Raw genomic sequence first — 57,671 nt, 5'->3', positions numbered from 1 at the left:
AATCAGGTGGCTGGTTAGTAACAGGGGTTAGATCAAATTTATAATCGCCTGTTTCGACAATGACACCATCTGGCGTATGAACTGCTACTCCCATTGTATCTGGAATTGAATGAGTGGTTCTAAAAAATGAAACACTCGTTTTTTTGAATTTTAAAACTGATTTATCGTTAATCTCATGAAGTTCCGCCTGTTTTAGCAAGCCGTGTTCTTCCAATTTGTTTTTGATTAACGCTAATGCTAGTGGACCAGCGTAGATTGGAACATTTAAGACCTTTAAAAGAAAGGGCACACCACCAATATGGTCCTCATGACCATGAGTGATAACAAGTGCCTTAATTTTATCTTTATTATCAATTAAGTACTGATAATCTGGGATGACATAATCAATTCCCAATTGATCATCTTCAGGGAACTTGATTCCAGCATCAATCAAGATGATTTCATCCTGAAACTGTACCCCATAAGTATTTTTACCAATTTCTCCGAGTCCACCAACACCATAAATAGCAGTTTCGTTATTTTTGATGTTTAATTTCTTCATAACTATTTAAACTCCGTAATTTTAAATCCGGGATCATTTTCTTCAAATTCAAGGTGCTTCCCTTCAAGCGGTTCAATGAATTCGATGTTGTGTTTCGTGTGTTTTTCCAGCATAGTTCTAACATCAGCGACCGTTTTTGCCTCTAAATAAAGGGTTTTAGTTGCTTCACGTTTAGGGTTAGAATTATTTTCGTCTTGATACAAAACTTTATAAATCAATATAATTACTCCTTTTTTGATGATTTAATGTTCTTTTTCGTACATTAGGTTGCAATAACGCAACAATTGACCACAATTTAGCATATTATGACAAATAAGTATAGAATCATGTGAATCGACAAACATGATTCATGTTAAAATAAAACTATAAATTGGATTAATTGGAGAAGAAAATTGAAAATATTTTTAGAGCTAGTCGTTGGGGTAGTAGTGGCTTTTCTAATCTATAATTGTCTCCACTATTTTTTTGTTACTCTACCAACGCGAAGGTATCAATTAAAAATGAAACATGAAGTTGATGCTGAAATTTATAAGGTAGTCAAATACTTTGAAGTTGAAGATCAACGAGAAATTATTCAAAGTTACGTCGGTTCTCAGGTTCTATCAGATTTTTGGGGAAGGGGCGTAATGGTTTTTGAGTACCGTTGTGTGGTTAAAGACGGGTATGAGGATGCCGATTTATTACGATCTTTGCTGAACCAAAAATTAGCTGAGTATGCCGTTCCTGATGGTTTCGTGGATGCCCATGAAAAGAAAACTTTAATTGTAACTGATTGTTGGCTAAACAAACGGGTATTGATATTTGATGTTGCTAATGTGGTTAATCCGGCTACGCATGAATATTTGAGTGACATTGATAAATTAAATGAAAAAGAAAGGGAAACGTAAGAACGTTTCCCGTTCGAAATAAAATCAAGTTCATTAGTCAAAAAATACTTCGTCTTCTGTTTTTGAAAATGGATCATTTTTATTGATGTGATCATAAAATAGCATCCCATGAAGATGATCAATTTCATGTTGTGCAATAATGGCAGGGTAATGCTTCAGTCTGATTTTGTGTTCCTTACCCTCTAAGTCCTGATATTTAACCGTAATTCGATCGGCTCTGGGAACAAATCCAGGAACGTCTCGATCAACCGAGAGGCATCCTTCACCCTCGGTCAACGCACCACGTTGAACGGAATTGGAAATGATTACCGGATTAATCATGATGGCTTTAAATGGTGACTTTTGATCTTCACCTTCGGGTGGGGTTAAAACTGCTGCCATTGACTTCGATTGGCCGACTTGTGGGGCGGCCAAACCAACGCCAGCTCGTAGATGATATTTTTTACATAGTTCTGGGTCTTGACTCACTTCTAGGTATTTCATCATTTTTTCACCAAGCTCTCGGTCTTCATCACTAAGTGGAAACTTTACGGGCTTGGTTTGGTTTCTAAGGACCGGATTGCCTTCTCGTGTTATGTCTTTCATTAGGTACATAACGTTTTACCTCCTAATTCATGTCAATTACTACTAATTTATTCTATCATAAAACTTAAAACCAGTGAATTTCATGGTATAGAAGCATTTGTATTATTCATGTGTGCAAAATAGAATTTGAAATGGTACTTTATTAACAAGAAAAAAATTAATAAATTCTTTAGAATGAGTGGAGGAATTAGAATGCAACCAAAGTTATTAATTAAGGGAAGCATAGACAGGATCTTAGCTCTTTTAAAAGCGCTAATTGTTTGCGACTTTCCGGTTACTATTCGAGTTGATGATAATGAACAGATTCGATCAGCCGTATTATCCAGCAAAATGTGTCATAACCTATCAATTCAAATCGCAGATAAGCCTGAATTAAACAATTTTGATGCGTTATTGTATTTACCAGATATCGAATTTTACAATCCAAAATTAACCGATGCCAATCAAATTGCTGAGGATATGAGGCCAGAAATTGATAATTTACGTGACGTGATCAATGATTGTGTTTCAAACGGTTTTCGTGGGAAAATAATAATTAATGCTCCACACGATGAAATTTTTGCATACTTTGCGGCAGGCTTTTCTGGGCTCGATAACCAAAATATTATTGGAGTGGGAACGCTGCCACAAGAAATGCTTTTGAAGAGCGAATTATTAAGGAATTTTGATGTGAGTGCTGATGATATCAATGTCAATGTGCTGGGACTCAATACCAATAATCTAGTTGCGTGGAGTCGGGTTTATATCGGTCCTGCTACCTTACTTTCTTATTTAGCTGATGATAGTAATAATTATAGTAGTGATATTATTGGTCAAGTTCAGCAGGTGATTGATGATCCAGATGTTGTGACTAATCAAATGATTCAGAGTAAAGCGTTAATTAGGTTACTAATATCAATGTATGAAGGCCAATCATTAATTTGTTCAGTTGTGAGTGTTGATAAAGAAAAAGACGAACTAAAATTAGATATGAGCCCAAAATTAATTAATCGTAATGGAGCTGCGCAAGCGATCCGATTACAACTATCAGAAGATGAACAGAAGAAATTAAATCAAGATTTAGGTTGGGCCAATGAAATTATCACGGCTGTGATTAATGGAGGAAAAGATGCCTCAAAAAACTAATGAAAGTTATTCTTATCCAATTGTGGATGATTGGAGTCGAAAAGAGTTAATTGATGTGTGTCATTTCTTTGAAAATATTGAAATGGCTTATAATAAAAGTGGAGTTAGTCGAAAGAATCTAATGGACAGTTATCATCGATTCTGTGAGATTAATCCTGCTAAAGTGGAACAGAACAATTTACAGAGAGATTTTGAGAAGCAATCAGAGTTGGATGTATATCACGTTATGAAATTAGCGAGAGACAATCCAGGTATGAAAACCATCAAACGAAAGGGATGATTCCATCACAACAGTAGATAATTTAAAAAGAATTGATCATGACGTCTGCCAGATTTTAACTACCGCACGTGCGTTTGTTATGGAAAGGCTTAATGGTCATTTGGATGTAAATGAAAAAACAGGTCGGAAAGATTTAGTTACTAACATTGACAAAGATAATGAGAAGTTTTTTGTAAAGCAATTGAGAGCTTTAGAACCTGGGAGTAAAGTTCTAGGCGAAGAAGGCTTAGGCGATAAGATTGATAGTTTAGATGGTCAGGTTTGGATTGTCGACCCTATTGACGGAACGATGAACTTTGTAAAACAGCGGGATCATTTTGCCATGATGATTGCGTACTATGTTGATGGAGTACCAACCCTGGGATTTATTTATGATGTAATAAATGACAAACTATATCATGGTGGTCCTGATATTGGGATTTACGTTAATTCTGAATCTATGAATCCGCCAGCAAACAATTCGCTGGAAGACGGTCTGATTGGTATGAGTGGACCCCTAATTATTCGGGATGTTCATCATATGCAAGAAATTGCGGAGGCAAGTTCTGGTTATCGAATTTATGGAAGTGCTGGGATTGAAATTGCGGCTGCCATTAGTGGGAAAACGATTGGCTATATTTCTCATTTAAGACCCTGGGATATTGCTGCTGGACGTGTGTTGGCTGAGACACTTGGAATGACAGTGTCTACTATTGACGGGAAGCCCATCGATATGCTATCATCAAATACAGTTTTGTTAGCGACAAAAAAGGCGCAAAAAGATATTCTGAAAATTTCGACGAAGCGTTAATTAAAAGCTGTGATTAACTCACAGCTTTTTTATCGAAGTTGAGTTCTTTAACTTATCAAATTGCAAATTTTTGAATTGCTTTTTTGAGGAGGAAACATTTTTGAAAACAAGAGACGATATTAGAAACATTGCAATTATTGCCCATGTCGATCACGGTAAGACTACCTTGGTTAATGAGTTATTGAAGCAATCTGATACTTTGAATGATCATACTGAGATTCAAGACCGGGCGCTTGATTCTAACGCGATCGAACGTGAACGTGGAATCACTATTCTTTCAAAGAATACTGCCGTTAAGTACGGTGATAAGCAGATTAACATTTTAGATACTCCTGGACATGCTGACTTTGGTGGTGAAGTTGAGCGTATCATGCGAATGGTTGATGGGGTTCTTCTAGTGGTTGATGCTGCTGAAGGAACTATGCCACAGACTCGTTTTGTTTTAAAGAAAGCTTTGGAACAACATTTGACTCCCATTGTTGTAATTAACAAGGTTGATAAGCCAGGTGCTAGACCTGAAGCTGTTGTTGATGAAGTTCTTGACTTATTTATTGAATTAGGTGCCGATGAAGAGCAACTTGAATTTCCAGTTGTTTATGCATCAGCTATGAACGGAACTTCAAGTTATGATCCTGATGTTTCAAAGCAGGAACACACTATGAAGCCTGTTTTTGACACCATTATTAAGAACATTCCGTCACCAATTGATAACTCAGATGACCCATTACAATTCCAAGTTGCCATGCTTGATTACAATGATTTTGTTGGTCGAATTGGAATTGGCCGTGTTTTCCGAGGCAAGATTAAAGTCGGAGATAACGTTGTTTTGATGAAACTTGATGGTAGTACCCAAAAATTCCGTGTTACTAAGTTAATGGGTTTCATTGGCCTTCAAAAGGTTGAAATTAATGAAGCTAAAGCTGGGGATTTGATTGCGGTTTCCGGAATGGAAGACATTAATGTTGGTGAAACCGTTGTTAGTCCTGATAAGCAAGAGCCACTACCAGTCTTAAGAATTGATGAACCAACTCTTAGAATGACCTTCGGTACGAACACCTCACCATTTGTTGGGAAAGATGGTAAATACCTTACTGCACGTCAGTTAGGTGATCGTCTAAAGAAGGAACTTCATACTGATGTTTCTCTTCGAGTTGAAGATACGGACGATCCTGGTGCTTGGGTTGTTTCTGGACGTGGTGAACTTCATTTGTCGATCTTGATTGAGACTTTACGTCGAGAGGGTTATGAACTTCAAGTTTCTCGTCCTGAGGTTATCTATAAGGATGTTGATGGTGTTAAGTGTGAACCATTTGAATCCGTTCAGATCGATACCCCTGAAGAATACTCTGGTTCAATCATTGATACCTTGTCACAACGTAAGGGTGAAATGAAGAACATGGAGAACGTTGGAAACGGTCAAGTTCGAATGACATTCTTGGTTCCTTCACGTGGTTTAATTGGTTACAGTACTCAATTCTTATCATTAACCCGTGGATATGGAATTATGAACCATTCATTCAGTAAGTATCTTCCTGCGATTAAGAACTGGAACCCTGGTCGTCGTAACGGAACCTTGGTTTCAATTAATCCAGGTAAAGTTACTACTTATGCAATCATGGCTGTTCAGGATCGTGGTAAGATCTTCACTGATCCAGGTACTGAGGTTTATGAAGGTATGATTGTTGGTGAAAATGCTAGAGATAATGATATCTCGGTTAATATTACCCGTGGTCGTAACCAGACGAATGTTCGTGCTGCTGGATCTGAAGATATTGCTAAGGTCAAAGAACCTGTTCATATGACTCTTGAAGAATCACTTGAATTCTTAAATGACGATGAACTTTGTGAGGTTACTCCAAATCACATTAGATTGAGAAAACGAATCTTAAATACTAATGAACGTGAGAAAGCTGCTAAGAAGCGTCGTCACAATTAATTAGAAATAACTAAGACTATTTAACGATGTTAAATAGTCTTTTTTTATTTGTTAATACTAGTATAATGAATGTTATTAGTTCGTGGATTTTACATAATGAGTTGGAGATTAATATGATTAAATACTTAAAACAGTTAGATTGGTATATTATGGTTCCCTATTTACTACTAAGTATGATTGGAATTGTAATGGTATTTTCATCAAGTGAGGGCTTAAGTGCCCATACAGATATGGCTTTTCGTTATTTAGTTCTGCAAATTGTATTTGTGGTAGTTGGTTTTTGTGTTCTCATATTTTTTTCTGTTCTAAGAAGTAAGGCATTTGAGGGGAACTTAAAGTTTTATATCATATTAATGGTTATAATGGTCTTTGCTTTAATATTTCTAATGTTTTTTGGTGCCACTACTAATGGTGCTGCTGGATGGATTATACTTGGTCCAGTCCACATTCAGCCAGCCGAGTTTTGTAAACCATTATTCATTTTGTATTACGCAAATGTCTTAGCATACGAAAAACCATTCTTTGAAAATGATGGGTTACCCAAAGAATTTATAACAGTAGCTAGACCTAGTCTTATTCCAATTTTTATGCTCCTATTAATTCTTTTCCAACCTGATACTGGTGGGTTTGCAATTAATTTATTTATCATTTTGATGATGATTTTAGCTGCCGGAAGTAACTTTAAATCTGCAAGGATTTGGATTGTTGGGATTGGAGCCCTATTTGTAGGATTTAGACTATGGATCAAACCTTTTGAGGGTATAATATCTCACATGCACAGTTATCAAATGCAAAGAATTATCAGTTTCTCTGATCCATTCAAGTACATTCAAACTTCTGGCCATCAGTTAGTAAATTCGTATTATGCCATTAGTAATGGTGGCTGGTTTGGAGTTGGAATTGGGAATGGAATCCAAAAGATAGGTTACTTGTCAGAACCCAATACTGATTTTATAATTGCAGTTATCGGTGAAGAGCTTGGAATTGTTGGCATTTTAGTTGTTTTAGGATTGCTCCTGTATTTAATTCTAAGGATTATTGCAGTGGGAAGTCGAACTAACGATACTTTTTATAGTACGATTTGTTACGGAACGGCTGCCTATATTTTTATTCAGACATTATTTAATACTGGTGGTGCGATTGGTATGATCCCATTAACTGGGGTTGCCCTGCCATTCATTAGTTACGGTGGTTCGAGTATTATTGCTTTAACCATTTGTCTTGGATTAGTTCTTCACATTAGTAGGATTGAGAAAAAGGAACGTAATAAAAAAGCTAAGTAAGGTGAGACTATGACTAAATTAACTGATCGAACGGAATTAATTGTTTCGACATATTCGATTCGCCAGGTTAAGAACTTAAAAAAATTTGGTGATATTCAATTTGTATCTAAGAAAATGCATTATGTTATTATTTTTGTTGATAATAAGGAACTGGATACGACGATTCAAGAAATTAATAAACTAAGATTTGTAAAAAAAGTAGATGTTTCTCCAACGGTTGACTTAGCAATTGATTTTGGCGAAGTTAACGCTGAGAACGATACTGAAGAATAAAGGATCAAAAATGAGAATAATTTCAGGAAAATTTGGGGGACGGAAACTTAAACCCGTTCCGGGAAATAAAACGCGACCGACAACTGATAAAGTCCGAGAAGCGTTATTCAATATGATTGGTCCTTACTTTAATGGTGGTAATTTTCTGGACTTATACGCTGGCTCGGGAGCGGTTTCTTTAGAAGCCGTCTCAAGGGGAATGGACCATGCAATCCTTGTCGATAAACAGTACGCGGCTTATAAGACCATCCAAGAAAACATCGCCATGGTTTCTGATCCGAACGATTTTTCCGTATGGAAGATGAATGCGGAGTCAGCTTTGACTAAACTAAAAAAAGAAGGACAATCTTTTGATTATATTTTCTTAGATCCACCGTACAAAAAGCAACAAATGATGAAGCAGTTAGACGAGATCGCTAAAGATCATTTATTGAACAATAATGGAATGGTAATCTGTGAAACTGATAATCAGACCAACATGTCAGACGATGCTGCAAATTATCGACTGATTAAACAGAAGGATTATGGTTTGACGATTATCTCAATCTACCGAATCATGAATTAAGGTGAATAGTATGAAAAAGGCCATATATCCCGGTAGTTTTGATCCAATTACCAACGGACATTTGAATATCATTAATCGAGCTACACAGATCTTTGATGAAATTGTGGTTGCAATTGGTGATAATGCTAGTAAAAATGGGTTATTTACACCGCAAGAGCGTAAAAGGATGATTGAAGCTTGTCTTTCTGATTATTCAAACGTAACGGTTAAAATATATTCAAATTTAACGGTTGATTTTTTAAAGCAAGAACACGCTAATATTTTGATTCGTGGAATTCGTGATACAAAAGATTTTGAAAATGAGCAGGAAATTGCCAGCTTGAATCAAATGTTAGATCCTCAAATTGAAACGGTTTTGCTGTTTGCTAACCATGATTATGAATTGATTTCATCCTCAATGGTCAAAGAAATTAATCATTTTGGGGGAGATACATCTAAATTTGTTCCTAGGGTAGTTAGTAAGGCACTTAAGGAGAAGCAAAATCAGTGAAAAAGATCTGGAAATGGATTAAACACAATCGATACTTTCTAATTTTTTTAGGGATCATTGTTTTTATACTATGGTTCCTTTTTTGGCCACTTAATGCGTTGATTGAAGCTCCTGGAGAAGCGGTCAACATTCAACCAATGGTTAAAATTCAGGGAGTTAAGCCCAACAAGCAAAATAAGTTTATGATCACAGCTGTTTCAATGTCGCAGGCTCGACCGATTACTTACCTTTATTCGAAGGTGAATCCCCATGTATCACTTGAAAAGACTTCTGATGTGATGGGGAACCAGAGTAATGAAGAGTATGATAATGTCCAAAATATATACATGAAGAGTGCCATTAATAATGCTATCTACGTTGGTTATCATAAGGCTCACGCTAAGGTAAAGCAGAGTTATCATGGTGTATACGTATTAAACGTGTATCCTCATTCTGATTTTTCTAATAAATTAAAACCAGGTGATTTAGTTGAATCAGTAAATGGAAAGAAATTGTATCAGGGACCTCAGTACGTTAAGTACATTCAAGGACTTCCGAAGCATGCTGAGCTTAAAATTACCTTTAAGCGAAACGGTAAAACCAAACAGGTCAAAGGGTACAAAAAACAACTTGTAAAGGGATTTTATGGAATTGGAATTGGGATGGTTGACGATGTCAGTCTGAAAACTAGTCCTAAGGCTAATATTAATCCTGGTAAAATTGGTGGTCCATCAGGTGGACTTATGTTTGCTTTACAGGTTTATAGTGAATTGAAACATACTAATTATGATTACAAACGAATTGCGGGAACTGGCACCATTGCTTCAAATGGTCAGGTTGGAGAAATTGGTGGAGTTGATAAAAAAATTATTGCAGCCAATAAGAGTGGGGCTCAGATCTTCTTCTGTCCATACGTTAAGCCAACTAAGACGATTCTTAGAATGGAAGACGGGCATCAAACCAACTATCAGGTGGCCCAGGCAACTGCAAAAAAATATGCTCCAAAGATGAAAGTTGTTCCCGTCACATCTTTTGATGATGCTTTAAAATATTTAAATCAAAAACACAGCTAAAAAGCTGTGTTTTTTTCGTATCTAGATATGAAAGGAGAGAGAGATGGATAAGTTATATGAATGTATTGAAGAATATAAGTATCGTATCATTGGTGGTCTGGTAGTTATGGTGATTGTCTTACTTGGATGTTGTGTTTTTACTTCCCAACACGGAGAGGGGAGTCAGGTGAATCAAGCTAATTTGTCTCGCCACACTAATTTGAAACACACAAAAAGTTCCTCTAAGGTAATTACCAAAGATGATAATCAAGCTTTAAATCAAGATCATCAGCAAGTTTATGTGGACGTGAAAGGAGCGGTTAATAAACCAGGCGTATATCAAGTTGGCAAAAGCATGCGGGTTTCAGATGCAGTAGAACTGGCAGGTGGATTCAATCGATCGGCCGATGCTAAACACATTAATTTAGCACAGAAATTATCCGATCAACAGGTGGTCTATGTCCCAATTCGTGGTGAAATTAATGGATTACCCAAAACTAACCAAGTAACTAATAATTCCGATGCCAATGCTGCGGGCGGAAAAGAATCTGATAGCGGAAAGATTAATATTAATCGAGCTGATAAATCAAAATTACAACAGTTGAATGGAATCGGAGAGAAAAAAGCAGATAAAATCATTGCTTATCGAAAACAAAGTGGTCCGTTTAAGAATCCTGATGATTTAAAGAATGTTCCTGGTTTTGGAGATAAAACTGTTGCTAATTTGAAAAGTTCAATTACAGTGTAGGGTCAACTAAAGTAGGTATTATTGTTATACTAAGTTTAAATACTCTACTGAAGGTGATTAAATTATGGAAAAGAAAAGAATTCCATGGGATCAATATTTTATGCTACAGGCCATGTTAGTGGCCTCAAGAAGTACATGTAATCGGCGGTCCGTTGGGGCAGTTCTCGTTCGAAACAAACGAGTCATTGCTTGTGGTTATAATGGATCGGTATCAGGGGATGTTCACTGTATTGACAAGGGTTGTTATTTGGTTGATGGACATTGTCAGCGAACCATTCATGCAGAAATGAACGCAATCCTACAATGTGCTAAGTTTGGTGAATCAACTGATAACGCGGAACTTTATGTAACAGACGTTCCTTGTCTTCAATGCACTAAAATGCTACTTCAGGCAGGAATTGTTAAAATTAAGTATTTAAGGAATTACCATAATAGTAACTATGCTAAAAAGTTGCTAGACATGAAACACGTTGCCTTAGAAAAAGTTGATGTCAATAAAGACGACATTAATAATTTACCCTTTGAATCATTCTTATCCGTTGATAAATAATTAAAAAGAATTTTTTAATATTTCCGTCCATTTTATGGATGATTAGTTCATTTGCGTTTTTTGAAAATCATGTTATTGGAATTATTTTGTTAATTTTATGGTTAATTCGGATCTTTTGTTTAAAAATACCTCATCTTCTAATTGAAAGTGTTGTGTCTTTGTTAGTGCCAATTTTATTTTTTGTGATTTGGCAAAGTGGAATTAATCAAAAAGTAAAAATTATACCAAAGACTGCAGCCCCGTTAACGCTAGTAGCAAAGATTCGTCCTGATGATTTGCAGGTTAATGGAGATTCCTATAGTGGAATCGTAGAAATTCCTCGCTTAAAACAAAGGATATTGGTTTATGGATTTTTTAAGAATAAATCGGAGCGCGATACTCTCTTGCATTTAGATCGTGCTAGTTTTTTTACAATTGATGGTCAACTTAAATTAATTGATTCGGCTCCTAATTTTTCTCAGTTTGATGCTAAAGATTTTAATCAATCGCGTGGGATCGTCGCTGAATTTAAATGTAACCAATTTAAATATCAAACGATTTGTAAAAATCTAAGTCTGAGTAATCTTGTGCATAATCTGAGATTTCAAATGATGAAAACAGGCCAACAACTACCACGACATTTACGGATGTACGTTTTAGGGATAATTTATGGAAATCGAACCAATGATTTCAGAGAAGAACTGGCAGGAGTTCGGCAGTTAGGACTCATTCATTTGTTTACGATTTCCGGGATGCACGTTTTCTATCTTATAGGCCTTTTTACGTGGATCTTTTCAACTCTTCGTTTTAAAAGGGAAACTATCGATTCATGGTTAATCATACTGTTGCCAGCTTATTTTGTAATTGCTGGGGCGGGTGCAAGCCTTCTACGAGCTGCCTTAATGGCTGAAGAGCGTTTGGGATTAAAAAAATTAAATCTGAGTGTTTCGGCCTTAGATGGATGGTCATGTGCAGTTATGATTAATCTATTGATTAATCCGTTATTTATTTTTCAGTTTGGATGTCAACTTTCATATTTATTATCTTTAGGTCTTATTCTGACGAATAATTGTGGTTTTTTGAAGCGAACCATTTTACTTAACCTAATTAGTATGCCAATTATTTTATATCATGTGTATGAATGGCACGTCTTATCATTATTAGCGAATATGTTATTTGTTCCGTTTTTTACTGCTTTCATATTTCCCGTGGTGTTAATTGGATACAGCTTGTCCTTTTTCAAATTAAATTTATTTGTTTCGTGGATTGATAAGGGATTGGGATTATTTGATCAATTTTTAAATTTGCTTGCAGGCCTTCCGGGTAATTTGGTAATTGGAAAGTTAAACGTGTGGATTGTTTTAGTGATGGTAATTACGGTATTATTTCTCATTGAAAAAGTTACCGTTAAACGGATTTTATTCTTACTAACGTGTTTTAGTCTTGGCTTTATCATGATTCATTTTCCACTTAGTGGTGAGGTAGATGCTTTTGATGTTGGACAAGGAGACAGCTTCCTTGTGAGAGAGCCATTTAACCGGTCGATTACGTTAATTGATACTGGTGGGAAGCCCAATTTTTTTGGCAAATCAAAGCGAAAGCTAATTTATCAAGCAAATAATACATCAATGAGTTACTTGAGAAGCATTGGAGTTTCTCGAATTGATAATGTATGTTTGAGTCATCAGGATGCTGATCATGTTGGAGATTTACCAGCTTTTTTAAGCAAAATGAACGTTAGTCGAGTATATGTTCCATGGGGAATGACAAATAATCAAAGTTTTTTAAGGCGAATTAAACCGTATCGGGGTCAATTTCAGTTAATTAACGCTAAAGCTGGTGATCACATTAAGAATTCACCATTTCAAGTAGTCCATCCCATGAAAAAGGGGCTAGGAGAAAATCAAGATTCACAGGTTTTATTTGGTAAAATTGGGGGATTAAATTGGATTTTTATGGGTGATTTGAATCGAGAAGAAGAGTTGAAAATTATCCAAAAATACCCGCATCTTCGTGTTGATGTAATTAAATTAGGACATCATGGAAGTAAGACTTCATCTGATCCAAAATTTATTCGGGCAATTGATCCTAAAATTGCTCTTATTTCAGCTGGAAGACACAACCGTTATCATCACCCTAATCAGGAGACAATCGATACGATGCATAGGCAACGTATCACAATTATTAGTACTCAAAAAATGGTATGATTAGGTACAAATTTAGAAATAATAAAATTGGAAAGTTCGAAACTAAGTGGAAGGTGGCACATCAGTGAGTGTCGTAGAACAAGTTAGTCAAATTAATAAAGAGCCTCAAGCGGTGTATTTAATTTTGGGAAATGATAATTACTGGATTGATACAATTCAAAAGAAGCTTAAAGCCCTAATCCCTGAAGAAGAAAGAACCATGAACTTTGCTACGTACGATATGGAAGAAACGCCTTTATCAACAGCGTTGGATGATGCGATGTCAATTCCCTTTTTTGGTGAAAAACGACTGGTATTTGTTAAAAATCCATATTTTTTGATGGGGGAAAGAAATAAAAGTAAGGTTGTTCATCATCCCGAGGAGTTAGTAAATTATTTAAAAAATCCGCCACAAGAAACAGTACTAGTTTTTTTCGCTCCTTATCCTAAGTTAGATGCACGAAAAAAAGTTAGTAAAGAATTAAAGAAACAGGCAGAAGTAATTGATTTAAATCAATTTTCAGAGCGTGAAACAAAACAATTGATCCAAAAAAAGATTGAAAAAAAGAAGTATGTAATTGATCAAGATGCACTTAATGAACTTCTTACCCGAACATCAGATGATTTAGCCAGTGTGATGAATGAATTGAATAAACTTTTTTTGTATAAAATTAATGATAAAAAAATAACGCTTGATGACGTTGACTCCTTAGTATCGAAATCAATGGATCAAAACGTTTTTGATTTAGTTAATTATTTGATGAGTGGAAATACCACGAAGGCAATTGAATTTTATCATGATCTGATTGCACAAAAGCATGAACCCATTCAAATTAATGCCATTTTGGTTAGTCAATTTCGTCTTTTACTACAGGTTAAGATTTTAGAGCAGTTGGGGTACAGCCAAGGAAATTTAGCAAGTGCACTTAGAGTTCATCCTTATCGAGTGAAATTGGCAATGAGAAGTGATCGTAAGTATTCAAGAAAGTATCTGCGAAATGCTTATGTTGACTTAGTAAAAATTGAGGAACAGCTTAAAAGTACTAGTAGTAATCCGGAATTATTATTTGAGATGTTTGCGGTTAAATTAAATCAGAGTATAAAAAAAGAACCCAATTAATTGGGTTCTTTTTTATTAATTATCATTTTTAGCAAGTCGATTTGCTAAATGAGATTTCTTACGGTTAGCGTTATTAGCTTTAATAAGGCCCTTTGATTTTGCATGATCGATTGCTGCAACAGCATCGCGGTATGCACTGTCTAAATCATCAGCACCAGAAGCTTCGGCTTTTTCGAATTTCTTGATTGCGCTTCTCATTTCATTCTTTTGAGATGCGTTTTTCTTTCTAGCTTCTTCGTTAGTTCTCATACGTTCGATAGCAGATTTAATTACTGGCATTAAGTTCACCTCCACTTTGTGAAATAAATTCAATTTATTTCACATCTTTTAACATTCTTAATTATACAAAATCCATTGATTAATTGCAATAGCACTAAAAACTGGACTCATTTATTAATGCTGACTTGAATAACACCTGATTTTAGGTTATATTAGTTTAGTAACTTAATCTTAGTTTTACGAGCCACTGACGTATTACTCAGATTAAGGGATTATATATAGAAAGGTGGATATAATAATGGCTTTAAGTAAAGAACGAAAAAATGACATTATTAAGAAGTTTGCTCAACATGAAGGCGACACTGGTTCAACTCAAGTACAAATTGCTGTATTAACTGCTGACATCAATGAAATCAATGGTCATATGAAGACTCATAAGAAGGATTTCCACTCACAACGTGGACTTATGAAGAAAATTGGTCACAGAAGAAACCTTCTGGCATACTTACGTAACAATGATGTACAAGGTTATCGTAAATTGATCAAAGAATTAGGATTACGTCGTTAATCTTAGTTTTGGTAGAGCGGATTTTTACCGCTCTTTTTTTATACATAAATAATTTAGTGCTTAAGATAAATATGTTACACTGTTAACAGATATAATGAGCGGTTTGAGGCAAAAGCTTCGTATAATAATAGTATGAATTAAAAGTAAAATTTTGAGGTGAACGAGTAATTATGAAAAATAACATCAAAATCATTCCATTAGGTGGAGTGAGGGAAAATGGAAAAGATTTATATGCCATTGAAATTAACGATAATAGTATTTTTATTTTAGATTGTGGGTTAAAATATCCTCAAAATGAAATGTTAGGAATTGACTTTGTGATTCCAGATTTTTCGTATCTGAGGGATAATGCTGACAAGATTGTCGGAGTTTTTCTTACCCATGGACATGCAGATGCCATTGGGGCCTTACCTTATTTTCTAAGTGAATTTAATGTTCCGGTATTTGGGACTGAATTGACCATTGGATTAGCAAAGTTGGCAGTTGCAGACAATAAGAAGACCAAAAAGTTTAATGATTTTCACGTTATTAATAGTAAGAGTGAGATTGTTTTTGAAGATGGAACCGTTAGTTTCTTTGACACCACTCATTCAATTCCCGACTCAGTTGGAATTGTGATTAGTACGGAACTCGGTAACATTGTTTATACTGGTGATTTTAAGTTTGATCAGACCGCTGCAGACGGATACAAAACTGATTATGCTGCTTTAGCTGATATTGGCAAGGAACACGTTTTAGCACTGCTAAGTGATTCAAGAAATGCTGACAATCCCGAAGAGAGTACCGATGAAAAAGAAATTAGAGATTATCTATATGAAACCTTCCATTATCAAAAGGGTCTTGTAATTGTTGCATGTCTTGCCAATAATATCTTGCGAATTCAGGAAGTCTTAAATGCGGCTGCTAAAGCAGGTCGAAGAGTTTACCTGACAAGCAAGGGTCTAGAAGAAGTCATTGACACTGCCCTTAAGCTTGGCAAGTTAACTTTACCTTCTGACGATTTATTTATTAAATCCGCTAAAGAAATGGAAAAGATGGATCCGCACAACATTATTATTTTACAAACTGGTAAAAATGGGGAGCCAATGGAATCGCTTCAGAGAATGGCTGACAATCGTGATCGCGACGTTGACATTCAGCCAGGTGACCTGGTTCTGATTGCTACGAGTCCTTCGCGTGCCATGGATACGCCATGGGCCAAAACCCGTGATATGATCTATAAGGCCGGTGGAGAAGTTATGAGCATTGCCGATGAAAAGAATATTTCTGGTGATGCTAGTAAGCATGATTTGCAATTGTTGCTGAACCTAATCCATCCTGATTACTTGATTCCGATTCAGGGTGAGTACCGTTTGATGGAAGCACAAAAGGAATTAGCTGAGGAAGTGGGAATGAAGCCATCTCATATTATTCTACCTGCTAAGGGGGATGTAATTGAGTTTGATGGTGAAAACATGTTCCTATCGGAGGCGGTTCCTGCTTCAGATACTATGATTGATGGAATTGGTGTCGGAGATATTGGTAATATTGTTCTACGAGATCGAAAGGTATTATCCGAAGACGGTGTTTTTGTAGCGGTTGTTACCATCGACCGCAAGAAAAAGAAGATTATTTCAGAACCTAAAATCATGGCACGTGGCTTTGTCTACGTGAATTCAGATAAGTCTTTATTAGGTGAAGCGGCTGAGATTGTTACTAAAGCCGTTCAGAATAATTTGGATAATAAAGAGTTTGATTGGGGTCATTTAAAGCAAGATGTTCGAGAGGACCTTGGACAATTCTTATATAAGAAAACCGGAAGAAGACCGGTGATTCTTCCAGTTATCATGGAAGTTAATCAGCATCATAGAAGAAAAAAATCTAACAATAAAAATGATCAAGAAGATAACTAAAAGAGTTGAGCTTAGGCTCAATTTTTTTGTTTTCTAAAGTGGAGATATAATTTTGAATGATAATCAAAAAATAAGGTTTAAACGGGCTCAGAATAATTTTAAAAAGCATGCATATCAAAAGAGTTCCCAAGAGTTACTGGCTTTGTACGACGAAGTTGATGACGATCAGGTGGTTGATTTGTTAGGGCATTCTCTCTTTAATGAGAAAAAATACGTTGAATCATATCGTTTAGTTGAAGACAATTTTAACTACTTAGTTGAAAATGATATTGAGCTTGTGGTTAATATTTATTTAAAAAACCGCAAGTTTATTCCTTTACGAATCATTGTTGATACGATTGATGTCCCTAATAAGAATGATGTAGAGCAAGAGATTGAATCACTAGAGAAAATTAACAATGCACAACAGGTTGAATCAAATCGAGCAAACTTGAAGCACTTTATGCATATGGGCGGTGAATCAGGAATTACTCAACGTGATATTATGGAGAAAGCTGAGGAGCTCCCATATAACCAGTATTTAAAGGGGGCTCAATTTAATTTAGTTGATCCTGATGTTAATCCAATATGGAGAAATCAATTACTCAATAATTTAGCTAAGTTGAAGTTCAATCAGCCCGTTAAATTTGTTTGGATGGACGGAAAGACTTATACTGTTACTCTGGACCAATTGGTAGATGAGTTAGATTCACCAGCTTATCAAGAAATGCAGAAAATTATTAATAATCGTTATGGACAAGAGGATCCCATTCGTTTTCAGCAGATTTCTCAGGCCGCTGAATATGATGCTCAAGTCTTGTATCCCTTCATTGATAAAACAATTCAAGATCCAGAAGTCTGGGTAACCGCTATTCACCGTCATATCATTAATCCCAACATGGTAGTTGATAATAATAAATTAGGACCAGTCGATCGTTGGCTAGAAAAAATTGATAAGATAATGAACTTATTATTAAAGTAATTTAAGAAATTGATGATATTTGGTTTACAAATAATTTGTCAGTGGATATAATATGAAAGTGAATTCCAAAAAAGGTGAGCATTTGGCCTTTTACGGAAAATGTAGTATAATTACTGACAAAGAGACATTGGTGTTTTTACTGATGTTTGTCTTACGAAAATGACAGGAGGGTTTCATAAATGGCAAAAGAACATTATGAAAGAACAAAGCCCCACGTTAATATTGGTACTATCGGCCATATTGACCATGGGAAGACTACTTTAACTGCAGCAATTACTAAAGTATTATCAGAAAAGGGTTTGGCTAAAGCTGAAGACTTCGCTGATATCGATGCTGCACCAGAAGAAAAAGAACGTGGTATTACTATTAATACTGCGCACGTTGAATACGAAACTGAAAAGCGTCATTATGCACATATTGACGCCCCAGGACATGCTGACTACGTTAAGAACATGATCACTGGTGCTGCCCAAATGGATGGTGCTATTCTTGTTGTTGCCGCAACTGACGGTCCTATGCCACAAACTCGTGAACACATTTTGCTTGCTCGACAGGTTGGTGTTGATCACATTGTTGTCTTCTTAAATAAGACTGACATGGTTGATGACGACGAATTGATCGACTTAGTTGAAATGGAAATTCGTGAGTTACTTTCAGAATATGGTTACAATGGTGACGATGTTCCTGTTATCCGTGGTTCAGCTTTGAAAGCACTTCAAGGTGATAAAGAACAAGAAGAAAACATCATGAAGTTAATGGATGTTGTTGATGAATATATCCCAACTCCAGAACGTGATGACAACAAACCTTTCTTGATGCCTGTTGAAGATGTATTTACTATCACTGGTCGTGGAACTGTTGCTTCTGGTCGTATTGATCGTGGTAGCATTAAAATCGGTGACGAAGTTGAAATCGTTGGTTTAGTTCCTGACGTTTTGAAGACTACTGTTACTGGTCTTGAAATGTTCAGAAAGACTCTTGACAAAGGTGAAGCTGGAGATAACATCGGTGCTTTGCTTCGTGGTATTAACCGTGACCAAGTTGTTCGTGGACAAGTTCTTGCAGCACCTGGTTCAATTCATACCCACAAGAAGTTTACTGGTCAAGTTTACATCTTAACCAAAGAAGAAGGTGGACGTCATACTCCATTCTTCTCAAACTATCGTCCTCAATTCTACTTCCATACCACCGATGTTACTGGTGTTATTGAATTAGACAAGGGAACTGAAATGGTAATGCCTGGTGACAACGTTACATTCCACGTTGACTTAACTAAGCCAGTTGCCATTGAAAAAGGTACTAAGTTCACTATTCGTGAAGGTGGACATACCGTTGGTGCCGGTGTTGTAACCGAAATCGATGATTAATTAGTATTTTATTTAGAGATTGAAGACAATGTCTTCAATCTCTTTTTTATTGATACCACTGTTTTAGCGTCGATGTTTACTTTTGATGGCGCTTAAGTTAGAATATTATTTGAATACTATTACTTGAAAAAGTGTGTAAATATTTTTCATGTTGGAGGAAATGTTATGGCAGATTGGAAGAAAAAAGGCACCAATGATGGTGAACTAACCTTTGAAATTGGTCTTGATAAGATTAAAGAAGGATTAGATCGAGCTTTCAAGAAGAATAAGAAAAACATTAAAGTTCCTGGATTTCGTAAGGGTAAGGTTTCACGACAAGTATTTAATCAAATGTACGGTGAAGAAGCCTTATATCAAGATGCTTTAAACTTATTGCTACCAGATGCTTATAGTGAAGCAATTAAAGACGCTGGAATTGAACCAGTTGGTCAACCAGATGTTAGTGTTGAATCGATTGAAAAAGGCAAGCCATGGGTTCTAAAGGCTACTGTAAGTGTTAAGCCTGACGTTAAGCTTGGCCAATACAAAGGGTTAAGTGTTCCGAAGGAAAGCACTCGTGTTTACAAAAAAGATGTCGATGCTAAGTTAGATAAAATGCGTCAATCACAGGCTGAACTTGTTTTGGTTGATCGTCCTGCTAAAAAGGGTGACACTGTTACAATTGACTTTGAAGGATTTGTTGACGACAAGCCATTTGAAGGTGGAAAAGCTAACAACTATTCTCTTGAACTTGGTTCAGGTTCATTCATTCCTGGCTTTGAAGACCAATTGATTGGTAAAAAAGCTGGCGATGATGTTGATGTAAAGGTTACTTTCCCTAAGGACTATCAAGAAAAGTCATTAGCTGGGAAAGAAGCTACTTTTAAAGTTAAGCTTCATGAAGTTAAGGAAAAACAATTACCTAAACTTGATGATGATTTTGCTAAGGATGTTGACGAAGACGTTGACACACTCTCTGAGTTAGAAGACAAAATCAAGAAAGAGCTTAAAGAACAAAAGGAATCAGCTGCTCATGATGCTAAAGAAAATGCTGCAATTGGCGAGGCTGTAGATAATGCTACTGTTAAAGATATTCCTGAAGTAATGATTAATGATGACGTTCAACGTCAAATGGATCAATACCTCGCTGGAATGCAACAACAAGGCATCAATGCTGAGACGTATTATAAGTTAACTGGTACTAAACCAGAAGACTTAAAGAAGCAGTTTGCCGATGGTGCTGATCGTCGTGTTAAGACGAACTTAGTCTTAGAAGCAATTGTTAAAGCGGAAAAGATTAATCCAAGTGAAGCAGACATTCAAAAAGAAGTTAGTGATCTTGCAAAACAATACGGAATGGAAGAAACTGCCGTTCGTAGTGCATTATCTGATGACATGTTAAAGCATGATATTGGAATTCAAAAGGCTGTTGATATTGTTGTTGACAGTGCTAAAGAAGAACTCAAATCAGCTGCTAAGAAATCTTCTGAAAAGAAGGATTCCAGTAAAGAAAACAAGAAATAATTTATACAAGATGGGATCCGCTTTTGTTAGGGCGGGTCTTTTTTTGTAGAGCAAATTATTTTAAAAGATTCTATTAGTATGGTATAGTTTCAAATTGCAGGCAACGAAACGAATTTAACAAAAAGGAGAGATATCATGTATGATGATTCAGATCAAAATGAGACCATTACTTGCTCCTTTTGCGGAAAGTCACAGGATCAAGTAAAGAAGATCGTGGCTGGACCAGGCGTATATATTTGTAATGAATGTATTGATTTGTGCGAACAGATCATGAGCGAGGAATTAAACAAGACTACCACTGAGGACATTAATGTTCTTACTCCAAGTGAAATTGTTAAAAAGCTTGATGAGTATGTGATTGGTCAAGATGAAGCTAAGAAAACCTTAGCGGTCGCTGTGTTTAACCATTATATGAGAATTAAAGCTTTAAATGATTCTGAAAATAGTGATGAAAGTGATAATGAAGAAAAGAATCAAACTCATCATTCTTATGATGATGCTCAGATTCAAAAGAGTAATATTGCTATGATCGGACCAACTGGATCCGGTAAGACTTATTTGGCACAAACGCTTGCAAAGATTTTAAATGTACCGTTTGCAATTGCTGATGCTACCACTCTTACTGAAGCAGGATACGTTGGTGAGGATGTTGAAAATATTCTTTTAAAACTTCTTCAAAATGCGGATTATGATGTTGATAGAGCCGAAAAGGGTATTATCTATATTGATGAAATTGATAAAATCGCTAAAAAAGCTGAAAATGTCTCAATTACGCGTGATGTATCCGGTGAGGGAGTTCAGCAGGCGCTCCTGAAAATCTTAGAGGGAACTACCGCAAACGTCCCACCAAAGGGTGGCAGAAAGAATCCTAGTCAGGAATTTATTAAGATTAACACCAAAAACATTCTCTTTATTGTTGGTGGTGCTTTTGATGGTATTCAGGATATTGTTAGACGACGTTTGGGTGATAAGACCATTGGTTTTGGCGTCGATAACCATGAAACCCAAGATGTTGCTGATGAGGATATTATGCAGAAAGTAATCCCTGAAGATTTAATGAATTTTGGTTTAATTCCAGAGTTTATCGGTCGTTTACCAATTTTAACTGCATTAAACAAATTAAGTGAGGATGATCTGGTCAAAATTCTTACTCAACCTAAGAATGCGTTAGTTAAGCAGTATCAAAATCTACTTTCACTTGAGGGAGTTAACTTGACGTTTGAAGATGATGCACTTAAGGCAATGGCAAAAAAGGCAATTGCTCGAAATACTGGTGCTCGTGGACTACGTTCGATGATTGAAAGTGTTATGCGTGATATTATGTATTCACTTCCAAGTCGTGATGACGTGAAAGAAGTAATTGTTACGCCTGAATCAGTTAACGGTGGCAAAGAACCCAAAATGGTATTAAACCGTAACTAAGTAATCGAACGGAGATAATGATGGATGTAAATGATGTTGAACTAGTAATGAGTGCTGTTGATCCTAAACAGTATCCCAGTACTGGTTATCCTGAAATTGGTTTTTTAGGACGTTCTAATGTTGGTAAATCTTCTCTAACAAATGTCTTAATTAATCGAAAGGACTATGCGCACACCTCTGGACAACCAGGGAAGACCCAAACCCTTAATTTTTATCGGGTTAATGATGCATTCTACTTTGTGGATGTTCCTGGTTACGGATATGCTAAAGTATCAAAATCAGAGCGGGAAAAATGGGCTCAGATGATTGAAACCTATTTAACTCAGCGTGAACAACTCCGTGGTGTAGTTAATTTAATCGATGGAAGACACGCGCCAAGTGATTATGATATTCAAATGCGTGATTGGTTAGATTATTATGGAATCCCGGTACTTTACGTGGCTACTAAGGTAGATAAAATTCCTAAAAGTAAACGGAAAAAGCAAGAACAGATCCTGCGTAAAGGATTAGAATTAGAAGATGATGAACCATTGGTCATGTTTTCTGCGAAGACAAAAGTGGGAGCTGATCAAGTATGGGATTGGATTGAACAACAAATTAAGTCATAAGAAAATCAGCTGTGTGAACAGCTGATTTTCTGTTTATTTGGTTTTATCTTGATCCAAAATTTTATTCTTTTTTGATTCGCGTTGATCTTCTTTATTCTTATGATTTAAAAATTTAGCACGGTTAGGATCTTTCGGATTTTCTTTAGCGAATTTACTGAACATGGCATCAAGATCTTCATTTCTTCTAATTTTTAGTCCCATATTGATCGCTCCTTTAACTTCATCATAGCAAAAAAATCACTTAATGTCAGTTTGTTATACAAACTGTAACTAATTCATTATAATTGTAACAGTGACACTTATCGGAAAGGAGGGAGTTTCATGGCATCCGATTTAATTGAACGAAAATTAACGTTGCTTCCTGATCAACCTGGTTGTTATATTATGAAAGATAAAGATGGCAAGATTATCTACATTGGGAAAGCTAAAAATTTAAAAAATCGAGTTCGATCTTATTTTAAAAGTACTCAGTATGGTCGACGAGCAAAGTTGGTGCGAAATATTGCTGACTTTGAAACCATCATTACCTCAAATGATAAGGAAGCCTTTTTACTTGAGATTACTTTAATTCAGAAACATCGTCCCTACTATAATGTACGTTTGAAGCAGGGGCATAGTGGTTATCCATACATTAAAATTACCAACGAACGTGATCCTAGGATGTTGATTACCAATACCGTTAAAAAAGATGGCGGGTACTACTTTGGACCATATCCTAACGTTTATGCGGCGGATGAAACGTTGAATTTCTTACAGAAAATGTATCCATTAAGGCGTTGTAATGGTTATCAAAAGCGGGCTTGCTTGTATTACCACATGGGCCAGTGTTTGGGAGCTTGCTTTAAAGAGGTTCCCAAATCGGAGTATGATGCTCAAATTAAAAAGATTAAATCCTTCTTAAATGGTAGCGTTGGACCTGCCAGACAATTATTAACTAAACGAATGAATACGGCGTCAAATAACATGGAATATGAACGGGCAGCCGAACTGCGTGATCAATTACATTACATTGATGCTACCGTTGAGAAACAAAAGATTATTTCCCATGATAATACTCCCCGCGATGTATTTAATTTTTATGCTGACAAGGGCTGGCTCTCGGTTCAAGTCTTCTTCATTCGTCAGGCTCGTCTAATGAAGCGTGAGAAAAAATTATTTCCAATTATTAGTACCTCTAATGAAGAAATGACTAGTTACATTGTCCAATTTTATAATGATTCTGATCGAATTCCACCAAAAGAAATTTTGGTACCAGCATCAATTGGTCATGAGGTTCTTTCAAAAATGATCGGAGTGCCGGTTAGAACTCCACAACGAGGGCAGAAAAGGGCCTTACTAGATATGGCTGAGCATAACGCTCGATTAGTCTTAAATGAGAAGTTTAAGTTAATGGAGATGGATCGCAGGAAGACCACTGGTGCGATGGATGAACTCGGTAATGCTTTAGGAATTGGTCATATTGGTCGAATTGAGGCTTTTGATCATTCCCACATTTCTGGTGCCGATTTAGTTTCTGCTATGGTAGTATTTGAAGATGGTAAGCCTAATAAAAAGAAGTATCGAAAGTATAAGTTACGGACCGTTGATCATGCTGATGAAGCAGCTAGCACGCGTGAAGTTATTAGAAGACGTTATACACGTTTATTAAAAGAACACGCTGAGATGCCTGATTTAATCCTAATGGACGGTGGCGAGATTCAGATGAATGCCGTGAAGGATGTTTTGGAAAACGAACTCGACCTTCACATTCCGGTAGCTGGAATGGTCAAAAATGATAAGCATAAAACTGCTGATTTATTATTCGGTAGTAATGATCATCACATTAATTTAAATCCAAAAAGCCAAGCCTTTTATCTTGTTCAACGGGTGCAAGATGAGGTTCACCGTTTTGCCATTAATTATCATCATCAGCTCCATAACAAGAATTCGATGACTTCAAGGTTAGATAGTATTAAAGGGGTTGGACCGAAGACAAGGAATAAATTATTGAGAAAATTTGGTTCAACTAAAAATATCGCAGATGCTAGTGTAGATGACATTCAAGCGCTTGGAATCTCAAAGAAGGTTGCTCAGACCGTTAAGTTTACTTTCGAGAATGATGTGCCAGTAGCTAAAATGATGAAAAACTAGCTAGAAAATGGAGAAATTATGTTTGTAGATCAAGTAAAGTTTAAAGTCAAAGCTGGTAAAGGTGGCGACGGAATGGTTGGCTTTCGTCGTGAAAAATATGTTCCCAATGGCGGACCGTCTGGAGGAGATGGCGGACACGGTGGAAACGTTGTTTTTAAAGTTGACACTGGGATGTCCACTTTGATGGATTTTAAGTATAAAAAACAGTTTAAAGCTGAAAATGGTGGCAATGGTGCAAATAAGAAAATGACGGGTGCTAGTGCTCCAGATTTAGTCGTAAGTGTACCAGATGGAACCACGATTTATAATTCGGAAACTGGTGAACCGATTGCAGATTTGACTAAGTCCAATGATGAAGTTGTCATTGCCAAAGGTGGTCGTGGTGGAAGAGGAAACGTTCACTTTGCTACGCCGAAGAATTCAACTCCTGAAATTGCTGAAAACGGTGAGCCAGGCCAAGAAATGGAAATTGAACTTCAGTTAAGATTGTTAGCCGACGTTGGATTAGTGGGTTTTCCATCAGCAGGGAAATCAACCTTATTGAGTGCAATTACTTCTTCGAAACCTAAAGTAGCTCAATACCATTTCACGACCATTGTTCCTAATCTTGGAATTGTAAGAAATCATGATGGAAATGATTTTGTGATTGCCGACTTACCCGGTCTAATCGAGGGAGCTTCTAAGGGAGTTGGATTAGGCTTTGAATTTTTACGGCACATTCAAAGAACACGAGTCATCCTACATGTGGTTGACATGAGTGGAATTGAGGGTCGTGATCCGTACGATGATTATCAAAAGATTAATCATGAATTAGCTAACTTCGATGAAAGTTTATTGAAGCGGCCCCAAATTATTGTGGCCTCAAAAATGGATATGCCAGACGCGAAGGCAAACTTACAGTTATTTAAACAGGAGTTATCCGATCACAACGATCACGTTGCAAGTGAAATTGTTCCGATTTCATCAGTAACTCACACGGGGCTAAAAGAGTTAATTAGAGAAACCAGTCAAGCCCTTGATAAAGCTCCTAAATTTCCAATTATGGGAGCTGAAGAAGCTAAGGAAAACAAAGAAGTGGTTTATCGTGCGGATGAGGATGAGAAGCCATTTACATTAACTAAAGATGAAGATGGGACTTGGGTTCTATCTGGAGATAAGATTGAACGAGTGATTCAAATGGCCAATACGGAACATGAACAGGGAGTCTTAAGGTTGGCTCGTAAGCTCCGTGGAATGGGAGTAGATCAGGCCCTTAGAGACGCTGGTGCTAAGAATGGTGACCTTGTTTCAATTTTAGATTTCACTTTTTCGTATGTTGAATAATTCTAATAAAAAAGGATGGTCCTTAACTGGACCATCCTTTTTTATCCAAATATCAATTGATCATTTTTTAAACGATAGCCAAATAGTTTTGGAATTTCATTGGTTTTACAGAATAAGGATAAATGATCATCTAATTGACTGGTTCTTGTGTTAAATTGACTTAATGTTAAGGGATGCTTATATTTATTTGGTACTAGTAGTATTTTTTGGTCAGAAAATTCAATATCAAAAATTGGGAAAATATCTTTGTTAATCTCAACGTAGATCTTATATGAGTTACTTAAATCTTCTGATGAAACGTAGAATTCGTTTAATCTCAAAATAGTCACCTAGATTTCAGCTTATTATTGCCAATGTGATATGCTACAATTATATGGTAGTTCTTCACGAGTGTAAAAATTTGAGTGTCAAAAAGGAACGATAGAATATGCAATTAGAGTTTTTTGGAACTGGTGCTGGAGTTCCTGGTAAGTTTCGCAACGTATCCAGTGTCGCTTTAAGGTTATTAGATGAGATTAATTCCGTATGGTTGTTTGATGCTGGTGAAGGAACCCAGCAACAAATTTTGCGATCAACCTTAAAGCCACGTAAAATCAATAAAATCTTTATTACCCATCTTCATGGGGACCATATTTATGGTCTACCAGGATTGTTATCAAGTCGTTCATTTCAAGGTGGCGATGATCCAGTGACCATTTATGGACCTCATGGGATTAAAAACTACGTTCAGACTAGTTTGCAAGTGACTCAGACTAAGTTAGGGTATAGAATAAAATACGTTGAACTAGGTCAGCCTGGCAAAATTTTTGAGGGTAGAAAATTCACGGTTTATGCTGAAAAACTTGATCATCAAGTTCAAAGTTGGGGATTTCGAATTGTTGAACATGACCATCCCGGCGAGTTGCTTGTTAATAAACTTCGTGAAAACAATATCCCAGCAGGACCATTGTATGGCCAACTTAAGCAGGGAAAAACCATACAGCTTAATGATGGGAGAATCATCAATGGGAACGACTATATTGGGAAAGCTCAGAAGGGAAGAATTATTACTATTCTGGGAGATACAAGAAAAGTTGATACCATTAATGAATTAGCTCAAGATGCAGATGTTTTAGTCCACGAAAGCACTTTTGGAAAGGGTGAAGCTAAATTAGCCCATAACTATTATCACTCTACTAATATTCAGGCTGCTAATACGGCCAAAGAAGCGAACGTGAAGCGGTTACTATTAACCCATATCTCGGCAAGATATACTGCTAAGATGGCACATGAATTACAGAAACAGGCACAACAGATTTTTCCAAATACTAAGGTAGTTAAAGACTTTGATTTTATTGATATTCCCTTTGATAAGGGAGAGGAGAGTACAAAATGAAAAAGCAAATTTCAATGATTCTAAGCATGGTTTTGATTGTAATTGTGGCTATTTTTGTTCTATTGAACATGTCAAGTGCTGAAATTAATTTTGGTTTTACTACGGTTAAAATGCCTTTAATTCTTGTACTCCTACTAACTTTATTAATTGGGGCATTAATTATGTTCCTGCTATCAATGATTAGTTCGTTTAAAAATGGATCTCAACGGAAGAAAGAGAGCCGTAATTCACAAAAAGTCATTGACGGATTAAAGGATCAGGTTACTGATCTGAACAAGCAAGTTGATTCACTGCAAATGCAACTTAAGAATTCAATTAGTAAACAAAAAGTTAATCAAGATAATCGCAACGTAGAAGATGTAATTAATAAACAACAAAAAGACGACGAAAAATAGTGAAAAGAGGATCCTTATTTGCTTTCTTCAAAGTATAATTGGAAGTTAAAACAAAATAATATTAATGGCGATGCTGTTAATCAGTTAGCAAGTGAATTGGGTCTGGAACCATTGGTCGTTAAGTTGATGTTTGAACGTGGCTATGATGATGCTGATAAGATTAAGCACTACTTAAATCCCGATACATCCGATTTAAATGATCCATTTTTAATGCATGATATGCAAAAAGCGGTTGATCGAATTGACACTGCGATTGAAAAGGGCGAACAAATTACCGTTTATGGCGATTATGATGCCGATGGCCTGACTAGTACGTCTATTCTTTATGAGACATTGGTAGAGATGGGAGCAGATGTGCGGTACTACATTCCCAATCGTTTTAAAGATGGCTATGGTCCAAACATTAAAGCCTTTCAAAAAATAATTGATAGTGGAACTTCTTTGATTGTAACTGTTGATAATGGAGTTGCTGGTTTTGATGCGATTGAAGAGGCCAACAAATTAGACTGCAACGTAATTATTACGGATCATCATGAATTACCTCAAAAGTTGCCAAATGCATATGCCATTGTGCATGCTCAGTTAGGGAAGCCCACTTATCCATTTCAGTACTTATCTGGTGCAGGGGTTGCCTTTAAGCTTGCTACGGCACTGATGGATGAGATCCCGCAAGATAAGCTAGATCTAGCTGCAATTGGAACCGTGGCTGATTTGGTGTCCCTTACAGGTGAGAATCGAGCACTTGTTCAGTTTGGCTTAAATGTGATTCATTTAACGGTTCGACCAGGATTAAAAGCATTAATTAAAAGAGCTGGAATTGATCTAGATCAAGTTGATGAACAAGACATTGGTTTTAATATTGCCCCACGACTAAATGCTCTTGGGAGAATGGGCGATGCTAATATGGGCGTTGACTTGTTGACAACGGTTGATGATGACCAAGCCAATGAATTAGCCAAGAAAACCGAAAAGAAGAATGATCAAAGAAAGTTATTGGTTAGTTCGATTACCGATGAGGCGATTGAACAGGCTAGTTTACCTAAAAATCGTGACCGAGAAACCCTCCTAATTGTAGGTAAAAATTGGCATACTGGGGTGTTAGGAATTGCTGCTAGTCGGGTTAAGGATAAATTTCATAAACCAACTGTGGTAGTTAGTATTGATGATAAGAATCAGACGGCCAAGGGTTCTGGGCGAAGTGTAAAGGGATTTGATCTTTTTGAAGCTTTAGATGGTGAGCGTGATCTAATGGATGCGTTTGGTGGACATGCCATGGCCGTTGGATTGACGGTTCCGGCTGCTAACCTTGATAAGTTGGCTAAGCAGTTTGAACAATCAGCAGCTAACCAACAGGTTGATTTGACACAGAAACCAACTCTTAAAATTGATTTTAAAGTTACACTGGATGAGATTGATCAAAAGTTATTTCAACAGATTCAAACTCTCAGTCCATTTGGTACTGATAATGAATGTCCCAGATTCGATGTTGAACCCGTTACGTTAACAAATGTCCAAGCCATTGGTAAATCGCAAGATCACCTTAAATTTCAGTTGGTAGGAGAGCACTCTCGAATTCCTGCCATTGATTTTGGAATGGGAGAGACCGCTTCAGAAGTATCTTCATTATCCGCTAATGTAAATGTTGCTGGGACCTTAAATGAAAATGAATGGAAGGGCCATACTAACATTCAGTTGATGGTTGATGATCTTAAGGTAGATGGAACGGTGGTACTGGATAAAAGGACTACCAGATTAACCACGTCCATGTTTGCAAATGACGGGACGTATATTTTCTTTAACTCGAAATTGTACCAGCAATTAAAAACCTATGTGGGTCCTCATTCTCAAGCTCTTCTAGCATCTAATGTCAACAAAGATATTAGCGATGGGGCAGTTTATATTGTTGATTGTCCTGAGACATTGGATGAATTCAAAAAATTAGTTAATCACCTTAAAAACCCTAAGATTATCCTATATTTATATAAAAAGAATCATATTTTGTCTTTAGGGATGCCAGAACGTTCTCAGTATGCTAAACTATTTAAGTTCGTTGAAACTAATAAAAATGTGAAGATTTCTGATAATATTAGATCTGTGGCCCAACATCTGCAGGTTCCTGCGAATGTTCTTGTGTTTATGCTACAGGTTTTTAATGAACTTGGTTTTATTACCATTCAAAACGGGATTTTGAATGGGATCAGTAACCCAGACAAACAGAATTTGTCAACTTCTCCTACCTATCAATTGCGTGAAGAACAGTTAAAGGTGGAGGATGCCCTTTTCAATGTTTCTCCAAGTGATTTGGTTAAAATTGTTAATGGGATTGGGAACTGATAATAAGAAAGGAAGTATTTTTTATGGCTCTTAATTTAAAAGATTATGTAGCAAGTTATCCTAATTTTCCAGAACCAGGAGTGACTTTTCGTGATATTTCGCCGTTACTAGAAGATGGAGAAGCATATCGCCAAGCAACTGACGAGATTGTTAACTATGCTAAGGGAAAAAATGTTGACATGATTGTTGGTCCTGAAGCTCGTGGCTTTATTGTTGGATGTCCGGTTGCATATGAACTTGGGATTGGTTTCGCTCCCGCAAGAAAAAAGGGGAAGTTGCCAGGCAAGACGGTTAAAGCTACATATGGACTAGAATACGGACAGTCATCCCTTTATTTGCATGAAGACGCCATTAAACCTGGGCAACGGGTCTTAGTGACTGATGACTTGTTAGCTACTGGTGGAACCATTGAAGCAACCATTGAGTTAGTGAAAGATCTTGGTGGAATTGTGGTTGGAACGGCCTTTATTGTTGAGTTGATGGACCTAAAGGGTCGCGACAAAATTAAGGATTACGATATTCTGAGTCTCATTAAATATAATTAAATTAAGGGCACTACTCGTGTTGATTGTTGTACTTTTTACGATTATACTTGAGTAGTGTTAGTTATGGCGAGTTGGCAGAGTGGTAATGCACCGGACTCGAAATCCGGCGAACCGGTTTATAGCCGGCGCGCAGGTTCAAATCCTGTACTCGCCTTACTTATATGGATAATTCGTTATCAAGATATTAGTTGGTAATGTAGATGTTTGGTCTTACTGTCTTAAATAGGCGGTAGGACTTTTTATTTTGTGAGATGATTGATCAATTATTTTGTCACATAAAATGGTATTCTTATGTAAATAAGATAAAGAAGTGATAGATCATGACTAATACTTTATGGACCCCATCAATGTCACGATATTATAAGCGGTTAAATCAAATTTCACATGTTTATGGTATAAGTGAGTTTCATCGTAACAACAGTAATTTATTAATTTGTGTAAAGCCATCATCTAAACAAGAGGGTTTGGATGATGTGGTTCTTAGAGATCATGAAGAAAATAGCAGTTTAAGTTCTGAATCAAGCACCGTTACTAAGCGATTGAAATTTACACCAAAAACCGATGCCGAAAGACAAGCGATAGCTTTTCGTAAGGGAATGGGCACGCCAAATGTGGATATGGCATATAATGTCACTACTAAAGACGTTGACCTAGGCAATGTGATTTTACAAGTGAGCCAATTTTTCAAGCGACCCACTGTCAAGAAGCCATGTTTTATTTACTATCATGGTGGTGATTTTGTTGGAAATGGTCCCGCGGTATCGCGTAATTTTTGTCGTAAATTAGCAGAATTAATCGGTGGTACGGTTATTAATGTTGACTATCGTTTAGCTCCTGAAGTAAATGCTGATGATTTATTGGCAGATTGCTGGCAAGGGGTTAAATTTGCTCGTGATAATGCGGAAAAACTGGGAATCGATCTTAATCATTTATATGTTGCTGGTGATAGTGCCGGTGGAAATATTGCAATTGAGATGGCTTACCTAGATTTACAGAAGGACACTCATTTAGTTAAAGGAATAGTTCCAATTTATCCGATGGTGCAAAATGACTCGGCACCTAGTTATCAAAATTTGTCAGATTTACCAAAATCACAACAGAAATTAATTAATGATATGGACAGTGGGAATATTCAAGCTTTGGGTTATTTGGGAAGGGTTTATTCTGAACCACATTCGATGAGTGAAACATTAATTTCACCAATTAACATGGCTACTAGTGAATTAAAACAAATGCCACGTACGTTAATTGTTACTGCCGGATATGATTGCTTGAAAAGCCAAGATGACGAATTTGCTAATAAACTAGCAGTTTTTCATAATGATGTTCAATTGATACGTTACGAAGGTATGATGCATGGATTTTTAGATAAATTCGGCATTGTGCCACAATCCGAGGATGTTTGTAGGCAAATGAGCGCCTGGACATTTGAAAATTGAGTGATCGGATTGCTTCATTTCATTAAATAAAAAGAGGGAATTCCGTTGAATGGAATTCCCTTTTAATTAAATATTTTTATAGTTCCGATTGCATGCGAATTGCTTTTCCAATAATCTTTCCCGGATTATCTTTGTTCAAGATAATTGGTGGATATTGCTTGTTATCTGGAATTAAGACAGTCTGATCTTTTTGGGTACTAATCCGTTTAAGGGTGGCATCCTCATCGTCATTTAGTAAGACGGCTGCAATGTCTCCATTTTCAACTTCTGGTTGGTAATGGATTAGGACGTAAGCACCATTTTTAATGGTAGGGTCCATTGAATCCCCGTCACATTTAAGCCAGAAATTATCCCCACTTGGAAGATCGTTTTTTAGGGTAGGAAAGTATCCTGTGACGTTTTGTTCCGCAAAAATAGGTTTCCCACAAGCAATACTACCAAGGATAGGAAGATCAACAGCTTCATTAACTTTTGATTTGTCTTTATTATCATTTGGATAGTTCAGTTTATCAGTGTTCCCCAATAGATAGTCAATTGAAACCCCAAGGACCTTAGCCACTTTATCTAAACTCTTAGTGCTCGGTGTTTTCTTGTTCCATGTATAAATATTGTTGATCCCGATTCCGGCTTTCTGTGCCACTAACTGAAGTGACCATCCCCGCATTCTCGCAAGGCGCTTAATTCGTTCAATTGTTGTCAAAATTGTTTCTCCTTTGTACTGAAATGGTTGGTCCAATAAATTATTTCAAATAATAGAGAAAATCATTGACATTTTATTTTATATGATTGATAATTAGTTTAGTTAAGTAATTGATCAGTCAATCCAAAATAATAATCTCAATGACAAAGGCATCTAAACTAGTTCCCTCGAAGAAAATAGTTTAATGGCATTCCATTGTTTTTAGTATAATTTCATTTTATTCCAAAGGATAGACATAGTCAATAACTTAATTAATAAATTGCGAAAGGAGGAGTCAACAATGGCTAACGTTGAATTAGAGCGTAACGCGCAAAAGGTCTTCAAAAAAATCAAAGTTGCTTTGATTAACAAAGATTTAACCCAAGTAGATATGTCGAAAATTGTTGATGTTTCACCAGTTGAGTTGAACCGTGCAATCCATGGTGAGATGAGTCCTAAGTCACAAAGAATCAGGAAACAGATTTTTAAGTATCTAAATATTAAGGTTTCTTAGATTCCTTAATTGTTCATATAGTTATAACGGTTTAAAAACTAATCGTACTAATAATGATTGCTTCGTCTTGATGATTAGTATTAGTACATTTAGTGGTAATTTTCAAAACATTTCACAGCGTAGACTGACGGTTTTAGTTGGTCTACGTTTTTTATTTTAAATTAAGTACTACTAATTAATTAATTTACAAGTGGTTCAATAAAATTGTGTACAAATAATTTGTTAAATATGGGTCATTTTATGGTACGGAAGGGTGATTGCGTGGTAATATAAAAATGTTCATAGAGAACGACAATTTTAAATATTGAAGGAGGAAGCAGATATGAAAGTAGCTGTAATTGGATCATCACATGGTGGATTCGAAGCTGTTAGAGGAGTTTTAAAAGATTTCCCTGATGCTGACATCGAATGGTATGAAAAGGGAGATTTCGTATCATTTCTATCTTGTGGAATTGAATTATATCTTCAAAACGTTGTTAAGAACGTTAACTCTGTAAGTTATGCAACTCCAGAGGGAATGGAAAAACTAGGTGTAAATGTTCACATTAACACTGAAATTACTGATGTTGATCCAGAAGCCCATACATTAACTGCTTTAAACGTCAATGATGGTAAAGAAAGCACTGAAAAATACGACAAATTAATTTTGAGTGTTGGTGCTAACCCATTCCAACTTCCAGTTCCTGGTAAGGAATTAGGTAACATTTACGCAATGCGTGGACGTGATTGGGCCATCAAGTTGAAGGAAGCTGAAGTAACTCCTGGAATCAATAACGTTACGGTTGTTGGTTGTGGATACATTGGGATTGAAGCAGCTGAATCGTTTGCCAAAGCCGGTAAGAACGTTACTTTAGTTGATACTGGTAAATCCATTCTTCCTACTTATCTGGATCCTGAATTCACTAAGATCTTGGAAGCTGAATTTAAGAAACATGGTGTTAAATTAGCACTTAACCAAAGTGTTAAAGAATATGTTGGTGACGATGACGAAAACGTTTCATCAGTTATTTCAACTAATGGCGATCAGTGGGATGCTGATTTGATTATTGAAACAGCTGGAATTCGTCCTGCTACCGATTGGCTTAAAGGAAAAGTTGATCTTAATGAAAAGGGTATGATCAAGACTGATGAATACCAACGTACCAATCAGCCTGATATCTTCGCCATTGGTGATTCAACCGAAGTTACCTTCGCACCTACTGGCAAGAAGCAAATCATTGCCTTAGCTACTAACGCTAGACGTCAAGGACGTTCAGCTGCCATGAACCTTAATGATGAGAAACGAAAGACTACTGAAGTTTCTGGTTCATCAGGATTGCATGTTTTTGACTACAAGTTTGCTTCAACTGGTTTTAAGGACGTTACTGCTGAAAAAGCTGGCGTTGACGTCGAATCAGTCTTTGTCGTTGATACTGCCGTTCCTCCATTTGTCCACGATGATAAGTTGAACGCTGAAGTATACTTCAAGTTGACCTTTGATCCTAAGACTCGTGAAGTTGAAGGTGCTCAAATTATGTCAAAACGTGATGTAACAGCTAATATCAATACTATTTCGTTAGCAATTCAACAACACATGACTGTTGATGATTTAGCATATGCTGACTTCTTCTTCCAACCTAGTTTTGATCGTCCATGGAACATCATGAACATTGCAGCTCAAAAAGCTCAAGATAAACTAGATCACAAATAAAATCACAAAGGCCTGTTGACTAGTCAACAGGCCTTTTTTTACATACTTTTTGTAACTAAAATATCTCCATTTGATAATTTAAACGTTTGGTCAAATCCATTTAAGTAAATCGTGGTTCCACGTTCAGGAAAATCCTCACTTGTACCGGGAAGAAATTTGATCTCAAGTGAATGTCCGTCAGGAGCTAGATTTTCTAAAGTAGTTAATTCCATGACGTATTGGTTGTTATGGTCCACTTTAATGGTTTTGGTTTCTGATTTTCCAGGTGCTGGAAATGTGACTGTAATTCGTTTCATGTTATCCCTTCTTTCTTAGTTATTATACTCCCAATTAATTTTAATTCGTTATCAGTGTACTTACACCATAAGTGCTAGTATATAAGGTAAATCTTAAAGAAAATGGTGTGATAATAATGAAATTCTATACTTCTGATAATGTTGAACTGGATTATGATGACGAGGGAGAAAAAGATGCTCAACCTGTAATGATTTTGACGGGAATTGGGGGTTATAAAGAGATTTGGACGCTTACCGTACAAAAGTTAGTGCAAAACGGTTTTAGAGTAGTTAATGTTGATGCTAGAAATCAGGGCATGTCTGAACGAACTAGTAAAGATGAGAGGATGTCTCGTCATGCCATGGACTTATATGAAATCAAGCAGGCACTAAATTTGAAACGTCCCATCTTGTTAGGCAATTCGATGGGAGCAGCTACAATGTTTGCGTATGTTTCCTTATTCACTGATAAAGGAATCAAAGCCATCGTTGACGTTGACCAGAGTCCTAAAATGATTGCGGATCAGTCATGGCCATATGGATTTAAAGCCTTGGATTGGAGCAATTTTCCTGAATTTTTAAAACAACCCTTTGGACGATCGACATATAATAAAATTAACGACGATTTGTATAACAAGATTCAAGCCTTAAAGCAAGAATATCCATATGATGCAGATTTAAACTATCCGTTACTGGTTGATCATGCGTTTCAGGACTGGCGTGATGTTTTAAATGATTTGACGGTTCCCTTAATGATTATTGCTGGACGAAAGTCACCATTTTTTGACTATCATTTTGCAAAAGTTGCGGCCGCAATGGCTAAAAATGGTCATTATCAAATTGTTGATGATGCCGGTCATATTATCATGGCTGAACAACCAGCAGCTTTCAACAAAATTTTGCTAAACTTTGTGAAAAAAATTTAAGAAATCACAATGGCAATAAATATCATTGTGTGAATTATTAGATTTAATCTTTTGATAGCGGTCTCACATTGGTAAGATCGCTATTTATTTTTGCTTGTTAACGGACGTTATATTGGTTGACTTTGCGTATTTTAGTTAATATAATCACAATGTAAGTAGATGCGGTCACCGTCATCTACGTGAAAATAAAAACAAATGGAGGGGTTTACGTGGCTGATAATATTTATTCCATTCATTCCAAGCACACTGGAATGCTCGAGATGGAATCAGAGTTTCCCGTAAAGAACCGTGAAGAACTTAGCGAAGCTTATACACCAGGTGTTGCTGAGATTTCCAAGGCGATTGAAAAGGATCCTAGTTTAAAGGATAAGTACACAATGAGTGGAAAATTGCTTGCTGTTGTTACTGATGGGTCAGCAGTGCTGGGCTTAGGTAACATTGGACCTGCTGCTGGTTTACCGGTTGTGGAAGGCAAAGCATTATTGTACAAAGATTTGGCAAGTGTCAATGCGCTTCCCGTTGCTATTGAACAGGAAGATGCAAGTAAAATGGCTGCTCATATTAAAAGCATTCAGGATACTTTTGCTGGAATTCATCTGGAAGACATCGCTGCTCCAAAGTGTTTTGAACTAGAAGATATTTTGAGTAAAAACTTAGACATTCCTGTCTATCACGATGATCAGGAAGGAACTGCAATTGTGGTATTAGCTGGTCTAATTAATGCAGCTAAAGTTGTTGGTAAGAAGCTCAAGGACTTAAAAATCGTGATTAACGGTGTTGGAGCGTCTGGCGTTGCAACTGCTACATTACTTGAGCATGTTGGAATTAAAGACATTACCCTAGTTGATATTGATGGGGTAGTTAAACCTGATAGTCAAAATTACAACTCTTATCAAACTGGACTTGCCAAAGCTTTAAACGGCAAAGAAGGCCAAACATTAGATGATGTAATTGACGGACAAGATGTCTTTATCGGCTTATCTGATGCAAACGTTTTAAGCACCAGTCAGGTTAAGAGAATGGCAAATAATCCAATTATTTTTGCTCTGGCTAATCCAGTTCCAGAAATCATTCCTGAAGATGCTAAAGCTGGTGGAGCAAAAGTTGTGGCTACTGGATCAAGTAAATATCCTAATCAAGTTAATAACATCTTAGTTTTCCCAGGCTTATTCAAAGGACTTTTAAAGAGCGGAATCAAAAAGGTTACATACCAAATTGAGGAAGTCGTTGCCGACGCTTTAGCCAGCATGATTTCCGATCCTACTCCGGATAAAATTGTTCCTGGTGTTTTTGATGAAAACGTTGTTAAAACGGTTACGGATTCCATTATGAAATATAGTGAAAAGGGATAAGAGGTGCAATTATGGCAATATTTATCACGTCAATTCAAAGTGTGTTAGCGATTGTAATTATGATTGCCGTCGGTTACATCACACAAGGACTTGGATGGTTTAAAGAATCATTTTCTGGCTCAATTTCAAAAATTATTATGAAAGTAGCTTTACCATGTTCCATCTTTGTGGCCATGTTGAAGTATTTTCATCCTGAACAACTGGCTAATCTCTCAACGGGATTAATTTACGTTGTTTTAGCAATTCTTTTGGGATACGTCGTTTCATGGATTGAAGTTAAGTTATTTAGAGTTAAAAAGGGCCGAAGAGGTCTTATGATGACTGGTATTAATGGTGCTAATACTGTTTTCATCGGGATGCCATTAAACATTGCCTTGTTTGGTGAAATCTCAGTACCTTACTTACTGGTTTACTACATTGTTAACACGATCATCATTTGGACCCTGGGTGTTTGGGTAATTGCTGCCGATGATCCAACTGCTAAGGATGGTTCAAAGGCTAAGTTTGATTGGCATCATTTGATTCCAGCTCCATTATGGGGATTTATTGTTGCCATTCCATTTTTGTACATCCCATGGCTTCAAGAACATCTATTAGTTAACTTTGTTCAGACGACTTTAACTGACCTAGGTGCACTTGTTACACCATTAGCTTTAATATATATTGGTATTATGCTTAGATCATTTGGTCTTAAGAACATGCATTTTGATAAGGATGTTATTTTGACCCTGGTTGGTCGTTTCGTTATTTCGCCATTGATCATGGCGGCAATCATTTTCGTTGGATTTAAAGTTGGAGTATCAATGGTACCAACTTTCTCCAAGACTTTGATTGTACAAGCGGCAACTCCATCACTTGCAGTTCTTCCAATTTTGGCTCAAACTTATCATGGTGATGTTAAATTTGCGACAAACATTGTTGTTTCTACCTCAGTTCTCTTTATCATCGTAATTCCAATTATTATGTTAATCATGGGTTAGTAATAACGTAGGAGAATATTAAGTAATGGATATTGTAACTAGAGAAATTAATTTAGACGTTCCAGACCAATTTGAACAGTGGAAAACCTTTCTGGAATCACTTGGAATTGCTAATTTTTCTGGTGATGAAATTGATCCGTTAGATTACACCATTGGGCTTTTTGACGGGGACCAATTAGTGGGTACTGGTTCATATTCTGGTAACATCTTGAAATACATTGGGGTCAGTCATCAGCACTCAGAAGATGGCGTTTACTTTAATAAAGTTGTTTCCAACCTTCTGACGAATCTTGGCCAGCATGGAGTATTTCATGTTTTTGTGTTTACGAAGCCAATGTATGCTAAAAGTTTTGAACACGTCGGATTTAAAGAGTTAGTTCAAAGTGATGATGCTGCCTTTCTAGAAACCGGCGATTATAGTATTACCGACTATCTTGAAAGTTTGCCTAAGGTAAATAAATCTGAAAATAATGCTGGAATTGTCATGAATGCTAATCCGTTTACTGACGGTCATCGCTATCTGATTGAGCAAGCGTCACAAGCGAGTGATAATGTTTATGTATTTGTTGTAAGCACTGATAAGTCGTTATTTACGTCTAGCGAACGGCTGAACCTTGTTAAGGCAGGAGTCTCAGACTTAAAAAATGTAATGGTGGTTCCTGGTGGTGATTACCTGGTAAGTTATGCAACTTTTCCTTCATATTTCTTGAAGGCGCAGGCTGATAAGGTACGGTACCAAACAACTATTGATGCTCTAATATTCAAAGATTGGATTGCTAAGCATCTTGGGATTAACGTTCGTTTTCTCGGCACAGAACCCAACTCAAAGACAACGGCTATTTATAATCAGATTTTAGAAAAGATTTTGCCGCCACAGGTGGAAGTTAAAGTTATTAAACGTGATCAAAATGATGGCAAAGTAATTTCTGCTCGGACGGTTCGTCAAGCAATTAAAGATAATCAAATTTCATCAATTAAGAACATTGTTCCAAAAACAACTTATCAATTTATTGTGGATCACAAGGATGATCTGCAAGAAAGAATTAAGAAGGGAATGAAGATTAGTGGGAATTAATAAAACTGCAATGGATGGAACCTTAGAATCTTCTGACATTCAAATTACGGTTAGTAAGGGTACTGATGGTGTCCAAATTAGCCTTGAGTCAGATGTTAAGAAACGTTTTGGTGATGACATCATTGCTACCATTAAAGAAGTTGTCAAGAAGTTTGGATTAGACAACGTTAATATTAAAGCGGTTGATCAAGGAGCACTTGATTGTGTAATCAGAGCGAGAACAATTACTGCAATTCAACGTGCAATGGATAACAGTGAGCAACCAGCATGGGAGGCACTATAATGGCTGAAAATGGTGAACGACTTAGAAGAACGATGATGTTTGTTCCGGGTAATAATCCTGGCATGATTAAAGATGCCGGAATTTATGGTGCCGATTCCATCATGTTCGATCTTGAAGATTCAGTTTCTTTAGCAGAAAAAGATTCAGCAAGAAACTTAGTTTATGAAGCTTTAAAGTCAATTGATTATGGTGATGCTGAATTAGTGGTTCGAACTAACGGACTTGATACTGATTTCTTTGAAGCCGACGTTAAGATGATGGTTAAAGCTGGAATCGACGTTATTAGAATTCCTAAAACTGAAAGTGCCGCTATGGTTGAAGAAATGGAAAGCCTAGTTGCTGATGCGGAAAAGGAATTTGGAATTCCAGTTGGAACCACTCATTTGATGGCTGCCATTGAAAGTGCGGAAGGTGTTATGAACGTGCTTGAGATTGCTAAGGCTTCTGACAGAATGATTGGAATTGCTTTATCAGCTGAAGATTATACAACTGATTTAAAGACCCATCGCTATCCTAATGGCCTCGAACTTCGTTTTGCGCGAAACATGATTTTAAACGCTGCTCGTGCTGCAGGGATTGCCGCATTCGATACGGTTTATACTGATGTTGATAATGTAAAGGGATTCTTAGCAGAAACCGAATATATTCATGAGCTTGGATATGACGGGAAATCAGTTATTAATCCTCGTCAAATTCCACTGGTTAACCAAGTTTATGCTCCAAGTGAAGATGAAATTAAGAACGCTGAAAACGTACTTGCTGCGATTGAAAAAGCTAGAAAAGCTGGTTCAGGAGTTATCTCAATGAACGGACAAATGGTTGATAGACCAGTTGCACTCAGAGCTGAGAGAGTTATGAAACTTGCCAAAGCTTCTGGATTGATTGATAAGGAGGGTCATTACATTGGAAAATAAATTAGGTCGTAATTTACCCGATAAATTAATGAATGAACTGCATTTTAAACCATTTGAAACTACCAAAATTGGTAATCCCGTTTTTCAAAGAACCGCACCTAAGGTTCAGGTTCAAAATGGTCATGACAAGCTTAAAGATGACTTAAAACAAGTTGTCAAAAAGAATGTGAAAGATGGGATGACCATTTCATTTCATCACCATTTGCGAAATGGAGATTATATTTTTAATCTCGTAATGAAAGCCATCATGGATCTAGGAATTAAAGACTTAACCCTAGCACCTTCATCACTTACTGGTGTCATGAATGATATGGTAATTAAAGCCATTAAAAATGGAACGGTCACAAATATTACGACTTCAGGGATGCGTGGCTCACTAGGTGATGAAGTATCTCACGGAATTCTTAAGAATCCCGTTATCTTCAGATCACACGGTGGCCGTGCCCGTGCCATTGAAAATGGCGACATTAAAATTGACGTTGCCTTTTTAGGGGTGCCTAACTCAGATCGTTGTGGAAATGCCAACGGAATGGAAGGTCCAGCTGCCTTTGGCTCACTAGGATATGCCTTGATGGATGCTGCTTATGCTAATAAGGTTGTCTTATTAACCGATAACGTAGTTGATTATCCTAATACACCCGCTTCAATTCGTCAGACTCAGGTTGACGATGTCGTAAAAGTTGATCAAGTTGGTGATCCAAATAAAATTGGTTCAGGTGCAACTCGTTTTACGAAGGATCCGAAAGATTTGACCATCGCTCGAGCCGTTAACCAAGTAATTGTTAACTCTCAATACTTTAAAGATGGGTTTTCATTTCAAACTGGTTCTGGTGGAGCAGCGCTTGCGGTTACTCGTTACCTTCGACAGGCCATGCTTGATAATCACCTTCATGCTTCATTTGGTTTAGGTGGAATAACCAAGCCCATGGTTGATTTACTTGAAGAGGGCTTGGTTGATAAGTTGATGGACGTCCAAGACTTTGATAAGGCTGCGGCTGACTCAATGAAGAATAACAAGAATCAACAAGAGATTGATGCTTCATGGTATGCTGACCCAGATAACAAGGGTTCAATGGTAGCCCAGTTAGACATTGCGGTCTTAAGTGCTCTTGAAATTGATACTGATTTCAATGTCAATGTTTTAACTGGTTCTGATGGAGTTATTAGAGGAGCAGTTGGTGGACATCAAGATGCAGCCACTGCTAAGATGACAATTATCTGTGCTCCATTGGTTCGTGGAAGAATCCCAACGGTGGTTGATCATATCAACACTGCTGTTACTCCCGGCCAATCAATTGATGTTTTAGTAACTGAATTTGGAATCGCAATTAATCCAAATCGGCCTGATTTAATTAAGCAATTTCAAGATGTTCCAAGTCTTCACGTTTACACGATTGAAGAATTGGCTAAGAAAGCTGAAAGCATTGTTGGTAAGGAAGAACCACTTCAATATACTGATAAAACGGTTGGTCTGGTTGAATATCGTGATGGTACTATCATTGATTCAATCCGCCAGGTTAAAGATTAAGTTAAATTCGGTGCTATCTGTTGGAAAACGGGTAGAACCGTTTTTTTGAGGAGTAAGTTAATTTGAAAGACAACATTTTTTTGAACGGAGAACCGCTGGGGATCCCTGCGGTACTTGCTAATAAGGATAAGCGGGCTCATTTACAGATCCAATTAGAAAAAAAGTATCCTGAAGCCACCATTATTTCAATCAAGTTAAACATCCCTGGTCCCATTAAAAACAATCAAATGATTAATCATTTATTTGATGTTGGATATCGGCGACTTTTAAGGACTCAGTTGTACAATATTAAAATTATCGATAAAATGGGATGGAACACTAATACGGGAAAAGAAGAATTTTTGGTGATGAACAAAAATGGAAGTGCTTTGAAAAAATTGGCAATTCAATTTGAAGATCATGATCGGTTGGGAAGATTGTTTGATGTGGACGTAATGGACGCCCATCATTCTCATTATTCAAGAACTGATCTTGATATGGCTCCCAGGAAGTGTCTGATTTGTCATCATAACGCTAAAGAATGTGCCAGAAATCGAACCCATTCCGTGGAAGATCTTCAAAAAAAGATCAGCGAGATATATTTTAAGGACGCAAAAAATGAATGATGGTGTGTTGGGACTCCCAATTGTACATGACGAGAAAATGACGGTTGTAAATGCTGCCATTGAATCAATGTTATATGAAGTGGTTACTAATCCGAAGCCGGGCTTAGTTGATCCAGTCTCTCATCATTCTCATCCAGACATGGATGTTTTTACTTTTATTGATAGCACCGTTACCATGAGACCGTACTTTGAAATGGCATTTAAGCGAGGACAGACTTTCGTTGAGAATGATTTAAGACAGTTACTTGGGTTGATTCGACCTGATGGAATGGATGCAGAAAAAACGATGTTCCGCGTTACGAAGGGTGTCAATACGCATAAAGGTGCAATCTTTGTGATGGGCATTATGTCAGCGGCTCTGGGATATTTTTCGCAAACAAAGAAGCATTCACTAGGGGATCTTATTAGAACCGAAAAGAAGATGACGAATGGACTGATTCAATCCGACTTTGCCGATGTGAAAAGCAAATCGAGTAAAGAATTAACCGCAGGAGAACGCCAATTTTTAAAGTATGGTAAGACTGGCATTCGTGGGGAAGCCGAAGAGGGCTTTCCCACTGTAATTAATGATGGAATGCCGACACTTCTTAATTCTAAGGGAGACAAGAATGAAATTATTTTAACGACTTTGCTAAACATTGTTGCCCATAGTGAGGACAGCAATTTAATTAAGCGAGCTGGTTCTCCTAAGATTGTTGACCTGGTTCATCAGGACGTTAACTTGATTTTGGGTGATGGCGATCTTTCGGACCCGAAAGCCAAAGAAAAGCTTAAAAAAATGTGTCAAGAGTTTGACGATCAGAATTTAAGCTTAGGTGGATCTGCAGATTTGTTAATCCTGACCATCTTTTTGGGGAAGATAACCGGTAATTTTTAATTATAAGTGTCGTTGATTAAATTAAATTTAAATGGAGTGGTCAAAATGAAAGTTGGAATTGATAAGATTGGTTTTTATACTCCCGGTTATTATATTGATATGGTAGATTTGGCCAATGCTCGTAATGAAGATCCGAATAAATATTTAATTGGAATTGGGCAAACCCAACAGGCTGTGATTCCTCCCACTCAAGACTCTGTGACTTTAGCTGCTAACGCGGCTGCACAGACCATCGATCAGGAAAATAAAGATAAAATTGATCTAATTATTTTTGGTTCCGAGAGTGGGATCGATAATTCTAAGTCAGGGGCAATCTACATTCAAAATCTGCTGGGATTAAGCGCACACGCTCGGGCATTTGAAATTAAGCAGGCTTGTTATGGGGCTACTGCCGGACTTCAGATGGCAAAGGACTATGTTCATTTACACCCAGGGAAACAAGCGTTAGTGATTGGATCAGATATTGCTCGATATGGGATTAAAACGGCTGGTGAGGTTACACAAGGTGGGGGAGCAGTGGCAATGACGATTGCTTCTAATCCGGATGTAATGGCTTTAAGTGATGATAGTAGCGTTTATTCTCAAGATATCATGGATTTTTGGCGTCCAGTTGGTAAAACAGAAGCGCTTGTTGATGGACATTATTCAAATGATATTTATGAGAAGTTCTTTAATGAAACAATTCATGATTATTTAAAGCATCATGATCTGTCCTTTGATGATTTAAAAGCAATTGTTTTTCACTTGCCATACACTAAGATGGGTTTGAAAGGACTTCGTCAGATCCTACCCGAAGTTACGGTTGAAAAGCAAAAATCATTGCTAGATGAATTTGAGGCAAGCCGGATTTATAGTAAACGAGTTGGGAACTTATACACTGGGTCGCTCTACCTGAGTTTACTTTCCCTCTTGGACAATTCATCGGATTTAGAAGTTGGGGATCAAATTGGTGTATTTAGTTACGGCTCTGGAGCTCAAGGAGAGTTTTATGCCGGAATTCTCCAAGATAATTTTAGAAATCCCAAGCGAAAAACTTTGATAAACAAAATGCTAGATAGCAGAGAAAAATTGTCCATCAAGGAATATGAAACGGTGTTTAATAGTTTGCCAAGCATAACCGCTAATGATTATGAATTAAGTATTGATGATGATCATGCTCAATTTGTTTTTGGTGGGGTTAAGTCCAACAAACGTCAGTATTTGAAGCAAGAAAAAAACCATTCACATTAATGTGAATGGTTTTATTTAATTCCGATTCGGTATAATCCGACGACTTTACCTAAAATTGTGACATTTTTTAGGATGATTGGTGCCATTTCATCGTTCTCAGGCTGAAGTCAGAAATGATCACTTTCTTTAAAGAATCGCTTACAGGTCGCTTCATTATCTTCATTCATGGCAATTACAATATCACCGTTTTCAGCAATATTTTGACGTTTGACAATGACTTGGTCACCATCAAGGATGCCAATATTAATCATACTGGTTCCGCTAATTGTCAGCATGAATAATGAATCTGAACTGCGTTGAAGCTCGGAAGGAATCGGGAAGTAATCTGTGGCATCCTGGACTGCCAAGATTGGTTCACCAGCAGCTACGGTCCCGAGTAGGGGCATCTCATCTGGTTCTGCCTGTTGTGAAACGCCTAAGTAGTTCATTCCTTCAGAAGTTACTTCAAGTGCCCGTGGCTTGGTAGGATCCTTAATAAGGTAACCCTTCTTTTCTAATCGAGCTAGATGTCCATGAACCGTCGACGTTGATGAGAGGCCGACTTGTTCTCCAATTTCGCGAACGGTTGGTGGATATCCTTGATCGTGGACTTGTTTCCAAATGTACTCTAGGATATCGTGTTGTTTTGTTTGTGATGCTTGTGACATAAGGCACCTCGGAGTCTTTTTCGTAGTTTTTTAAGTCAAAATAAGCATACCATAAAAAAGCCGCTTTGCAAACGTTTGTTCGTGTACAAATCCTTGTTTTCACGCTTTATTTCATGATATTATAATTGTAAGTGAAAGGAGCGATTAAGATGACTGAAGACAAAGAATTAGAGAAACTTATTCCAAGAATTAACGAATTATCCAAAAAGTCAAAGCAAGAAGGCTTATCTGAAGACGAAAAAGAAGAACAAAATAAACTTAGAAAAGAATATTTAGAGCGTTTTAAAGCTAATTTTAAGAGTCAGATTGAGATGACTAAAGTCTACGATAAAAAGGGAAATGAAATTACCTCAGATAAGGTGAAGGATTCACAACGTAAGAAAAATCTAAGAGACGATTAATTCGAATCTTTTCAAAGCACAGTTAATTGTGTAAAATAACATTGAAAGGTTCGAAGGGAGGTCCACGATTTGTCTACATGGATTTGGATATTAATAGTAATCTTGGCTTTACTAGCTGGTGCCTTGATTGGTTTCTTTGGTGCTCGTAAGTACATGGAAAAGTATTTGAAGGACAATCCTCCAATCAACCAGGATCAACTTAAAGCAATGATGCTTCAGATGGGTCAGAAGCCATCACAAAAGAAGCTTAACCAAATGATGAATGCTATGAAACATCATCAAAACTAAAAAAACGTCGAATTATTTCGACGTTTTTTTATTATGCGGTTTTGACTCATCGACATAAACGTAATTAGGATTGACTTCATTATCAAGTTGATCAAAAGCCGTCTGCATTTGTTTTTCAACTAACTTCTGATTCTTGTTATCCAATTTTTCGGCTTTACTGATGTAAATGGGATCGCCAAAGTTAATGGAGACTTTTTGACGTTTAAAGACTTCTTTTAAAGTAAGCGGGCCTTGATAGACAACGGGGACAAGTGGAACCCCAGCCAATTGAGCAATTAAGGCCGCCCCTCCTTTAAGTTTCTTTGAATGTCTGGTTCCTGATGGGAACATCATTAACGATAAATTAGTTTTTCTCAAAGCTTTTACTGGAATCTTGATTGCTGAGATGCCTGGATTAGCCCGATCGACTGAGAAAACATTAACGTGGCGTAAAAACCAACCTAACATGGGATTTTTAAATAATTCTTTTTTGGCCATAAAGCACAACTGTTTTGGACGAATGACGGTGGCAATGAGAATCATATCGAACCAACTTCGGTGAGGTGCGATTAAGACGTAGTTACCTTTTGGTAACCGATTCTTGTGCATCACGTTCATTGGTCCGTTAACGATTCTTAGTAGGAATTGTCCAACCGTAAATAAAAATGAGTACCACAAAAGATTTCTAGCTCCTTTTTTAAGATGTATAATTTAATAGTATATTATTGATGATGAAACTGACAAGCTAAATTTAAGAAATGAGTGGTGGCAGTGGTGAAATTAAAGGGCGATGAACGGATTGATCAGTTATATAGTCAAGACATCAAAATTATTCAAAGTCCTAGCGTTTTTTCCTTTTCTTTAGATGCTGTAATGCTGGCAAATTTTGCTGAACCGAAGATAAGTAAGAACAGTTTCCTAGTAGATTTGTGTGCTGGAAATGGAGCGGTGGGTCTTTTTTTAAGTCATAAGACTCATGGCAAAATCGCAGAGGTGGAGATTCAACCGAGGCTAAGTGATATGGCTAATCGAAGTGTACAGCTTAATGGATTGGAAGACCAGGTGACCGTTTATAATGATGATTTAAGTCAAGCATCCCAAATCTTTGGGAAAGATTCGGTGGATGTGGTGACCGTTAACCCGCCATATTTTTCGAATCTTTCTACCAGTAAAAAAAATCCCAACGAGTACCTGGCCATTGCAAGACATGAAATTAAAACTAATCTTAGGAGTGTCATCCAAACCAGTAGTGATCTTTTAAAGACGGGCGGGAAACTATACATGGTCTATCGCCCTGATCGACTTCATGAATTAATGAACGTAATGACACATTTTAGACTAGCCATGAAGCGAATTCAATTTATTTATCCTAAGGTTGACCGAAAATCGAATATGATGCTGGTTTCGGCCATTAAAGATGGAAAAGAAACTGGTCTTAACGTTGATTATCCGATCACTGTATATCATCAGAATGGTGAATACTCGAAAGAAGTTAAGAAGATGTTATATGGCGAATAAAAATTATTATATGTATGTTTTGCTTTGTAGTGATGGAACTTTTTATGGTGGTTTTACCAATAATGTATATCGGAGACTAGCTGTGCATCAGGCAGGTAAGGGTGCCAAGTACACTAAGACAAGACGACCATTAAAGTTACTGTATTTTGAAGAGTTTGCTGATAAGAGTACGGCTTTAAAGGCTGAATATGCGTTTAAACACCAAAGCAGAAGTAAGAAAGAAACTTTTTTAATTAATCATGGAATTAGTCCATCTCTTTGGGGGAATTAATGGTTGGGTGTTATAATTACGTTGAATATAAAAGGAGGACTAAGTTATGAAAATCATTGCATATGGAATTAGAGACGATGAAAGACCATACTTAGAACAATGGGACAAGGCTCATCCAGACGTTGAAGTAAAGGCTGAACCAAAATTGTTAGATAATGACACTGTTGATGAAGCTAAAGGATTTGATGGTGTGGTTGCATACCAACAAAAACCTTATACTGCTGACATTTTAGATAAGTTAGCTAGTTTTGGAATTAAATCACTTTCACTTCGAAATGTCGGTGTTGATAATGTGGATGCTGATGCCGTTAAACTGGATGGAATTAACGTTACTAATGTTCCAGCATATTCACCAGCTGCAATTGCTGAATTAGCTGTTACAGAAATGATGCGTTTGCTTCGTAACACTAAGAAATTTGAGGATAAAGAGCGTCATGGCAATATGACCTGGGCTCCAGATATTGCTGACGAAATGAATAAGCAAACCGTTGGTGTTTATGCTACTGGACGCATTGGTCGTCAAGTAGTTAAGATTCTTCAAGGTTTTGGTGCTAAAGTAATTGCATATGATCCTTATCCAAATCCAGAATTGAAAAAAGAGGGCATCTACGTTGATACCCCTAAAGAATTGTACGCAAATTCTGACATTATTACCCTTCATGCTCCAGCATTGAAGGAAAATGATCATATGATTAATGATGATTCAATTGCTCAAATGAAAGACGGAATTAAAATTATTAATGCCGCTCGTGGAAGCTTAATTGATACTGACGCTTTAATTCGTGGACTTGACAGTGGCAAGATTTCTGGTGCTGCACTTGATGTTTATGAAGATGAAGTTGGAGTATTTAACGTTGACTTTGGAAGCTTTGATAAGATCCCAGATGATCGATTGAAGAATTTAATGAAACGCGATAATGTTTTGATTACACCACATATTGCGTTCTACACTAAATCAGCCGTTAAAAACATGGTTCAGATTGCGCTTGATTCAAACGTTCAATTGATTCAAAATGGTAAATCCGATAATTCAGTTGAAGTTAAATAAATAAGAAAAAAGAGCACTTCATAACGAAGTGCTCTTTTTTATGATAAAGCTTTTAATAGATCACAAAGCTCACTTTGAGATGTTACCGTTTGGTCTGGTACAAAATTTGTTTCAGGAACTGACTTTTTGCGGTGATTAAACCAGAAGGCATGCCATCCGGCTCGTTTGGCAGATACAATGTCGTTTGAGAAAGAGTCCCCAATATAAGCCACTTCAGATGGACGAACGTCCAGACGATGATTCATAGCGGTAAAGATTTTAGGGTCGGGCTTTAACATGTGAGCTTCCTCTGAAGTAAGGACATAATTAGGATTGATGTAATTCTTTAAGCCTAGTAATTTTAATTTATTAGTGAGAAATTTAGTTGATCCGTTAGCAATAATTCCGATCTTTAAGTCTTGTGACATTGTCTGAATTGTCTTTAAGAGATCATCGTATGATGAAACTTTTTGAATACATTTAAGGTAATTAGCTTTAAAATGGTCAATCTCAAGTTTACTAGGATCAATATCGTTAACCCCATTTTTAAGGTGATGATAAACCATCTTATCTTGTTTGTATGCTCCCGACATAATGTTGGAATAGACTAAGGAACTTTGTACTTGAAACTTTTTAAATGAAAGTGCTGTATCAAAGGTGGGATGATTGGGGAAGGTTTGAAAGAATGCCTCCTCTGAAACCCGTTTTTGATCATATAATGTGTCGTCGACATCAAACACGACAGCTTTTATCATTTAAATTCCTCCTCAGATAATTAGAACTTTAACATATCTTTAATAATTTACGCAAGATTTGATTAAATCTAAAAATGTTATTGTTATTTAGCTTAATATTTTGTATACTATATCACGGTGTTAATTACCAATACACACCTAGAAAGTTTTATAAGGTGGTGCTCTTTGAGTTCCTTATATAATTCTAGGGAGGAAAAAACTTTTATATGGAGGCTAATTATGGCTGTAGTTACAATGAAACAATTACTTGAGGCTGGTGTTCATTTCGGTCACCAAACTCGTCGTTGGAATCCTAAGATGAAGAAATACATTTTTACTGAACGTAATGGTATTTATATCATCGACTTACAAAAGACGGTTAAGTGCATTGACCGTGCTTACAACTTCATGAAGGATGAAGCAGCAAATGATGCTGTAATTCTTTTTGTTGGTACTAAGAAGCAAGCCCAAGATTCAATTGAAGAAGAAGCAAAACGAGCTGGCGTTTATTACGTTAACCATCGTTGGCTAGGTGGAACCTTAACCAACTGGAACACCATCCAAAAGCGAATTAAGTACTTAAAGAAGCTTAAGAAAATGGCTCAAGATGGAACCTTCGAACGTTTGCCAAAGAAGGAAGTTGCTTTACTTAAGAAGCAAACTGACAAACTTGAAAGATTCTTAGGCGGAATTGAAGATATGCCTAAGATCCCAGATGTAATGTTCATCGTTGATCCCCATAAGGAACAGATTGCATTACACGAAGCCCAAAAGCTTAACATTCCAGTTGTAGCAATGGTAGATACTAATACTGATCCTGATGGAATTGATTATGTTATCCCATCAAATGATGATGCTATTCGTGCTATCAGATTGATTACCTCAACGATGGCAGATGCTATCATTGAGGGTAAGCAGGGCGAAGACGAAGTTAGTGAAAAAGACTTCGATAAAGATGCTGACCAAAAGGATGAAAAATCTGAAGAAACTAAATAGTTAAAGTGATAGGCTGACTTTTATTTAGACCCTTTTTCGGCCTAATTAAGTCAGTTTTTTATTAAAACAAAGGAGATCACAATTATGGCAAAAGTAACCGCTAAACAAGTTAAAGAGTTACGTGATAAGACTAGTGCTGGCATGATGGATGCTAAAAAAGCTTTGGTCGAAGCTGATGGTGACGAAAAGAAAGCCATGGACATTTTAAGAGAAAATGGAGTTGCTAAGGCTGAAAAGAAGAGTGGAAAAGTTGCTGCAAGTGGCTTAACTCGAGTTGCTATTCATGACAATAAAGCTGCGATTGTTGAAATTAATTCACAGACTGACTTCGTTGCCAGTAACGATGATTTTAAAGATTTAATTGATTCTGTGGCTGACGCAATTGCATTAAATCAACCTAAAGATCTTGATGAAGCAATGAAATTGAAGTTAAATGATGGAACTGTTAAAGATGCCATCATTAACACCACTCAGATTACGGGTGAAAAGATTAAATTGCGTCGTTTTAAAACCTTTAACAAAAATGATGATGATAACTTTGGCTTCTATCTTCATAATGGGGGAGAAATTGGCGCTTTAGTTGAGCTTGAAGGTGCAGACGACAATACCGCTAAAGACGTTGCAATGCACGTTGCCGCTGAAAATCCTGAATTCATGACTCAAGATGAAATCCCTTCAGATCGTCTAGATCATGAACGTGAAGTTTTGAAGAAAGAAGCTCTAAGTGAAGGTAAACCAGAAAAGATCGTTGAAAAAATGGTTGATGGTCGTTTGAAGAAGTTCTTAGCTCAAATTAGTTTGGCTGATCAACCCTTTGTAAAAGATCCTGACATGTCCGTTCAACAATACGTTGAATCAAATAATGGTAAATTAAAGGGCTTTGTTAGATATGAAGTTGGTGAAGGTATTGAACAAGATACCCAAAGCTTTGCTGATGAAGTTAAACAACAAATGAATCAATAATTGAAACGTAAAAAAGTCAGTGTATTTAGCACTGGCTTTTTTGTTATGGGTAGCTTTGCTACACTGTTGTTATGCTTTAATATATGCTAAAATTATCGTAGTTAATTTATAATGTTGGAGGAAGTCTGATGTCAGATTTAAAATACAAACGTATCGTTTTGAAGTTAAGCGGTGAAGCTCTTGCAGGAGATAAAGGATTTGGAATTAATCCTCCTGTTATCAAGACGATTGCTGAAGAAATCAGAGACGTCTATAATTTAGGAATTCAGATTGCTATCGTCGTTGGTGGTGGAAACATGTGGCGTGGTGAAGCTGGAGAAGAAATGGGTATGGAGAGATCTCAAGCAGATTATATTGGGATGCTTTCTACGATTATGAACGGGTTAGCTTTGCAAGATAACCTAGAGTCGGTGGAAGTTCCAACCCGGCTTCAGACTTCAATTGAAATGAAACAAATTGCTGAACCTTATATTCGACGTAAAGCTGTTCGTCACTTAGAAAAGGGAAGAATCGTTATTTTTGCAGGTGGAACTGGTAATCCGTATTTCTCAACTGATACAACGGCAGTTCTTCGAGCAGCAGAAATTAATGCTGATGCAATTCTGATGGCCAAAAATGGTGTTGATGGAATTTATTCAGCTGATCCTAAGACTGATCCTAACGCCAAGAAGTATGATCATTTAACACAAATGGATATTATTAATAAGGGTCTTCATGTAATGGATACTACCGCTAGCTCACTCTCAATGGATAACAATATTCCACTGGTAGTATTCAACTTAAATAAACCCGGAAATATTAAAAAGGTTGTTCAAGGTGAAAAAATTGGAACAATTGTGGAAGGAAAGTAATATGCCTAGTTCTAAAGAAATTATCAACACAACTCAATCAAAGATGAAAAAAGCTGAGGAAGCACTTCAACGCGAGCTTGGAAATATTCGAGCTGGAGGCGCTAATGCTAGCTTACTCAGTCCAGTAAAGGTTAATTATTATGGAGCGTCGACGCCATTAAACCAAGTAGCTTCAATCTCAATTCCAGAACCACGAGTTATCTTGGTTACTCCTTATGACAAGAGTTCTTTAAAGGATATTGAACATGGCATCTTGGAGGCCGATCTTGGTATTAATCCAATGAACGATGGCGATAATATCCGTATTGTTATCCCACAATTAACTGAAGATCGTCGTAAAGAACTTGCTAAAAAAGTTAAAGCAACCGGTGAGGACGGTAAAGTTGCTGTTCGAAACGTACGTCGTGATGGCATGGATGCCGCTAAGCGTGGCAATAAAGATGGTGACTTTACCGATGACGAGTCGCACGATTTAGAAGATCGGATTCAAAAAATCACTGACAAATCAATTTCTGAAGTGGAGAACATCGTTTCGAAAAAAGAGGATGAAATCCTTAACGGCTAATAAAAAAAGGGAGCTTTTCTAATGGCTGATGAAAATAAGAACGAAAAAGAAGTAACACCCGGAACACCAGAATTTGATCACATGGCATTTCGTTTAAAGCAGGCAGTTAATGAGGAAAATTTGCGTGCTTTGGACTATGATGGTAATCAACTACAGAAGATTCAAGACAATGTTTATGTAATGCCTGCATACATTGATAAGAACTTTAACCTGTTTTTTGTGGTTTCACCATTGATTGAAAATGATTGGATTATTGCCTTTTCAAAGGCAACGATTGAGAATGGAAATGAAATTACAGATCTTTCGGAACCGATTCCAACTGGTGAAGGTTTAAATCAGTTAGGTGAACATAGCCCTGAGGACGCCAACAAAATCTTAAAGTATTTTAATACTTTGGTTGATGCAGGTCGGGGCGAATGGAAATTAGTAAAGTAAAGGATGAGGAATCTCTCATCCTTTACTTATGTCAAATATTGAGGTGCTTAAATGACTAACGAACTGGATAACGCAAACATTCCTAATCATGTTGCAATCATTATGGATGGAAACGGCCGCTGGGCAAAAAAGAGGCACTTACCTAGAATTGCTGGCCACAAACGTGGAATGGAAGTTGTAAAGGACATTACTACTGAAGCAAGTAATCTTGGAGTAAAAGTATTAACGTTATACGCATTTTCGACGGAAAATTGGAAACGGCCGGAAAAAGAAGTCCAATATATAATGAGTTTACCAACTAAATTTTTTGATAATTTTGTTCCTAGTCTCATCAAGCATAACGTTAGGGTGGCAACTATTGGTGATGTTTCTGGTCTACCTGAGCAAACTCAAAAAGCAGTTTATGATGCCATCAATGATACGAAGAAATGCACTGGGATGATCTTAAATTTTGCTTTGAATTATGGTAGTCGAGATGAGATTGTACATGGAATCAAAGAAATTGCCGAAAAAGTAAAGAATGGTACCATGAACGTTAATGATATTTCAGATAAGACGGTTTCAGATCATTTAATGACTTCTTTTTTGGGAGAAAATGCTGACCCAGATTTATTGATTCGAACTAGTGGCGAAGAGCGTGTTTCTAACTTCTTGTTGTGGCAAATTGCTTATAGTGAATTAGAGTTTGTTGATCAGTACTGGCCTGATTTTACTCCTGAGAATTTTAAAAATACAATTATACAATTTCAACAACGTCACCGTCGTTTTGGCGGGTTAGACGTAAAATAGGAGACTTATTATGAAACAAAGAATTATCACGGCTATCATTGCTTTGATTATTTTTATACCCATTATTGTTGCTGGAGGAATTTGGATTGACTTAGCAGCAATTGTGCTAGGTCTAATTGCTTTAGCAGAAATTTTTATCATGAAAAAAAGGCTTTTAGTGTCACCTGAAACATTGATTGCGTTTATTGCTGTAATTGCTATGATTATTCCGACAAGTTGGTTATCGTTTTTGCCCTTGTGGATTAAACCTCCATTTGCAATTTATATCTTAATCATGCTGCTGATGCTATTTACCGTTTTTTCAAAAAATAAGTTTAACTTTGATGATGCTGGAGTTTTCACTTTAGCGATTTTGTACATTGGATTTGGTTTTCACTACTTCATTGAAGCTCGAATGGATGGACTAGTAACTCTGCTGTACGCTTTGTTCATTGTTTGGTTAACTGATTCTGGGGCCTACTTTTTTGGTAGGGCCTTTGGCAAGCATAAGTTGGCACCCCACATCTCGCCTAATAAGACATGGGAAGGCTCGATTGGTGGAACCGCATTAGCAGCTATCTTATGTACGCTTTTTGTATACTTTTTCCCAATCGATGGAATTGGAACGGTAAGTATGTTTTTCATTACCATCGTTCTATCGATCTTCGGTCAATTTGGTGATTTAGTGGAATCAGCTTTAAAACGTTACTATGGCGTTAAAGATTCTGGTAAAATTCTGCCGGGCCACGGTGGCATCTTGGATCGTTTTGATAGTTTATTGTTTGTTTTACCATTACTACATTTATTTGGAATTGTGTAATATCTGGAAAGGATTGTGTCTTTTTTGTTAATTACAATTATTAGCTTCATAATCATTTTTGGAATATTAGTTTTTGTTCATGAATTCGGTCATTTTATCGTCGCTAAGATGTCTGGAATTATGGTACGAGAATTTTCAATTGGCATGGGTCCTAAATTATTTTATTATCGTCATAACCATACGACTTATACGTTACGTTTGTTACCAATCGGTGGTTACGTTCGAATGGCAGGAAGTAGTGATGACGAAGATGAAGAAATTCAACCTGGAACCCCAGTCCGCCTTCAGACAAATGACCAGGGTGTTGTTACTAGAATTGATTTAAGCAATAAAAGTCAGTTATTTCAGGGAATTCCTCTCGATGTTTCTGGTTCAGATCTTGAAAGAGGATTATGGATTGAGGGATATGAAAATGGAGATGATTCTGAAAAAAAGCGTTTTTCTGTTGATCACGACGCTACTATTATTGAGAAGGATGGGATTGAGGTACAGATTGCACCCATTGATGTGCAATTTCAATCTGCTCCATTGTACAAACGACTTCTAGTAAATTGCGCGGGAATTTTTAATAACGTGGTGTTAGCGATTGTTGCCTTTATGTTGCTTTCTTTTATGCAAGGTGGAGTTCCTAATAATTCTAACAAGGTTAATCTTTCACCACAGGTATCGATTGCTAAAAAAGCTGGAGTCCAGAATAATAGTAATATTTTAGCGGTGGATGGTCATAAGACGAATACGTGGAATGATGTTGGAACCATGATTCAGAAGCGTCCTGATAAAAAGGTGACCTTAACCGTTAAGCATGATGGAAGGGTTAAGAACATCTCAATGACCACCAAATCTCAAACCGTTCAAAAACAGAAAATTGGAGTGATTGGGATTGAACAAGCGATGGATACCAGTTTTTCTGCTAAATTGTTTTCTGGATTTACTCGAACTTGGAATATGACCACCGAATTAGGTGGGGTACTGGGTTCGATGCTTACGCACTTCTCGTTAAATGATCTAGGAGGTCCAGTTGCGATCTTTGCTGAAACGTCCAGTGCTTCGAAAGCTGGTTTTCTTGGATTATTAAGTTTCTTAGCTTTTCTATCAATTAACTTAGCTATTGTAAATGTTTTGCCAATTCCCGCATTAGATGGTGGTAAAATATTACTTAACATTGTGGAAGCGATTAGAAGAAAACCTGTTTCAGAAAAAACAGAAACGATTATTACGCTCATTGGTTTTGCCATTATAGTGGTATTAATGGTACTAGTAACTTGGAATGACATTGAGCGATACTTTATTCGATAAAACATTAGGGGTTATAAATAAAATGAAACAATCAAAATTATTGATACCAACTTTAAAACAAGATCCAGCCGGAGCCGAAGCGCTTAGTCATAAAATGCTGGTTAGAGCGGGATTTGTTAGACAGGTGTCGGCTGGGATGTATGCCTACCTACCGCTCGCTTATCGAGTTCTTGAGAACATCAAAAAAGTTGTGCGAGAAGAGTTGGCCAAGACTGACGCGGCTGAAATGTTAATGCCAGCAGTTATTCCGGCTCAGCTCTGGAAAGACTCTGGAAGATATGATACTTATGGTCCAGAATTATTTAAGTTTAAGAATCGTCACGACACTGATTTTATTTTGGGTCCTACTCATGAAGAAACTTTTACTGATTTAATTAAAAACAATATTAAATCATACAAAAAATTGCCATTAATCCTCTACCAAATTCAACCAAAGTATCGGGATGAAGATCGACCAAGATATGGATTATTAAGAAGTCGAGAGTTTATCATGCTTGATGCTTATTCATTCTCTGAAAACAATGATGATTTGGATAAAGTTTATAAGCAAATGGAATCAGCATTCCAAAAGATTTTTGATCGAATTGGATTAAATTACCGCACCATCATTGGTGATGCTGGCTCAATGGGTGGTTCTGATTCAAAAGAATTTTCTGCTCCTGCTGCAGTTGGGGAAGATACCATCGTGTACTCTGATGATAGTGATTATGCAGCTAACCTAGAGATGGCTACCA

Annotated in this window: 64 protein-coding genes, 1 tRNA gene and 1 pseudogene (2 of these 66 only partly in view); 55 read left to right on the top strand and 11 right to left on the bottom strand. The window is 36.9% G+C overall.

Annotated elements, in window-relative coordinates; genetic code table 11:
* Positions 1-541 carry the beginning of a ribonuclease J1 gene (gene rnjA, locus FC73_RS01805; protein WP_010021231.1) on the bottom strand. 1,139 nt of this gene lie to the left of the window's left edge, so only the first 541 of its 1,680 coding nucleotides appear in the window; the start codon lies at positions 539-541; the stop codon falls past the left edge of the window.
* Positions 542-543: 2 nt separating this feature from the next.
* Positions 544-759, bottom strand: coding sequence for a DNA-directed RNA polymerase subunit epsilon (locus tag FC73_RS01800; protein ID WP_010021232.1), 216 nt, complete (start codon positions 757-759; stop codon positions 544-546).
* Between the two features lie 174 nt (positions 760-933).
* On the opposite strand from FC73_RS01800, the gene FC73_RS01795 reads away from it, so the two are divergent.
* The gene (locus tag FC73_RS01795; RefSeq protein WP_147299359.1) at positions 934-1,428 is read left to right on the top strand and encodes a hypothetical protein; all 495 of its coding nucleotides are present in this window, start codon (positions 934-936) and stop codon (positions 1,426-1,428) included.
* Between the two features lie 33 nt (positions 1,429-1,461).
* Here FC73_RS01795 and def read toward each other — a convergent pair whose 3' ends face one another.
* Positions 1,462-2,022, bottom strand: coding sequence for a peptide deformylase (gene def, locus FC73_RS01790; protein ID WP_010021236.1), 561 nt, complete (start codon positions 2,020-2,022; stop codon positions 1,462-1,464).
* 183 nt (positions 2,023-2,205) lie between these two features.
* Between def and FC73_RS01785 the strand changes: the two genes are divergently transcribed.
* From FC73_RS01785 to holA, 13 genes are all read left to right on the top strand, one after another.
* The gene (locus FC73_RS01785) at positions 2,206-3,138 is read left to right on the top strand and encodes a Rossmann-fold NAD(P)-binding domain-containing protein (protein ID WP_056936283.1); all 933 of its coding nucleotides are present in this window, start codon (positions 2,206-2,208) and stop codon (positions 3,136-3,138) included.
* Complete coding sequence (locus FC73_RS01780; RefSeq protein WP_010021238.1) at positions 3,122-3,418, top strand: UPF0223 family protein; 297 nt, start codon at positions 3,122-3,124, stop codon at positions 3,416-3,418. Before FC73_RS01785 ends, FC73_RS01780 begins: the two co-directional genes overlap by 17 nt.
* A 4-nt stretch (positions 3,419-3,422) precedes the next feature.
* Entirely contained in the window at positions 3,423-4,208 is a 786-nt protein-coding gene (locus FC73_RS01775) for an inositol monophosphatase family protein (protein ID WP_029327087.1), read from the top strand.
* A 100-nt stretch (positions 4,209-4,308) separates the two neighbouring features.
* On the top strand, positions 4,309-6,144 hold the full coding sequence (gene typA / locus FC73_RS01770) for a translational GTPase TypA (RefSeq protein ID WP_010021242.1): 1,836 nt from the start codon (positions 4,309-4,311) through the stop codon (positions 6,142-6,144).
* A gap of 113 nt (positions 6,145-6,257) precedes the next feature.
* Entirely contained in the window at positions 6,258-7,427 is a 1,170-nt protein-coding gene (locus FC73_RS01765) for an FtsW/RodA/SpoVE family cell cycle protein (protein ID WP_082587781.1), read from the top strand.
* Between the two features lie 9 nt (positions 7,428-7,436).
* Positions 7,437-7,700 carry a YlbG family protein gene (locus FC73_RS01760; RefSeq protein WP_010021247.1) on the top strand — a complete coding sequence of 88 codons (264 nt, stop codon included), beginning with the start codon at positions 7,437-7,439 and terminating at the stop codon, positions 7,698-7,700.
* A 10-nt stretch (positions 7,701-7,710) separates the two neighbouring features.
* The gene (gene rsmD, locus FC73_RS01755) at positions 7,711-8,265 is read left to right on the top strand and encodes a 16S rRNA (guanine(966)-N(2))-methyltransferase RsmD (RefSeq protein WP_010021248.1); all 555 of its coding nucleotides are present in this window, start codon (positions 7,711-7,713) and stop codon (positions 8,263-8,265) included.
* A gap of 10 nt (positions 8,266-8,275) precedes the next feature.
* Complete coding sequence (coaD, locus tag FC73_RS01750) at positions 8,276-8,755, top strand: pantetheine-phosphate adenylyltransferase (protein WP_010021249.1); 480 nt, start codon at positions 8,276-8,278, stop codon at positions 8,753-8,755.
* Positions 8,752-9,807 (top strand): SepM family pheromone-processing serine protease, encoded by a 1,056-nt coding sequence (locus FC73_RS01745; RefSeq protein ID WP_010021251.1) that lies wholly within the window; start codon positions 8,752-8,754, stop codon positions 9,805-9,807. The genes coaD and FC73_RS01745 overlap by 4 nt, the downstream gene beginning before the upstream one ends.
* A gap of 43 nt (positions 9,808-9,850) precedes the next feature.
* Positions 9,851-10,534, top strand: coding sequence for a helix-hairpin-helix domain-containing protein (locus tag FC73_RS01740; protein ID WP_010021252.1), 684 nt, complete (start codon positions 9,851-9,853; stop codon positions 10,532-10,534).
* A gap of 64 nt (positions 10,535-10,598) precedes the next feature.
* Positions 10,599-11,084, top strand: coding sequence for a ComE operon protein 2 (locus tag FC73_RS01735; protein ID WP_010021253.1), 486 nt, complete (start codon positions 10,599-10,601; stop codon positions 11,082-11,084).
* Between the two features lie 164 nt (positions 11,085-11,248).
* The gene (locus FC73_RS01730) at positions 11,249-13,270 is read left to right on the top strand and encodes a DNA internalization-related competence protein ComEC/Rec2 (RefSeq protein WP_158529760.1); all 2,022 of its coding nucleotides are present in this window, start codon (positions 11,249-11,251) and stop codon (positions 13,268-13,270) included.
* A gap of 64 nt (positions 13,271-13,334) precedes the next feature.
* Entirely contained in the window at positions 13,335-14,369 is a 1,035-nt protein-coding gene (holA, locus tag FC73_RS01725) for a DNA polymerase III subunit delta (RefSeq protein ID WP_056936282.1), read from the top strand.
* Positions 14,370-14,384: 15 nt separating this feature from the next.
* Here the strand turns inward: holA and rpsT are convergent, their stop codons facing one another.
* Positions 14,385-14,648, bottom strand: coding sequence for a 30S ribosomal protein S20 (gene rpsT, locus FC73_RS01720; protein WP_010021259.1), 264 nt, complete (start codon positions 14,646-14,648; stop codon positions 14,385-14,387).
* A 238-nt stretch (positions 14,649-14,886) separates the two neighbouring features.
* Here rpsT and rpsO point away from each other — a divergent pair, with 238 nt between their 5' ends.
* The 7 genes from rpsO to yihA all read left to right on the top strand — a co-directional run bounded on the left by rpsO (position 14,887) and on the right by yihA (position 22,909).
* Positions 14,887-15,156 (top strand): 30S ribosomal protein S15, encoded by a 270-nt coding sequence (gene rpsO, locus FC73_RS01715; RefSeq protein ID WP_010021261.1) that lies wholly within the window; start codon positions 14,887-14,889, stop codon positions 15,154-15,156.
* Between the two features lie 170 nt (positions 15,157-15,326).
* Complete coding sequence (locus tag FC73_RS01710; RefSeq protein ID WP_010021262.1) at positions 15,327-17,048, top strand: ribonuclease J; 1,722 nt, start codon at positions 15,327-15,329, stop codon at positions 17,046-17,048.
* 52 nt (positions 17,049-17,100) lie between these two features.
* Positions 17,101-18,009, top strand: a complete 909-nt coding sequence (locus FC73_RS01705) for a hypothetical protein (protein ID WP_010021263.1) — start codon at positions 17,101-17,103, stop codon at positions 18,007-18,009.
* Positions 18,010-18,188: 179 nt separating this feature from the next.
* Positions 18,189-19,376 carry an elongation factor Tu gene (gene tuf / locus FC73_RS01700; RefSeq protein WP_010021264.1) on the top strand — a complete coding sequence of 396 codons (1,188 nt, stop codon included), beginning with the start codon at positions 18,189-18,191 and terminating at the stop codon, positions 19,374-19,376.
* A gap of 165 nt (positions 19,377-19,541) precedes the next feature.
* A complete protein-coding gene (gene tig, locus FC73_RS01695; protein WP_010021265.1) occupies positions 19,542-20,879 on the top strand; it encodes a trigger factor in 1,338 nt (445 codons plus the stop codon).
* Between the two features lie 135 nt (positions 20,880-21,014).
* Positions 21,015-22,301 (top strand): ATP-dependent Clp protease ATP-binding subunit ClpX, encoded by a 1,287-nt coding sequence (gene clpX, locus FC73_RS01690; RefSeq protein WP_010021266.1) that lies wholly within the window; start codon positions 21,015-21,017, stop codon positions 22,299-22,301.
* Positions 22,302-22,321: 20 nt separating this feature from the next.
* Positions 22,322-22,909: a ribosome biogenesis GTP-binding protein YihA/YsxC gene (gene yihA, locus FC73_RS01685; RefSeq protein WP_010021267.1), complete on the top strand. Its 588-nt coding sequence runs from the start codon at positions 22,322-22,324 to the stop codon at positions 22,907-22,909.
* Between the two features lie 33 nt (positions 22,910-22,942).
* Here yihA and FC73_RS07040 read toward each other — a convergent pair whose 3' ends face one another.
* Positions 22,943-23,110, bottom strand: a complete 168-nt coding sequence (locus tag FC73_RS07040; protein WP_010021268.1) for an SPJ_0845 family protein — start codon at positions 23,108-23,110, stop codon at positions 22,943-22,945.
* A 120-nt stretch (positions 23,111-23,230) separates the two neighbouring features.
* Between FC73_RS07040 and uvrC the strand changes: the two genes are divergently transcribed.
* Both uvrC and obgE read left to right on the top strand, forming a co-directional pair.
* Positions 23,231-25,039: an excinuclease ABC subunit UvrC gene (uvrC, locus tag FC73_RS01680; protein ID WP_010021270.1), complete on the top strand. Its 1,809-nt coding sequence runs from the start codon at positions 23,231-23,233 to the stop codon at positions 25,037-25,039.
* Positions 25,040-25,057: 18 nt separating this feature from the next.
* Positions 25,058-26,362, top strand: a complete 1,305-nt coding sequence (gene obgE / locus FC73_RS01675; RefSeq protein ID WP_010021272.1) for a GTPase ObgE — start codon at positions 25,058-25,060, stop codon at positions 26,360-26,362.
* Between the two features lie 41 nt (positions 26,363-26,403).
* On the opposite strand, the gene FC73_RS01670 is transcribed toward obgE, so the two are convergent.
* Positions 26,404-26,682 (bottom strand): hypothetical protein, encoded by a 279-nt coding sequence (locus FC73_RS01670; RefSeq protein WP_010021273.1) that lies wholly within the window; start codon positions 26,680-26,682, stop codon positions 26,404-26,406.
* Between the two features lie 107 nt (positions 26,683-26,789).
* Here FC73_RS01670 and rnz point away from each other — a divergent pair, with 107 nt between their 5' ends.
* From rnz to FC73_RS01640, 6 genes are all read left to right on the top strand, one after another.
* A complete protein-coding gene (gene rnz / locus FC73_RS01665) occupies positions 26,790-27,737 on the top strand; it encodes a ribonuclease Z (RefSeq protein ID WP_010021274.1) in 948 nt (315 codons plus the stop codon).
* Positions 27,734-28,132, top strand: a complete 399-nt coding sequence (locus tag FC73_RS01660; protein ID WP_010021276.1) for a lipopolysaccharide assembly protein LapA domain-containing protein — start codon at positions 27,734-27,736, stop codon at positions 28,130-28,132. The genes rnz and FC73_RS01660 overlap by 4 nt, the downstream gene beginning before the upstream one ends.
* 18 nt (positions 28,133-28,150) lie before the next feature.
* Complete coding sequence (gene recJ / locus FC73_RS01655; RefSeq protein ID WP_010021278.1) at positions 28,151-30,466, top strand: single-stranded-DNA-specific exonuclease RecJ; 2,316 nt, start codon at positions 28,151-28,153, stop codon at positions 30,464-30,466.
* Between the two features lie 23 nt (positions 30,467-30,489).
* Positions 30,490-31,011 (top strand): adenine phosphoribosyltransferase, encoded by a 522-nt coding sequence (locus FC73_RS01650; protein WP_010021279.1) that lies wholly within the window; start codon positions 30,490-30,492, stop codon positions 31,009-31,011.
* Between the two features lie 65 nt (positions 31,012-31,076).
* A tRNA-Ser gene (locus FC73_RS01645) sits at positions 31,077-31,165 on the top strand.
* Between the two features lie 166 nt (positions 31,166-31,331).
* Entirely contained in the window at positions 31,332-32,450 is a 1,119-nt protein-coding gene (locus tag FC73_RS01640; RefSeq protein WP_010021280.1) for an alpha/beta hydrolase, read from the top strand.
* Between the two features lie 76 nt (positions 32,451-32,526).
* Here the strand turns inward: FC73_RS01640 and FC73_RS01635 are convergent, their stop codons facing one another.
* On the bottom strand, positions 32,527-33,150 hold the full coding sequence (locus tag FC73_RS01635) for a helix-turn-helix domain-containing protein (protein WP_010021282.1): 624 nt from the start codon (positions 33,148-33,150) through the stop codon (positions 32,527-32,529).
* A 280-nt stretch (positions 33,151-33,430) separates the two neighbouring features.
* On the opposite strand from FC73_RS01635, the gene FC73_RS01630 reads away from it, so the two are divergent.
* Both FC73_RS01630 and FC73_RS01625 read left to right on the top strand, forming a co-directional pair.
* Positions 33,431-33,643 (top strand): helix-turn-helix domain-containing protein, encoded by a 213-nt coding sequence (locus FC73_RS01630; protein ID WP_010021284.1) that lies wholly within the window; start codon positions 33,431-33,433, stop codon positions 33,641-33,643.
* Positions 33,644-33,965: 322 nt separating this feature from the next.
* Positions 33,966-35,333, top strand: coding sequence for an FAD-dependent oxidoreductase (locus FC73_RS01625; protein ID WP_010021285.1), 1,368 nt, complete (start codon positions 33,966-33,968; stop codon positions 35,331-35,333).
* Between the two features lie 38 nt (positions 35,334-35,371).
* On the opposite strand, the gene FC73_RS01620 is transcribed toward FC73_RS01625, so the two are convergent.
* Complete coding sequence (locus FC73_RS01620) at positions 35,372-35,629, bottom strand: hypothetical protein (RefSeq protein ID WP_010021286.1); 258 nt, start codon at positions 35,627-35,629, stop codon at positions 35,372-35,374.
* A 116-nt stretch (positions 35,630-35,745) separates the two neighbouring features.
* On the opposite strand from FC73_RS01620, the gene FC73_RS01615 reads away from it, so the two are divergent.
* The 10 genes from FC73_RS01615 to FC73_RS01570 all read left to right on the top strand — a co-directional run bounded on the left by FC73_RS01615 (position 35,746) and on the right by FC73_RS01570 (position 45,378).
* Complete coding sequence (locus tag FC73_RS01615) at positions 35,746-36,534, top strand: alpha/beta fold hydrolase (RefSeq protein ID WP_010021288.1); 789 nt, start codon at positions 35,746-35,748, stop codon at positions 36,532-36,534.
* Positions 36,535-36,785: 251 nt separating this feature from the next.
* Positions 36,786-37,886: an NAD(P)-dependent malic enzyme gene (locus tag FC73_RS01610; protein ID WP_050780879.1), complete on the top strand. Its 1,101-nt coding sequence runs from the start codon at positions 36,786-36,788 to the stop codon at positions 37,884-37,886.
* A gap of 11 nt (positions 37,887-37,897) precedes the next feature.
* On the top strand, positions 37,898-38,866 hold the full coding sequence (locus tag FC73_RS01605) for an AEC family transporter (protein ID WP_010021291.1): 969 nt from the start codon (positions 37,898-37,900) through the stop codon (positions 38,864-38,866).
* 25 nt (positions 38,867-38,891) lie between these two features.
* On the top strand, positions 38,892-39,941 hold the full coding sequence (gene citC / locus FC73_RS01600) for a [citrate (pro-3S)-lyase] ligase (RefSeq protein WP_010021292.1): 1,050 nt from the start codon (positions 38,892-38,894) through the stop codon (positions 39,939-39,941).
* Positions 39,931-40,224, top strand: coding sequence for a citrate lyase acyl carrier protein (gene citD, locus FC73_RS01595; RefSeq protein WP_010021294.1), 294 nt, complete (start codon positions 39,931-39,933; stop codon positions 40,222-40,224). Before citC ends, citD begins: the two co-directional genes overlap by 11 nt.
* Positions 40,224-41,138, top strand: a complete 915-nt coding sequence (gene citE, locus FC73_RS01590) for a citrate (pro-3S)-lyase subunit beta (protein ID WP_010021295.1) — start codon at positions 40,224-40,226, stop codon at positions 41,136-41,138. The genes citD and citE overlap by 1 nt, the downstream gene beginning before the upstream one ends.
* Positions 41,128-42,666: a citrate lyase subunit alpha gene (gene citF / locus FC73_RS01585; protein WP_010021296.1), complete on the top strand. Its 1,539-nt coding sequence runs from the start codon at positions 41,128-41,130 to the stop codon at positions 42,664-42,666. The genes citE and citF overlap by 11 nt, the downstream gene beginning before the upstream one ends.
* Positions 42,667-42,728: 62 nt before the next feature.
* Positions 42,729-43,271 carry a citrate lyase holo-[acyl-carrier protein] synthase gene (gene citX / locus FC73_RS01580; protein ID WP_010021297.1) on the top strand — a complete coding sequence of 181 codons (543 nt, stop codon included), beginning with the start codon at positions 42,729-42,731 and terminating at the stop codon, positions 43,269-43,271.
* A complete protein-coding gene (citG, locus tag FC73_RS01575) occupies positions 43,264-44,148 on the top strand; it encodes a triphosphoribosyl-dephospho-CoA synthase CitG (RefSeq protein ID WP_010021299.1) in 885 nt (294 codons plus the stop codon). Before citX ends, citG begins: the two co-directional genes overlap by 8 nt.
* Positions 44,149-44,193: 45 nt before the next feature.
* Positions 44,194-45,378, top strand: coding sequence for a hydroxymethylglutaryl-CoA synthase (locus tag FC73_RS01570; RefSeq protein ID WP_010021300.1), 1,185 nt, complete (start codon positions 44,194-44,196; stop codon positions 45,376-45,378).
* 11 nt (positions 45,379-45,389) lie between these two features.
* Here the strand turns inward: FC73_RS01570 and lexA are convergent.
* Positions 45,390-46,025 (bottom strand): annotated as a pseudogene (gene lexA / locus FC73_RS01565) (transcriptional repressor LexA).
* Positions 46,026-46,174: 149 nt separating this feature from the next.
* Between lexA and FC73_RS01560 the strand changes: the two are divergent.
* Positions 46,175-46,426, top strand: coding sequence for a DUF896 domain-containing protein (locus FC73_RS01560; protein ID WP_010021302.1), 252 nt, complete (start codon positions 46,175-46,177; stop codon positions 46,424-46,426).
* A gap of 69 nt (positions 46,427-46,495) precedes the next feature.
* Positions 46,496-46,714: a YneF family protein gene (locus FC73_RS01555; RefSeq protein ID WP_010021303.1), complete on the top strand. Its 219-nt coding sequence runs from the start codon at positions 46,496-46,498 to the stop codon at positions 46,712-46,714.
* A 12-nt stretch (positions 46,715-46,726) separates the two neighbouring features.
* Here the strand turns inward: FC73_RS01555 and FC73_RS01550 are convergent, their stop codons facing one another.
* Entirely contained in the window at positions 46,727-47,371 is a 645-nt protein-coding gene (locus tag FC73_RS01550; RefSeq protein ID WP_010021305.1) for a lysophospholipid acyltransferase family protein, read from the bottom strand.
* A gap of 96 nt (positions 47,372-47,467) precedes the next feature.
* Between FC73_RS01550 and FC73_RS01545 the strand changes: the two genes are divergently transcribed.
* Genes FC73_RS01545 through FC73_RS01535 form a run of 3 tightly spaced genes read left to right on the top strand, consistent with a single transcriptional unit; the run spans position 47,468 to position 49,530 of the window.
* Positions 47,468-48,211 carry a tRNA1(Val) (adenine(37)-N6)-methyltransferase gene (locus tag FC73_RS01545; RefSeq protein WP_010021306.1) on the top strand — a complete coding sequence of 248 codons (744 nt, stop codon included), beginning with the start codon at positions 47,468-47,470 and terminating at the stop codon, positions 48,209-48,211.
* A complete protein-coding gene (locus tag FC73_RS01540; protein ID WP_010021307.1) occupies positions 48,201-48,482 on the top strand; it encodes a GIY-YIG nuclease family protein in 282 nt (93 codons plus the stop codon). Before FC73_RS01545 ends, FC73_RS01540 begins: the two co-directional genes overlap by 11 nt.
* 46 nt (positions 48,483-48,528) lie before the next feature.
* Positions 48,529-49,530 carry a D-2-hydroxyacid dehydrogenase gene (locus FC73_RS01535; RefSeq protein ID WP_010021310.1) on the top strand — a complete coding sequence of 334 codons (1,002 nt, stop codon included), beginning with the start codon at positions 48,529-48,531 and terminating at the stop codon, positions 49,528-49,530.
* A 38-nt stretch (positions 49,531-49,568) separates the two neighbouring features.
* On the opposite strand, the gene FC73_RS01530 is transcribed toward FC73_RS01535, so the two are convergent.
* Positions 49,569-50,264 (bottom strand): HAD family hydrolase, encoded by a 696-nt coding sequence (locus FC73_RS01530; protein ID WP_010021311.1) that lies wholly within the window; start codon positions 50,262-50,264, stop codon positions 49,569-49,571.
* Between the two features lie 219 nt (positions 50,265-50,483).
* Here FC73_RS01530 and rpsB point away from each other — a divergent pair, with 219 nt between their 5' ends.
* The 9 genes from rpsB to FC73_RS01485 all read left to right on the top strand — a co-directional run.
* Positions 50,484-51,239: a 30S ribosomal protein S2 gene (gene rpsB, locus FC73_RS01525; RefSeq protein WP_010021312.1), complete on the top strand. Its 756-nt coding sequence runs from the start codon at positions 50,484-50,486 to the stop codon at positions 51,237-51,239.
* Positions 51,240-51,320: 81 nt separating this feature from the next.
* The gene (gene tsf / locus FC73_RS01520) at positions 51,321-52,202 is read left to right on the top strand and encodes a translation elongation factor Ts (RefSeq protein ID WP_191974369.1); all 882 of its coding nucleotides are present in this window, start codon (positions 51,321-51,323) and stop codon (positions 52,200-52,202) included.
* 128 nt (positions 52,203-52,330) lie between these two features.
* A complete protein-coding gene (pyrH, locus tag FC73_RS01515; protein ID WP_010021316.1) occupies positions 52,331-53,053 on the top strand; it encodes a UMP kinase in 723 nt (240 codons plus the stop codon).
* A 1-nt stretch (position 53,054) separates the two neighbouring features.
* Positions 53,055-53,618, top strand: a complete 564-nt coding sequence (gene frr, locus FC73_RS01510) for a ribosome recycling factor (RefSeq protein ID WP_010021317.1) — start codon at positions 53,055-53,057, stop codon at positions 53,616-53,618.
* A 21-nt stretch (positions 53,619-53,639) separates the two neighbouring features.
* Positions 53,640-54,053, top strand: coding sequence for a hypothetical protein (locus FC73_RS01505; protein WP_010021318.1), 414 nt, complete (start codon positions 53,640-53,642; stop codon positions 54,051-54,053).
* 51 nt (positions 54,054-54,104) lie between these two features.
* Positions 54,105-54,842, top strand: coding sequence for an isoprenyl transferase (locus tag FC73_RS01500; RefSeq protein ID WP_010021319.1), 738 nt, complete (start codon positions 54,105-54,107; stop codon positions 54,840-54,842).
* A 10-nt stretch (positions 54,843-54,852) separates the two neighbouring features.
* The gene (locus FC73_RS01495; RefSeq protein ID WP_010021322.1) at positions 54,853-55,641 is read left to right on the top strand and encodes a phosphatidate cytidylyltransferase; all 789 of its coding nucleotides are present in this window, start codon (positions 54,853-54,855) and stop codon (positions 55,639-55,641) included.
* A 24-nt stretch (positions 55,642-55,665) separates the two neighbouring features.
* A complete protein-coding gene (gene rseP, locus FC73_RS01490) occupies positions 55,666-56,937 on the top strand; it encodes an RIP metalloprotease RseP (protein WP_010021323.1) in 1,272 nt (423 codons plus the stop codon).
* Between the two features lie 22 nt (positions 56,938-56,959).
* Positions 56,960-57,671 carry the start of a proline--tRNA ligase gene (locus tag FC73_RS01485; protein WP_010021324.1) on the top strand. It continues 995 nt past the right edge of the window, so only the first 712 of its 1,707 coding nucleotides appear in the window; it begins with the start codon at positions 56,960-56,962; its stop codon lies beyond the right edge, outside the window.

Source organism: Fructilactobacillus fructivorans (assembly GCF_001434095.1).
GTDB classification, from domain to species: Bacteria; Bacillota; Bacilli; order Lactobacillales; family Lactobacillaceae; genus Fructilactobacillus; species Fructilactobacillus fructivorans.
This window is presented reverse-complemented; position numbering and strand designations above follow the sequence as displayed.

Bases quoted from the DNA above. Each gene is read 5' to 3' on its own strand.
- rpsB (WP_010021312.1), top strand. From the start codon at position 50,484: ATGGCTGTAGTTACAATGAAACAATTACTTGAGGCTGGTGTTCATTTC.
- tuf (WP_010021264.1), top strand. From the start codon at position 18,189: ATGGCAAAAGAACATTATGAAAGAACAAAGCCCCACGTTAATATTGGT.
- FC73_RS01630 (WP_010021284.1), top strand. From the start codon at position 33,431: ATGGCTAACGTTGAATTAGAGCGTAACGCGCAAAAGGTCTTCAAAAAA.
- FC73_RS01760 (WP_010021247.1), top strand. From the start codon at position 7,437: ATGACTAAATTAACTGATCGAACGGAATTAATTGTTTCGACATATTCG.
- pyrH (WP_010021316.1), top strand. From the start codon at position 52,331: ATGTCAGATTTAAAATACAAACGTATCGTTTTGAAGTTAAGCGGTGAA.
- FC73_RS01650 (WP_010021279.1), top strand. From the start codon at position 30,490: ATGGCTCTTAATTTAAAAGATTATGTAGCAAGTTATCCTAATTTTCCA.
- FC73_RS01780 (WP_010021238.1), top strand. From the start codon at position 3,122: ATGCCTCAAAAAACTAATGAAAGTTATTCTTATCCAATTGTGGATGAT.
- FC73_RS01785 (WP_056936283.1), top strand. From the start codon at position 2,206: ATGCAACCAAAGTTATTAATTAAGGGAAGCATAGACAGGATCTTAGCT.
- FC73_RS01530 (WP_010021311.1), bottom strand. From the start codon at position 50,264: ATGATAAAAGCTGTCGTGTTTGATGTCGACGACACATTATATGATCAA.
- FC73_RS01500 (WP_010021319.1), top strand. From the start codon at position 54,105: ATGACTAACGAACTGGATAACGCAAACATTCCTAATCATGTTGCAATC.
- citG (WP_010021299.1), top strand. From the start codon at position 43,264: ATGAATGATGGTGTGTTGGGACTCCCAATTGTACATGACGAGAAAATG.
- FC73_RS01505 (WP_010021318.1), top strand. From the start codon at position 53,640: ATGGCTGATGAAAATAAGAACGAAAAAGAAGTAACACCCGGAACACCA.
- FC73_RS01540 (WP_010021307.1), top strand. From the start codon at position 48,201: ATGGCGAATAAAAATTATTATATGTATGTTTTGCTTTGTAGTGATGGA.
- rpsT (WP_010021259.1), bottom strand. From the start codon at position 14,648: ATGCCAGTAATTAAATCTGCTATCGAACGTATGAGAACTAACGAAGAA.
- FC73_RS01560 (WP_010021302.1), top strand. From the start codon at position 46,175: ATGACTGAAGACAAAGAATTAGAGAAACTTATTCCAAGAATTAACGAA.
- frr (WP_010021317.1), top strand. From the start codon at position 53,055: ATGCCTAGTTCTAAAGAAATTATCAACACAACTCAATCAAAGATGAAA.
- FC73_RS01765 (WP_082587781.1), top strand. From the start codon at position 6,258: ATGATTAAATACTTAAAACAGTTAGATTGGTATATTATGGTTCCCTAT.
- FC73_RS01570 (WP_010021300.1), top strand. From the start codon at position 44,194: ATGAAAGTTGGAATTGATAAGATTGGTTTTTATACTCCCGGTTATTAT.
- FC73_RS01740 (WP_010021252.1), top strand. From the start codon at position 9,851: ATGGATAAGTTATATGAATGTATTGAAGAATATAAGTATCGTATCATT.
- tig (WP_010021265.1), top strand. From the start codon at position 19,542: ATGGCAGATTGGAAGAAAAAAGGCACCAATGATGGTGAACTAACCTTT.
- FC73_RS01625 (WP_010021285.1), top strand. From the start codon at position 33,966: ATGAAAGTAGCTGTAATTGGATCATCACATGGTGGATTCGAAGCTGTT.
- uvrC (WP_010021270.1), top strand. From the start codon at position 23,231: ATGGCATCCGATTTAATTGAACGAAAATTAACGTTGCTTCCTGATCAA.
- FC73_RS01735 (WP_010021253.1), top strand. From the start codon at position 10,599: ATGGAAAAGAAAAGAATTCCATGGGATCAATATTTTATGCTACAGGCC.
- clpX (WP_010021266.1), top strand. From the start codon at position 21,015: ATGTATGATGATTCAGATCAAAATGAGACCATTACTTGCTCCTTTTGC.
- FC73_RS01640 (WP_010021280.1), top strand. From the start codon at position 31,332: ATGACTAATACTTTATGGACCCCATCAATGTCACGATATTATAAGCGG.
- coaD (WP_010021249.1), top strand. From the start codon at position 8,276: ATGAAAAAGGCCATATATCCCGGTAGTTTTGATCCAATTACCAACGGA.
- FC73_RS01535 (WP_010021310.1), top strand. From the start codon at position 48,529: ATGAAAATCATTGCATATGGAATTAGAGACGATGAAAGACCATACTTA.
- citE (WP_010021295.1), top strand. From the start codon at position 40,224: ATGGCTGAAAATGGTGAACGACTTAGAAGAACGATGATGTTTGTTCCG.
- FC73_RS01615 (WP_010021288.1), top strand. From the start codon at position 35,746: ATGAAATTCTATACTTCTGATAATGTTGAACTGGATTATGATGACGAG.
- FC73_RS01610 (WP_050780879.1), top strand. From the start codon at position 36,786: ATGCTCGAGATGGAATCAGAGTTTCCCGTAAAGAACCGTGAAGAACTT.
- FC73_RS01710 (WP_010021262.1), top strand. From the start codon at position 15,327: ATGAAAAATAACATCAAAATCATTCCATTAGGTGGAGTGAGGGAAAAT.
- rsmD (WP_010021248.1), top strand. From the start codon at position 7,711: ATGAGAATAATTTCAGGAAAATTTGGGGGACGGAAACTTAAACCCGTT.
- yihA (WP_010021267.1), top strand. From the start codon at position 22,322: ATGGATGTAAATGATGTTGAACTAGTAATGAGTGCTGTTGATCCTAAA.
- FC73_RS01605 (WP_010021291.1), top strand. From the start codon at position 37,898: ATGGCAATATTTATCACGTCAATTCAAAGTGTGTTAGCGATTGTAATT.
- FC73_RS01495 (WP_010021322.1), top strand. From the start codon at position 54,853: ATGAAACAAAGAATTATCACGGCTATCATTGCTTTGATTATTTTTATA.
- citC (WP_010021292.1), top strand. From the start codon at position 38,892: ATGGATATTGTAACTAGAGAAATTAATTTAGACGTTCCAGACCAATTT.
- def (WP_010021236.1), bottom strand. From the start codon at position 2,022: ATGTACCTAATGAAAGACATAACACGAGAAGGCAATCCGGTCCTTAGA.
- obgE (WP_010021272.1), top strand. From the start codon at position 25,058: ATGTTTGTAGATCAAGTAAAGTTTAAAGTCAAAGCTGGTAAAGGTGGC.
- FC73_RS07040 (WP_010021268.1), bottom strand. From the start codon at position 23,110: ATGGGACTAAAAATTAGAAGAAATGAAGATCTTGATGCCATGTTCAGT.
- rpsO (WP_010021261.1), top strand. From the start codon at position 14,887: ATGGCTTTAAGTAAAGAACGAAAAAATGACATTATTAAGAAGTTTGCT.
- rnz (WP_010021274.1), top strand. From the start codon at position 26,790: ATGCAATTAGAGTTTTTTGGAACTGGTGCTGGAGTTCCTGGTAAGTTT.
- FC73_RS01620 (WP_010021286.1), bottom strand. From the start codon at position 35,629: ATGAAACGAATTACAGTCACATTTCCAGCACCTGGAAAATCAGAAACC.
- FC73_RS01660 (WP_010021276.1), top strand. From the start codon at position 27,734: ATGAAAAAGCAAATTTCAATGATTCTAAGCATGGTTTTGATTGTAATT.